The organism is Geobacillus sp. CX412, from assembly GCF_027942335.1.
GTDB lineage: Bacteria > Bacillota > Bacilli > Bacillales > Anoxybacillaceae > Parageobacillus_B > Parageobacillus_B toebii.
In genome coordinates this window covers 1,383,371-1,441,041 of sequence record NZ_CP103461.1, presented here as the reverse complement: position 1 = coordinate 1,441,041, position 57,671 = coordinate 1,383,371, and the positions used below count along the sequence as shown (strand labels likewise).

General features: G+C 42.8%; 59 protein-coding genes, 1 other RNA gene, 7 pseudogenes and 1 riboswitch (1 of these 68 cut by a window edge). Of the genes and pseudogenes, 9 read left to right on the top strand and 58 right to left on the bottom strand.

Annotated features, from left to right (window positions below):
• The 11 genes and pseudogenes from NXM86_RS07650 to NXM86_RS07600 all read right to left on the bottom strand — a co-directional run.
• Positions 1 to 224: the 5' portion of a YodN-related protein gene (locus tag NXM86_RS07650; RefSeq protein ID WP_498958844.1), read on the bottom strand. The gene continues 73 nt to the left of window position 1, outside the view; only the first 224 of its 297 coding nucleotides appear in the window; the start codon lies at positions 222 to 224; the stop codon falls past the left edge of the window.
• Positions 221 to 571: a YodN-related protein gene (locus NXM86_RS07645; protein ID WP_498958843.1), complete on the bottom strand. Its 351-nt coding sequence runs from the start codon at positions 569 to 571 to the stop codon at positions 221 to 223. The genes NXM86_RS07650 and NXM86_RS07645 overlap by 4 nt, the downstream gene beginning before the upstream one ends.
• A 129-nt stretch (positions 572 to 700) precedes the next feature.
• A complete protein-coding gene (locus tag NXM86_RS07640; RefSeq protein ID WP_041269683.1) occupies positions 701 to 919 on the bottom strand; it encodes a YozE family protein in 219 nt (72 codons plus the stop codon).
• Positions 920 to 1,166: 247 nt separating this feature from the next.
• Positions 1,167 to 1,367: pseudogene (locus NXM86_RS07635) on the bottom strand (pyridine nucleotide-disulfide oxidoreductase); the annotation flags it as partial.
• Positions 1,343 to 1,462, bottom strand: coding sequence for an FAD-dependent oxidoreductase (locus NXM86_RS07630; RefSeq protein ID WP_015864049.1), 120 nt, complete (start codon positions 1,460 to 1,462; stop codon positions 1,343 to 1,345). The gene NXM86_RS07630 and the pseudogene NXM86_RS07635, both read right to left, overlap by 25 nt.
• Positions 1,463 to 1,574: 112 nt before the next feature.
• On the bottom strand, positions 1,575 to 2,570 hold the full coding sequence (bioB, locus tag NXM86_RS07625; RefSeq protein ID WP_062755965.1) for a biotin synthase BioB: 996 nt from the start codon (positions 2,568 to 2,570) through the stop codon (positions 1,575 to 1,577).
• Positions 2,571 to 2,849: 279 nt separating this feature from the next.
• On the bottom strand, positions 2,850 to 3,638 hold the full coding sequence (locus NXM86_RS07620; protein WP_498958841.1) for a nuclease/transposase family protein: 789 nt from the start codon (positions 3,636 to 3,638) through the stop codon (positions 2,850 to 2,852).
• Positions 3,581 to 4,312 carry a hypothetical protein gene (locus tag NXM86_RS07615; RefSeq protein ID WP_498958839.1) on the bottom strand — a complete coding sequence of 244 codons (732 nt, stop codon included), beginning with the start codon at positions 4,310 to 4,312 and terminating at the stop codon, positions 3,581 to 3,583. The genes NXM86_RS07620 and NXM86_RS07615 overlap by 58 nt, the downstream gene beginning before the upstream one ends.
• Positions 4,313 to 4,327: 15 nt before the next feature.
• A complete protein-coding gene (tnpA, locus tag NXM86_RS07610; protein WP_205729486.1) occupies positions 4,328 to 4,543 on the bottom strand; it encodes an IS200/IS605 family transposase in 216 nt (71 codons plus the stop codon).
• Positions 4,518 to 4,697, bottom strand: coding sequence for an IS200/IS605 family transposase (tnpA, locus tag NXM86_RS07605; protein ID WP_233252989.1), 180 nt, complete (start codon positions 4,695 to 4,697; stop codon positions 4,518 to 4,520). Before tnpA (NXM86_RS07605) ends, tnpA (NXM86_RS07610) begins: the two co-directional genes overlap by 26 nt.
• A gap of 118 nt (positions 4,698 to 4,815) precedes the next feature.
• Positions 4,816 to 4,929, bottom strand: coding sequence for an NAD(P)/FAD-dependent oxidoreductase (locus tag NXM86_RS07600; RefSeq protein ID WP_216368391.1), 114 nt, complete (start codon positions 4,927 to 4,929; stop codon positions 4,816 to 4,818).
• 183 nt (positions 4,930 to 5,112) lie between these two features.
• On the opposite strand from NXM86_RS07600, the gene NXM86_RS07595 reads away from it, so the two are divergent.
• Complete coding sequence (locus NXM86_RS07595; RefSeq protein WP_205423633.1) at positions 5,113 to 5,709, top strand: DUF502 domain-containing protein; 597 nt, start codon at positions 5,113 to 5,115, stop codon at positions 5,707 to 5,709.
• Positions 5,710 to 5,728: 19 nt separating this feature from the next.
• Here the strand turns inward: NXM86_RS07595 and NXM86_RS07590 are convergent, their stop codons facing one another.
• From NXM86_RS07590 to NXM86_RS07580, 3 genes are all read right to left on the bottom strand, one after another.
• Positions 5,729 to 6,667 (bottom strand): magnesium transporter CorA family protein, encoded by a 939-nt coding sequence (locus NXM86_RS07590; RefSeq protein ID WP_062677371.1) that lies wholly within the window; start codon positions 6,665 to 6,667, stop codon positions 5,729 to 5,731.
• Positions 6,668 to 6,685: 18 nt separating this feature from the next.
• Complete coding sequence (locus tag NXM86_RS07585; protein WP_156779788.1) at positions 6,686 to 6,826, bottom strand: hypothetical protein; 141 nt, start codon at positions 6,824 to 6,826, stop codon at positions 6,686 to 6,688.
• A gap of 108 nt (positions 6,827 to 6,934) precedes the next feature.
• The gene (locus NXM86_RS07580; protein WP_015864055.1) at positions 6,935 to 7,072 is read right to left on the bottom strand and encodes a hypothetical protein; all 138 of its coding nucleotides are present in this window, start codon (positions 7,070 to 7,072) and stop codon (positions 6,935 to 6,937) included.
• Between the two features lie 109 nt (positions 7,073 to 7,181).
• On the opposite strand from NXM86_RS07580, the gene NXM86_RS07575 reads away from it, so the two are divergent.
• Positions 7,182 to 7,469: a HesB/YadR/YfhF family protein gene (locus NXM86_RS07575; RefSeq protein ID WP_062755973.1), complete on the top strand. Its 288-nt coding sequence runs from the start codon at positions 7,182 to 7,184 to the stop codon at positions 7,467 to 7,469.
• Positions 7,470 to 7,542: 73 nt separating this feature from the next.
• Here the strand turns inward: NXM86_RS07575 and NXM86_RS07570 are convergent, their stop codons facing one another.
• From NXM86_RS07570 to NXM86_RS07505, 14 genes and pseudogenes are all read right to left on the bottom strand, one after another.
• Positions 7,543 to 7,923 carry a hotdog fold thioesterase gene (locus NXM86_RS07570; protein ID WP_171699310.1) on the bottom strand — a complete coding sequence of 127 codons (381 nt, stop codon included), beginning with the start codon at positions 7,921 to 7,923 and terminating at the stop codon, positions 7,543 to 7,545.
• Between the two features lie 20 nt (positions 7,924 to 7,943).
• Positions 7,944 to 8,267: a hypothetical protein gene (locus NXM86_RS07565; protein ID WP_062755977.1), complete on the bottom strand. Its 324-nt coding sequence runs from the start codon at positions 8,265 to 8,267 to the stop codon at positions 7,944 to 7,946.
• Positions 8,268 to 8,280: 13 nt separating this feature from the next.
• Positions 8,281 to 8,697, bottom strand: coding sequence for an acyl-CoA thioesterase (locus NXM86_RS07560; protein ID WP_081189208.1), 417 nt, complete (start codon positions 8,695 to 8,697; stop codon positions 8,281 to 8,283).
• 117 nt (positions 8,698 to 8,814) lie between these two features.
• Positions 8,815 to 9,048 (bottom strand): small acid-soluble spore protein Tlp, encoded by a 234-nt coding sequence (gene tlp / locus NXM86_RS07555; RefSeq protein WP_089097729.1) that lies wholly within the window; start codon positions 9,046 to 9,048, stop codon positions 8,815 to 8,817.
• 33 nt (positions 9,049 to 9,081) lie between these two features.
• Positions 9,082 to 9,225: an acid-soluble spore protein N gene (locus NXM86_RS07550; RefSeq protein WP_015864061.1), complete on the bottom strand. Its 144-nt coding sequence runs from the start codon at positions 9,223 to 9,225 to the stop codon at positions 9,082 to 9,084.
• A 55-nt stretch (positions 9,226 to 9,280) separates the two neighbouring features.
• The gene (locus NXM86_RS07545) at positions 9,281 to 9,412 is read right to left on the bottom strand and encodes an FbpB family small basic protein (RefSeq protein WP_015864062.1); all 132 of its coding nucleotides are present in this window, start codon (positions 9,410 to 9,412) and stop codon (positions 9,281 to 9,283) included.
• A gap of 127 nt (positions 9,413 to 9,539) precedes the next feature.
• Positions 9,540 to 10,055, bottom strand: coding sequence for a redoxin domain-containing protein (locus NXM86_RS07540; RefSeq protein ID WP_062755981.1), 516 nt, complete (start codon positions 10,053 to 10,055; stop codon positions 9,540 to 9,542).
• A gap of 88 nt (positions 10,056 to 10,143) precedes the next feature.
• Entirely contained in the window at positions 10,144 to 10,284 is a 141-nt protein-coding gene (ypzF, locus tag NXM86_RS07535) for a protein YpzF (protein ID WP_015864064.1), read from the bottom strand.
• A gap of 65 nt (positions 10,285 to 10,349) precedes the next feature.
• Positions 10,350 to 11,186 carry a sulfurtransferase gene (locus NXM86_RS07530; RefSeq protein WP_328269192.1) on the bottom strand — a complete coding sequence of 279 codons (837 nt, stop codon included), beginning with the start codon at positions 11,184 to 11,186 and terminating at the stop codon, positions 10,350 to 10,352.
• Between the two features lie 13 nt (positions 11,187 to 11,199).
• Complete coding sequence (locus tag NXM86_RS07525) at positions 11,200 to 11,463, bottom strand: YpbS family protein (protein WP_015864066.1); 264 nt, start codon at positions 11,461 to 11,463, stop codon at positions 11,200 to 11,202.
• On the bottom strand, positions 11,456 to 11,647 hold the full coding sequence (locus NXM86_RS07520) for a hypothetical protein (protein ID WP_062755987.1): 192 nt from the start codon (positions 11,645 to 11,647) through the stop codon (positions 11,456 to 11,458). Before NXM86_RS07520 ends, NXM86_RS07525 begins: the two co-directional genes overlap by 8 nt.
• Positions 11,648 to 11,690: 43 nt before the next feature.
• Positions 11,691 to 12,437 carry a nucleotidyltransferase domain-containing protein gene (locus NXM86_RS07515; protein WP_062755989.1) on the bottom strand — a complete coding sequence of 249 codons (747 nt, stop codon included), beginning with the start codon at positions 12,435 to 12,437 and terminating at the stop codon, positions 11,691 to 11,693.
• Positions 12,434 to 16,121, bottom strand: a pseudogene (locus NXM86_RS07510) (dynamin family protein). The gene NXM86_RS07515 and the pseudogene NXM86_RS07510 overlap by 4 nt, the downstream one beginning before the upstream one ends.
• A gap of 132 nt (positions 16,122 to 16,253) precedes the next feature.
• Positions 16,254 to 16,652 (bottom strand): annotated as a pseudogene (locus tag NXM86_RS07505) (xanthine phosphoribosyltransferase); the annotation flags it as partial.
• Positions 16,653 to 16,974: 322 nt separating this feature from the next.
• Between NXM86_RS07505 and NXM86_RS07500 the strand changes: the two are divergent.
• Genes NXM86_RS07500 through NXM86_RS07490 form a run of 3 tightly spaced genes read left to right on the top strand, consistent with a single transcriptional unit; the run spans position 16,975 to position 19,261 of the window.
• Positions 16,975 to 17,118 carry a cytochrome c oxidase subunit 2A gene (locus NXM86_RS07500; RefSeq protein WP_089097731.1) on the top strand — a complete coding sequence of 48 codons (144 nt, stop codon included), beginning with the start codon at positions 16,975 to 16,977 and terminating at the stop codon, positions 17,116 to 17,118.
• Positions 17,119 to 17,140: 22 nt separating this feature from the next.
• Positions 17,141 to 17,611, top strand: a complete 471-nt coding sequence (locus tag NXM86_RS07495) for a cytochrome c oxidase subunit II (protein ID WP_498958833.1) — start codon at positions 17,141 to 17,143, stop codon at positions 17,609 to 17,611.
• Positions 17,612 to 19,261, top strand: a complete 1,650-nt coding sequence (locus NXM86_RS07490; RefSeq protein WP_498958831.1) for a b(o/a)3-type cytochrome-c oxidase subunit 1 — start codon at positions 17,612 to 17,614, stop codon at positions 19,259 to 19,261.
• 40 nt (positions 19,262 to 19,301) lie between these two features.
• Here the strand turns inward: NXM86_RS07490 and NXM86_RS07485 are convergent.
• From NXM86_RS07485 to NXM86_RS07365, 25 genes and pseudogenes are all read right to left on the bottom strand, one after another.
• Positions 19,302 to 20,805, bottom strand: a pseudogene (locus NXM86_RS07485) (carboxypeptidase M32).
• 92 nt (positions 20,806 to 20,897) lie between these two features.
• Complete coding sequence (locus NXM86_RS07480; RefSeq protein ID WP_498958829.1) at positions 20,898 to 22,838, bottom strand: ATP-dependent DNA helicase; 1,941 nt, start codon at positions 22,836 to 22,838, stop codon at positions 20,898 to 20,900.
• Positions 22,839 to 23,043: 205 nt separating this feature from the next.
• Positions 23,044 to 23,214: a hypothetical protein gene (locus NXM86_RS07475; RefSeq protein ID WP_015864075.1), complete on the bottom strand. Its 171-nt coding sequence runs from the start codon at positions 23,212 to 23,214 to the stop codon at positions 23,044 to 23,046.
• A gap of 98 nt (positions 23,215 to 23,312) precedes the next feature.
• Positions 23,313 to 24,467 (bottom strand): THUMP domain-containing class I SAM-dependent RNA methyltransferase, encoded by a 1,155-nt coding sequence (locus tag NXM86_RS07470; RefSeq protein WP_089097735.1) that lies wholly within the window; start codon positions 24,465 to 24,467, stop codon positions 23,313 to 23,315.
• A gap of 91 nt (positions 24,468 to 24,558) precedes the next feature.
• Positions 24,559 to 26,274, bottom strand: coding sequence for a putative bifunctional diguanylate cyclase/phosphodiesterase (locus NXM86_RS07465; protein WP_498958827.1), 1,716 nt, complete (start codon positions 26,272 to 26,274; stop codon positions 24,559 to 24,561).
• A gap of 136 nt (positions 26,275 to 26,410) precedes the next feature.
• An RNA gene (gene rnpB / locus NXM86_RS07460) (RNase P RNA component class B) lies at positions 26,411 to 26,819 on the bottom strand.
• 124 nt (positions 26,820 to 26,943) lie between these two features.
• Positions 26,944 to 27,240, bottom strand: coding sequence for a cell division regulator GpsB (gpsB, locus tag NXM86_RS07455; RefSeq protein WP_015864078.1), 297 nt, complete (start codon positions 27,238 to 27,240; stop codon positions 26,944 to 26,946).
• Positions 27,241 to 27,283: 43 nt separating this feature from the next.
• Complete coding sequence (locus NXM86_RS07450) at positions 27,284 to 27,850, bottom strand: SLOG family protein (protein ID WP_062756004.1); 567 nt, start codon at positions 27,848 to 27,850, stop codon at positions 27,284 to 27,286.
• Between the two features lie 66 nt (positions 27,851 to 27,916).
• On the bottom strand, positions 27,917 to 28,150 hold the full coding sequence (locus NXM86_RS07445; protein WP_498958826.1) for a CotD family spore coat protein: 234 nt from the start codon (positions 28,148 to 28,150) through the stop codon (positions 27,917 to 27,919).
• A 343-nt stretch (positions 28,151 to 28,493) separates the two neighbouring features.
• Positions 28,494 to 29,759, bottom strand: a complete 1,266-nt coding sequence (locus NXM86_RS07440) for a ribonuclease H-like domain-containing protein (RefSeq protein ID WP_498958825.1) — start codon at positions 29,757 to 29,759, stop codon at positions 28,494 to 28,496.
• A 17-nt stretch (positions 29,760 to 29,776) separates the two neighbouring features.
• A complete protein-coding gene (locus NXM86_RS07435) occupies positions 29,777 to 32,035 on the bottom strand; it encodes a DEAD/DEAH box helicase (protein WP_498958824.1) in 2,259 nt (752 codons plus the stop codon).
• 118 nt (positions 32,036 to 32,153) lie between these two features.
• On the bottom strand, positions 32,154 to 32,924 hold the full coding sequence (locus tag NXM86_RS07430; protein ID WP_062756008.1) for an IclR family transcriptional regulator: 771 nt from the start codon (positions 32,922 to 32,924) through the stop codon (positions 32,154 to 32,156).
• Between the two features lie 266 nt (positions 32,925 to 33,190).
• The gene (locus tag NXM86_RS07425; protein ID WP_062756010.1) at positions 33,191 to 34,399 is read right to left on the bottom strand and encodes an NAD(P)-dependent malic enzyme; all 1,209 of its coding nucleotides are present in this window, start codon (positions 34,397 to 34,399) and stop codon (positions 33,191 to 33,193) included.
• A 189-nt stretch (positions 34,400 to 34,588) separates the two neighbouring features.
• Entirely contained in the window at positions 34,589 to 36,772 is a 2,184-nt protein-coding gene (locus NXM86_RS07420) for a malate synthase G (RefSeq protein WP_062756012.1), read from the bottom strand.
• 114 nt (positions 36,773 to 36,886) lie between these two features.
• Entirely contained in the window at positions 36,887 to 38,344 is a 1,458-nt protein-coding gene (locus NXM86_RS07415; protein ID WP_081189218.1) for an FAD-binding oxidoreductase, read from the bottom strand.
• Positions 38,341 to 39,698, bottom strand: a pseudogene (locus tag NXM86_RS07410) ((Fe-S)-binding protein). Before NXM86_RS07410 ends, NXM86_RS07415 begins: the two are co-directional and overlap by 4 nt.
• A gap of 1 nt (position 39,699) precedes the next feature.
• Positions 39,700 to 41,031: an FAD-binding oxidoreductase gene (locus NXM86_RS07405; protein WP_498958823.1), complete on the bottom strand. Its 1,332-nt coding sequence runs from the start codon at positions 41,029 to 41,031 to the stop codon at positions 39,700 to 39,702.
• 165 nt (positions 41,032 to 41,196) lie between these two features.
• Complete coding sequence (locus tag NXM86_RS07400; protein WP_015864089.1) at positions 41,197 to 42,093, bottom strand: NAD(P)-dependent oxidoreductase; 897 nt, start codon at positions 42,091 to 42,093, stop codon at positions 41,197 to 41,199.
• Between the two features lie 52 nt (positions 42,094 to 42,145).
• Positions 42,146 to 42,928, bottom strand: a complete 783-nt coding sequence (gene hyi, locus NXM86_RS07395; RefSeq protein WP_498958822.1) for a hydroxypyruvate isomerase — start codon at positions 42,926 to 42,928, stop codon at positions 42,146 to 42,148.
• Between the two features lie 210 nt (positions 42,929 to 43,138).
• The gene (locus NXM86_RS07390; RefSeq protein ID WP_081189222.1) at positions 43,139 to 43,774 is read right to left on the bottom strand and encodes a Bax inhibitor-1/YccA family protein; all 636 of its coding nucleotides are present in this window, start codon (positions 43,772 to 43,774) and stop codon (positions 43,139 to 43,141) included.
• A gap of 397 nt (positions 43,775 to 44,171) precedes the next feature.
• Positions 44,172 to 45,452, bottom strand: coding sequence for an IS110 family RNA-guided transposase (locus NXM86_RS07385; protein WP_015864227.1), 1,281 nt, complete (start codon positions 45,450 to 45,452; stop codon positions 44,172 to 44,174).
• A 381-nt stretch (positions 45,453 to 45,833) separates the two neighbouring features.
• Complete coding sequence (gene cysK, locus NXM86_RS07380; protein WP_062677390.1) at positions 45,834 to 46,757, bottom strand: cysteine synthase A; 924 nt, start codon at positions 46,755 to 46,757, stop codon at positions 45,834 to 45,836.
• A 74-nt stretch (positions 46,758 to 46,831) separates the two neighbouring features.
• Positions 46,832 to 48,238: a sensor histidine kinase gene (locus NXM86_RS07375; protein WP_062756022.1), complete on the bottom strand. Its 1,407-nt coding sequence runs from the start codon at positions 48,236 to 48,238 to the stop codon at positions 46,832 to 46,834.
• Positions 48,239 to 48,916, bottom strand: a complete 678-nt coding sequence (locus NXM86_RS07370; protein WP_073968026.1) for a response regulator transcription factor — start codon at positions 48,914 to 48,916, stop codon at positions 48,239 to 48,241.
• Positions 48,885 to 49,892: a YncE family protein gene (locus tag NXM86_RS07365; RefSeq protein WP_498958821.1), complete on the bottom strand. Its 1,008-nt coding sequence runs from the start codon at positions 49,890 to 49,892 to the stop codon at positions 48,885 to 48,887. Before NXM86_RS07365 ends, NXM86_RS07370 begins: the two co-directional genes overlap by 32 nt.
• 91 nt (positions 49,893 to 49,983) lie before the next feature.
• Here NXM86_RS07365 and NXM86_RS07360 point away from each other — a divergent pair.
• Positions 49,984 to 50,863, top strand: a pseudogene (locus NXM86_RS07360) (histidine kinase N-terminal domain-containing protein); the annotation flags it as partial.
• Here NXM86_RS07360 and NXM86_RS07355 read toward each other — a convergent pair.
• Positions 50,823 to 51,128 carry a hypothetical protein gene (locus tag NXM86_RS07355; RefSeq protein ID WP_309218195.1) on the bottom strand — a complete coding sequence of 102 codons (306 nt, stop codon included), beginning with the start codon at positions 51,126 to 51,128 and terminating at the stop codon, positions 50,823 to 50,825. The pseudogene NXM86_RS07360 and the gene NXM86_RS07355 overlap by 41 nt on opposite strands.
• A gap of 413 nt (positions 51,129 to 51,541) precedes the next feature.
• Between NXM86_RS07355 and NXM86_RS07350 the strand changes: the two are divergent.
• Positions 51,542 to 52,929: pseudogene (locus NXM86_RS07350) on the top strand (peptide MFS transporter).
• A gap of 85 nt (positions 52,930 to 53,014) precedes the next feature.
• Complete coding sequence (locus tag NXM86_RS07345; protein ID WP_498958820.1) at positions 53,015 to 54,373, top strand: S8 family peptidase; 1,359 nt, start codon at positions 53,015 to 53,017, stop codon at positions 54,371 to 54,373.
• 15 nt (positions 54,374 to 54,388) lie between these two features.
• On the opposite strand, the gene NXM86_RS07340 is transcribed toward NXM86_RS07345, so the two are convergent.
• Complete coding sequence (locus tag NXM86_RS07340; protein ID WP_089097742.1) at positions 54,389 to 54,973, bottom strand: YitT family protein; 585 nt, start codon at positions 54,971 to 54,973, stop codon at positions 54,389 to 54,391.
• A gap of 195 nt (positions 54,974 to 55,168) precedes the next feature.
• A riboswitch (Lysine riboswitch) is annotated at positions 55,169 to 55,358 on the top strand.
• 157 nt (positions 55,359 to 55,515) lie between these two features.
• Here NXM86_RS07340 and NXM86_RS07335 point away from each other — a divergent pair.
• Complete coding sequence (locus tag NXM86_RS07335) at positions 55,516 to 56,988, top strand: amino acid permease (RefSeq protein ID WP_015864101.1); 1,473 nt, start codon at positions 55,516 to 55,518, stop codon at positions 56,986 to 56,988.
• A gap of 25 nt (positions 56,989 to 57,013) precedes the next feature.
• Here the strand turns inward: NXM86_RS07335 and NXM86_RS07330 are convergent, their stop codons facing one another.
• The 3 genes from NXM86_RS07330 to NXM86_RS07320 form a co-directional block, all read right to left on the bottom strand.
• Positions 57,014 to 57,181, bottom strand: coding sequence for a sec-independent protein translocase protein TatAY (locus tag NXM86_RS07330; RefSeq protein ID WP_015864102.1), 168 nt, complete (start codon positions 57,179 to 57,181; stop codon positions 57,014 to 57,016).
• A 76-nt stretch (positions 57,182 to 57,257) separates the two neighbouring features.
• A complete protein-coding gene (locus tag NXM86_RS07325; RefSeq protein WP_015864103.1) occupies positions 57,258 to 57,437 on the bottom strand; it encodes an H-type small acid-soluble spore protein in 180 nt (59 codons plus the stop codon).
• The gene (locus tag NXM86_RS07320; protein ID WP_081188854.1) at positions 57,437 to 57,619 is read right to left on the bottom strand and encodes a hypothetical protein; all 183 of its coding nucleotides are present in this window, start codon (positions 57,617 to 57,619) and stop codon (positions 57,437 to 57,439) included. The genes NXM86_RS07325 and NXM86_RS07320 overlap by 1 nt, the downstream gene beginning before the upstream one ends.
• Positions 57,620 to 57,671: the final 52 nt, after the last annotated feature.

Sequence of the window (57,671 nt, the reverse complement as noted above, 5' to 3'; positions counted from 1 at the left end):
TCATCGCCAAACCATTCGTATAAATATTTGTAATCATTATACATATCAAGCAGCTCATCAATGGATTGTGATGGGGTCGTCTCCTCGGAAGGAGAAAGAAGCACGTATGCTTTTATCGGCGCCGATAGGACAATATCTTGCAAAATAATGACGGATGATTCTTCGTCATCTGCTAAAGGAACGACATCCTCCATATTGACTTCAATTTCCCAGCCGTCGATCAATCGTTTAATTCATAGACAATTTCTTCCCATCCTTCTTCTTGATAGCGATAAATTTCCGTACGCACCCCAATCACTTTAAATAGATCGTCGCCGTAATCGTGGACGCGAACGATTTCACCTAAGAAAAACGGCAATTCCACTTCTATTTCTTGCGTAATCCACAAATCGCCAGTAAATTCTGATAATAAAACTAACGCATGTTCCATAAATAAACTGCGGCTGTGATTAATTTCATATAAAAATGCATCATCTATTTGTTGAATATTCGTTATCGTGCCGACCGTTCCATACAACATATTCACGACAATATCTCCAATAGAAAATTTTGGCCGTTTTGCACCACTCATCTATATCCCCCGTTTAAAAGCAGTGATACTACATTATATGCAGGCAAAAATAAGTGGACACCCCTTTCCATCCCGAAAAAAGTGTTTTGGTAACGCTTACAAAAAAGAAATATGGGAATGGGAAGACTTTTACGCCTCCTGTGAAAACTGTTCCCATAGTTCGTCAAATATAATCATGCTATCTAAGTAATCGCCGTTTAGTTCTAAATATCGACTAATTTCATCATAATCGGCGGATGTTTTCGGGAAACTATGATCGTAATATGCCCCGTTAGCAAACCGAACGAACGGATCTTCTTTTTTTCCATCACGAAATTTCAATAAATAATGGTAAAACGAACGCGCCATTGTCCTCATCCTCTCCCTTCTATTCTTTGTTGTTCATTTTAATGAGTTTTTTTGATTTTGTCATCTGTCAAACAACTAAAGCCGCGTTTTTCTTCGTTAATCTTCGTCAAGCATTTTATGTAAAATTCAATGATAGATGCTTCCATCCCCCCTTTTTTCTTGTAATGAAATAGTACGCTGAAAGATGCATTTTCATGAAAATATTTTATGTTTCACCTTATGAAAAATAGGAGTTGCACGCTTCTTATTAGTTTTGATCACTTTGTTCATTCACAATGCTTTTATGAATCCAAATGGCTTCCTGTGTTCCTTCCCCCATGGCGATCGTCACTTGTTCCGAATGAACGCCAATGTCCCCTGCCGCCCAAATATTCGGGACATTTGTTTGTTTTGTCCGTGGATTTGTAGGAATATGCTTGTTTTCTAATCGTTCCACGCCAAGTTGTTTGCATCGATCACAAGAACGCGATGATGATAACGGCCGAGCTGGATCGCCGCCTGCAATCCGGCAATGCCGCCCCCGATAATGATGCATTCGTACATCGTATGTCACATCCCATCATTGCTTTTATTTTTTATTGTTCGTTACTGATTCGTATTCATGCACTTTATAAAAAAAAGCTGTCTCCGTAAAAGAGACAGCGTAAATCAACCATTAACAGACAGCCTGCTGTTCCTCGGCAAAATCAATTTCAAAGCCAAGATCCTCCAGCATCCGATAATCTTCTGATTTTTCTTGGCCAGCTGTTGTTAAATAATCGCCGACAAAAATAGAATTTGCCGCATATAAGCCAAGCGGCTGAAGCGAGCGTAAATTCACTTCCCGTCCGCCGGCGATGCGAATTTCTTTCGTTGGATTCATATAGCGGAACAATGCCAATACTTTTAAACAATATCGTGGATCGAGCTCATTTGTTCCTTCAAGCGGCGTGCCATCAATCGCGTGTAAAAAGTTAATAGGAATGGAGTCCGCATCAAGAATGCGCAAGCTTCGTGCCATGTTAATAACGTCTTGCTTCGTTTCTTTCATGCCGATAATGACGCCGGAACAAGGAGAAATGCCAGCTTGTTTTACCGTTTCAACGGTCCTTACGCGGTCATCATATGTATGGGAAGTCGTGATGTTCGGGTGATGTTCTTTCGATGTGTTAATGTTATGGTTGTAGCGGTCTACTCCCGCTTCCTTCAGGCGCGCTGCTTGTTCTGGTTTCAAAATGCCGAGGCATGCGCAAATTTTCAAACCGAAGCGTTCTTTAATTTCTTTGACCGCTGAAACAACGGTATCGATTTCTTTTTCGCTCGGACCGCGGCCGCTTGCGACAATACAGTATGTCCCTATGCGCATGCGATATGCTTCTTCCGCTCCGCGAATAAGCGTTTCTTTATCCACCATTTTATACGTTTTTACCGGCGCTGTCGAAACGGCAGACTGTGAGCAATATCCGCAGTTTTCCGGACAAAGCCCGGATTTCGCGTTAATAATCATATTTAACTTTACTTTATTGCCGTAATATGTGCGGCGAATGTTATACGCGCCTTGCATCAGCAAAAGCAGTTCTTCATCGGGACAATCTAAAATTGCTTGCGCTTCTTCATCGGTCAATTCATACCCTTCGATGACACGATCGGCTAATTCCAGCCAATTTGGCATTCTTCCTCTCCCCTTTCCATATGATTACATTTATCGTATCGGAAGTGAAGTTATATTGTCAACTAAAATTTTATAAAGGTTAACTATTTTGATCCCATACTTCATCAAGATGGTCGGCCTGAACCTCTGCACGACTAAAGTCGGCAGGTTCTTGTGTACTAAAGAGCTTCGTCTATACCTTCGTATAGACACTCACTCTCATTCCACAAGACTTTCATGGGCAAACACCTCAATGGTGCTTAGCGCCCTGTGCGCCCGGTTCAAGACGCTTTTCATCATTTAAATTCCCATACTGCTTAATAATTTATTACCACTATTTTTTAAACGTTCTACTTCTTTATCATGCAGTCGCTTAAATCTTTCCCATGTCGCAAAACATTTTTCTCTATCGATTTCTTTTAAGTGATCTTTCGCATTCATGATGAGGAACGCACTATATAAATCTCGTTGAATTTTACAGCCATTCATATCGTTCCATCGTTCGGATAACCTCTTTTTTACATATTCACCCGTGATATGATTATATTGGCTGGCTTTCGCAGAGAATGTATCTATTTTTTTGAGCGTTTTTCCGTCATACCGTAATTTTCTGTCTAATATGGCTAAAAACATGCTTGGAGCTTTATTCGCTATACTTTTACCAAATCGTTTCTTTCTATTATACCTTCCTGTTTTCTCATTCATCGTTGTTTCTTTCGCTCTTGCTTGCAATGCTTTATAATTCATTGTTTCCACTTTAATATCATTGCCTAACGATAATATCCAATTTGCCAGCTTATTATGATCTTGCTTGCGTTTTTCCGCTAACTTCCTTTGCAGTTCCGCTAATTGATTTTTTGTTTTGATATAATTTTTGCTCCACATCCACTTTTCTTTGTTTCCTCGCTGGATGGTTCCATCTTCGTTGTACTTATTTGGATTATTTGCTCTCCGCTGCCGGTCTAGTTTTCGCTGCAGCCGCCTTTTTTCCGGATGGATGTCATCCACACTTGGAGCGAGTTCCAACAATTTTACTTCGTTCGGAGCGCAAATGGCGATCGTTTGCGTGCCAATGTCAATGCCGACCACTCCTTCACCACGGGGATGCTTGGCTTTGCCGGTTTGCCGATTGATTTTTGCGGCGGAACCCCTTCCAAAATGAGTTGGGCATAATACTTTACTTTCCCCCGAATCCGTTTACGTACAATGCGGCAATACTTGATTCGGTCTTGCAAGGCGAGATGGGCATACACATCATTTGGTTGGATGATGACAGGGATCATCAGCCCATTCCAATGGATGGCATGGCTTTTGAAGCGAATCCCTGCGGAATTCGATTTTCCCTCTAACGAACCCATTTCGCCGAACCGTTTAAAATACACCCGTTTGGCAGCGCCAAACAAGAACCTTTCTACCGCTTTCCACGCTCTGGTGGCGATTTTTTGCGCCGTATGCGCGTCCATGTGTTTGCGGAAGTGGCGCTGCATTGGCTGAACGAAAGCGTGCATCGCATATTCGGAGAGTCCGTACTCGGTTCGCAGGTCGGAAAGTTGGCGATTTTTTTCTTTGGAGGGCTTCTGTTGAGCAAGGTCTTGATAGCGGGAATCATGTTGGAGTTTTTTGTACCGCTTCAAACATTCCTCTAAACAGGCGTTATACAAACAGCGGCCGATTTCAAACCGCTTTTCGAGGATATGTTTTTGCCATGATTCTGTCTGGAGCCGCAACGTCAATACATAGCTTGGTGTTTTCGCTCCCGCCAATGCAACCCACCTCCTTTACACATGTTTTTGATTTTCAATGTATTTCCTAACGGTTTCTTCTGAAACACATCCAACTGTACAGCAAAAATAGCCGCGAGTCCAAAGGGAAGGCAGTCGACTTTTCAAGGGCGGATATTTTTCACGAAAAATACGACTGCTTCGACCTTTCAATTTCTGGATTAACGCATGAATATGAATTCTTGGATCATAAGGAAATAAACCAATGAACATGGTCAGGCATGATTTCTAACGATTGGATTTCAACATCCTTTTCTTTCACCACTTGATAAAAAATTTTTCTTAAATCTTTTTCCATCTCACCGACTAACACTTTTCGTCTGTATTTTGGGTAGAAAATCACATGATATGGATGAAGATAAACCATTCCTTCTTTATGTAATATTGATCATAGAGATTTAATAAATCACCCCTATCTAATATCATGATAACCAAACATTAGATAGGTTACAATTATAATAATAAAGAATATTCTAATAATTTTATTATTCAGCCACTTCATCCCGATGACTAAAGTCACGGGCTTTCGTAGCAGTTATTCTTGTAAAAATGCCTGCCGGACCTGCGCCGACGACAATGACATCATAATGGCTCTTCATCTGTTCAATCCCCCACTTCCCGTATTCCATTTGTAACTATATCAATTATTTTCCTTCTCGTCAACATAAAACACGAACCTTTCTTCGTGTATACATAAATAATGTTCGTCATTTTTCTATCTTGTTTTCACAGATAAAAACTGATAAGTTGATAAAGTAATAAAAAGAGAGGGAGGAACACGGATGAAGTTTTTCGTAAAAAATTTTATTAACGGTGTGATTACATTTGTGCCGATTATTTTAGCGATATATGTATGCTATAAAGTGTTTGCATTTTTTGATGGACTGTTCGGCAGCTACGTACGGCCATATTTCAAAGATGATTACATACCGGGAATCGGAATATTATGTACGATCATTCTTATTACCGTTCTCGGCTGGTTATCCACACAATATATTAGCAGCAAAATCATTCGGCTTGTTGATCGCCTGTTAGAAAGCATTCCGTTAATTAAAACGGTTTATTCGGTAATAAAAGATACCATCACCTCTTTTGTCGGCGAAAAACGGTCCTTTTCAAAAGTAGTGTTGGTGGAATTGCCTAATACAGGAATGAAATGCATCGGATTTATCACGTCAGAAGAAGTCGCAAACTGGCTCAATCCGCTCCAAGACCATGTCGCTGTCTATATTCCGCAAACGTTCCAGGTAGCGGGCATTACCTTTTTAGTGCCGAAAGAACAAGTCCAGGTTATTGATATGAAGCCGGAAGAAGCAATGAAATTTGTGCTTTCCGGCGGAATGGCCTCGTCCAAAAAGAAAGGGCTGCCTGAAACATAACAGGCAGCCCTTTTGGCAATTAAAAATATCGCTTTTTCCAAAAAATAAGCGCAGTAATGGTCGATAACAAACCAGCAATCAACATCGCCACCATAAATGCATACGGTGAATGCTGATATGGAATCGGCACGTTCATGCCATAGAAGCTTGCAACCATTGTCGGCAAGGAAATCACAATCGTAATCGCTGTTAAAAACTTCATTACAATATTCAAGTTATTCGAAATGACCGAAGCAAACGCGTTCATCGTTCCGCTTAAAATGCTGCTGTATACTTCCGCCATTTCAATCGCCTGTTTATTTTCGATAATGACATCTTGCAGCAAATCTTGATCGTCTTCGTACATGCGCAAATAATTCAGACGCAATAGCCGTTCCATGACAATATTGTTCGCCTTCAGCGACGTCATAAAATAGACTAAGCTTTTTTCCACACTGAGGAGCGAAAGCAATTCTTTATTTTTCATCGATTGATGAAGCTCTTTTTCGATTTCCGTCGTTCTGCGGCTAATTTGTTTTAAATAACGCAAATAATAAGTGGAAATCACATATAGCATTTGCAAAGCAAAACGCGTCTTCATGAACGTGTAAAAGTTTTTAATTTTGTTTTTCGAAAACTCCTCGAAAATCGGATTTTGCTGCAGACAGACAGTAATGAAGCACGTATTCGTAATAATCATGCCGATCGGAATCGTTTCATACATTGGACCATCTACTTCATCATTTGCGGCAATGGGAATATCAACGATAATCAATACGTGATTATCTTCTTTTTCTATGCGTGATCGTTCCTCATCATCAAGCGCATCTGTGATTGAATCGATTGGAATATCAAGATGATTAGCAATATAACGGATTTCGTCTTCCGTCGGAGCTACCAAATTAATCCAGCAGCCGTTTTGAATTTCATCGATTTCTCTCATTTTTCCGTTTGCATCCGATAAATACATTTTCATCATACGCATCCTTCCTCCTTTTCACCGCGAGGAAGTTTGCGCTTCTCCTTTTCCGATCGGAGCCCGTTTTCGTACGATGAGTAGCTCAGTGATCGAAAAAGAAGAAGACAATGCTCCCCCGCTATATTCCGGCTCTGGTTCACTCGAACTTCGACTACTCATATACGAAAACGTCACTCCTTTCGTAAAAAATACTCCTTGATTATAATAACGTTGAATGGCGCATTTGTATAGTAGTTTTCTAAAGAAAAAAGCAGCCTACTGGCTACTTTATTCGCTTGATGGTGTAGTGTTGAAAAAATCACGATCATTTTTTTCCGTTTTGCGGCTATTGGATCGTTTTTTCGATTTTTTTCCCATCACTCCATCGGATTCGTAGCTCAGCGGAAACGAGGTTTTTTTCTCCATTTTTAGTCCTCCTTTTTATTTCTCTTTTTACTTTTTGTCAACTGGACACGATTTAGTCACATTATGAACTTTTTACATCATGTTATAATAAAGATGAGGAGGGTGAAAAATGGACATTATTTTGACGCCAAAAGCATTCGAATGGTACAAAGAAGAGCTTGACTTACAAGAGGGGGATGCTGTCCGCTTTTTCGCGCGCTACGGTGGATGCAGCACCGTACAAAAAGGATTTTCGCTTGGTGTGGCAAAAGATGAGCCTGTAGAACCAGGAGCGCAAACAACGGTCGGTGGAATCACCTTTTTTATAGAGGATGGCGACATATGGTATTTTGATGGCCATAACTTAACCATCGATTTCAATGAGCAGGCAAATGAACCGGTATTTATTATCGATTGATCGTTCCCGCTTCTCATGATGAAAAGAAGGAACGTATTGCTGAAGCAAAAAAGCTAGCACTTTTTTAAAAAGGCTAGCTTTTTTTAATAACGGCGATCGTACAGCGAGAAACACAGACAAGCCGCTGTTGTTCATCAACGATTTTAATATCCCATACCATTGTCGTCTTTCCTCGATGAAGAACGGTGCCTGTAGCAGTGACAGTGCCATTTCGAACAGCGCATACATGGTTGGCGTTAATTTCTAAGCCAACAACGTTTTCGGTTTCTTGATCGATGAGCGCATATGCACCGATGCTCGCAACTGTTTCTGCCAAGGCTACGGAAGCACCGCCATGGAGAAGCCCAAACGGCTGATGTGTGCGATGGTCAACGGGCATCGTCGCTACGACACGTCCTTCTCCTAACTCTGTAATCTCAATACCTAATGCTTCTAACAACGTTCCTTTCCCCATCTCTTTCAAATTAGTTAAATTCACCGTTTCCCCTCCCCTTTACTCACTAAACGAAACCTTTCAAGATGATCAAACAATCCCTCTTGCTGCAAAATCATGATTTGCTTTTCTCCAAGCAAATCAAAATGTGGAAACAACTCACGCTGGTGAATCCACTCTCTTCGCAATCCGTATTTTTCTCCCCATGCCGCAAGTTTTTCTACATCCGAACAGCCGACTTTTGTTACTGTCGTATATTGTGGAAACCGTTCGTCATACCAATAATGAGTTAAGAACGCGATTTTCCCTTTTTTTACTTTCTCCTTCCATTCGATTAATTCCTGCCTACGAATTCCAAAAGCCATAGTATGTATCTCCTTACTTTTTCGCACGTTCGTATGCTTCATGCCAATCCGGGAAATATTTGCGAATGACAATCGGGCGAAATGTATCGCGTTTTACACAAACGTGCTGAGATTTTCCCGTCACGGCAATTTCTCCATCCGGTGTCAAAATTTCATAACCGTATGTCACACGAATGCCGTCATATGCATCAATCCATGTACGGACAGTCGCCGTTTCCCCATAATGAAGCGGTTTTTTGTATGATACTTGAAGATCGATAACTGGAGAAATAATTCCTTCTTTCTCCATATCGGCGTAATGAAATCCTAACTGTTTGATCAGTTCTGTTCGGCCGACTTCCATCCAAACGAGATAATTAGCATGATAAACAACCCCCATTTGATCCGTTTCCGCATAACGTACTTCAATTTGCTTTTCAGCGACTTTCATTAGTTCTCCCTCCGTTACTATCCTTGCGTGTATACAACTATATCTTATCATACTCCATGTTTTATTAGATAAAAAAAACGGAGTCATCCTGCAATCAGGATTACTCCGTTGTCTATATTATCGATAGCCGTTTTCGCGTGCCGCTGCCTCATCTTTAATTTCAGCACGCATTGCTGCAATCGCTTCTTCGCGCCGCTTGTTTTTTTCAGCGATTTTTTCTCGCTCTTCCGGAGAAGCGAATTGCATTGTCTCTTCAGCCTTTTCGATATTTTCAATGGTGTTTTGTACCATATCTTGCAATTTTTCTACATTATCGCTACGATCATCCGGTTTAGGACGATGATGTACCATCACGTTTCCTCCTTCGTGATTGTCATTCGGTATTTATTCGCCTTTTGTTTGAATCACTTGAGCATGTTGCCCAGATTGATCTTGCATTTTTTTCCCTTTATTTCCTCCAGCGGCACGAGGTTGGGTGCCTAGATGGTTCGGATTGAAATATTTTGGGTTTCCCCTCGGATTGCTCATGTACCTCGCCTCCTCACCATCTAGTCTGTCCGCCCGGATGATCGCTATGCATGGCTTATTCTGCTTTTTTTAACATGCGTTCTTCCAATTTTTTTTCGATTTTTTCCATTGCTTCACGGTCATTGAGTAATTGACGTTTATTTTCCATAATTAATTCTTGAAATGTCATTTTACGGGTTTTTCTCATTTCTTAGCCCTCCTCTCAATTATTATTTTAATTTCATTAATTCCCAAAATAGCTGAAAATTATTACAACTTTTCGAAAAATTTTATGTTGCAAATAAAAAAGCACCTTTCTGTTAAGAAAGATGCTTTTATTCACGGAATGCCGCTGTTATTTCCACCATTTGTTTATATGTCATCGGACCGATAATTTTTTTGCGAATGACACCATCTTTATCAATGATATACGATGTTGGAATCGTTTGAATATGATATAGTTCTAATGCTTTCTTTTTTTCATCCAACACCACTGGAAACGATAGTTGATATTCATTGATAAATGACTTTACATTTTCACGAGTATCTTGCGACGTTAAATGAACCGCAAGCAATTCCACGTCAGAATGATAGGCTTTATAAAATTTTTCCATATCAGGCATTTCTTTTTTACACGGCGGGCACCATGTTGTCCAAAAATTGACGATTACCGGCTTTCCGCGAAAATCAGATAAATGTATCGTTTGGCCATTCAATGTCTGCAACGAAAAATCGGGCGCAGCGTTACCTACAGAAAGACCGACTTCCTTTGCTTTTTCTGCTGCCAACGCATTCCAAATGCCGTATCCAGTAATAGCAAGCAGCAATATAGCGACAATGAATTTTTTCATTGATTTCCCTCCCGCTACGTTTATTAAAACATAAAATGATCAAGAAAAAAAGCAAAAAAGGGGCGTCCATAGGACAGCCCCATTTAGATTAGCGGATATTTTTATGTTCGTTTTTCATTTTTTTCGCTTCTACTTCCGCATAGGAAGCAAATTCATTATTAAAACCGTTTTTTTGCTTTGCGTTGTTATTGCGTTGTGCATTGGCGTTGCCAAGTTTCGTGCGACCCATGCGACTTCCTCCTTTGCAACAAGGGTACATCGATAGTATAGGTAAACGGTGAAAAAATTATTTTGTTATTTTTCCCCTGTCGCAATCGGATTTTCTGGATAGGAAATCCAATCACTCCAGCTTCCTGCATACAAACGTACATTCGTATAACCTGCTTCTTTCAACGCAAGCACGTTTGGACATGCCGTCACCCCAGAACCGCAGTACACGATAATGGGAGCATCTTTTTTGATTGCAGAAAAGCGCTCCGCTTGTTCTTGCGGCCTTTTCCAATACCCCTCGTCCGTCACACAGTCTTTCCAAAACATATGGAGGGCTCCCGGAATATGTCCTGCAATGCGATCGATTGGTTCTTCTATGCCTGCGTATCGCTTCCATTCCCGTGAATCGATAATAATCGCCGATGACTCTTGAACCGCACGGCGCACGTCATCGACAGTAGCTAGCCACGAAGGCTGAGGGCGAGGCTGAAATGATCGCGGTTTTACGGCAGCAACCTCTGCTGTGACTGGATACCCCGCTTCTTTCCATTTTGTATAACCTCCGTCTAAGACGTAAACATGCTCATGCCCAAGATAGCGAAGCAGCCACCAACACCGTGAAGCCATCGCCCCGTCCTGGTCATCATATGCAACAACCGTAACCGTTTCATCAATTCCTGCCGCTGATAGCTTCTCTGCCAACTCTTCAACAGTCGGAAGCGGATGCCGTCCGCCATGGTTGGAAACCGGCGCCGACAAATCTTTTTCTAAGTCGAAATAGAGTGCGCCAGGAATATGGTCTTCGATATATTCCGCCAATCCGCGCTTTGGGTCGTTTAAATAAAAGCGGCAGTCGATGATGCGGACGTCTTCCTTGTTAAGCCGCTCCGAGAGCCATGCTTGTGAAACGATATGCTTCACTTTGCTTCCCCCCCTACTTTTTGCTTCGCTCCACATACTCCTTGACCATTTCTGCCGTTACATATTTCCGCACCGGTACTGTCCCTTGTTTTGCCAGTTCGTTTATCTTTTTAGTCACCGCGTTAATTTTTTCGACTGTAAACGGCTGCCCGTTTTGGCAAAGCATCACGGCTTCCTCAATATAGCGCTCCCGTTCTTGTTCGAGTTCGGCAAACCGCTTAAGGATGGCATGCTGTTTTTGGATATGGGCGGTAATCGCTTCATGTACTTCACTCATTAGAATCTTCCTTTCTCTTTTCCTTTTCCATTAAAACGCGAACGTTCGGCTTTGGCGTCCAACACCGGAATTGATAATATGGTTTCGTTTCGTAACCAAGCCGTTGACAATAAGTATAAAGTCCTTGGTCCGTTTTTTGAATCCCGTAATGAATGCAAGTAGCACACGCGTGAAACCGTGTCATCGTCTCTCCCCTTTATAGAAGACTCCCATGGTGCAACTCAAGTTCAAACTCCTAAAAGCTCCCATACGAATTCATCGAGCAAACGAACGTCGACCGTTTTTTTGTCTGGAAGCCGCTTAAGCGCTGACCGTTCCATATCGATGACGGATAATATTTTTGCAGGTAATGCGAAAGAAAAATCCATCCGCTTTTCCGCTTTCGCTTGCCGCAACAATCGAATAAGCTCCATGATCGATTCATCCCCATCCGCCAGTTGAAAAAGCGAAAGCGGAGGAAACGCATGATACCGCATGATCCAATGTAAAGCCAATGCCCCGCGCAATGTTTGCACAAACGTCTTGATATACACTTTGCTTCCTATTTCCTTTTTTCTAAGCAAATTGGCATTTTTCACTGTCAACGAATGATAGTGATAAGCCAGACTTTGCAATGAATAATACTGTCGGATCATCTCATTCATTTTTGTATAAAAATCATCGTCTTTTGCATAAATGATCGGGGAAGAAAACCATTCATAAAGCGACGGATTCGATTTTTGAAAAAGCTGCAGCGCTTTAAAAACGTCCCAGCTATGCCATTCGATGGGCGGAGTCGAATCACTCCACGTCTCCGACCATTCGGAAACGGTTAAATACGACCGAATTGGTTTGATCGTAATAAGCCGGACGTCATAGTCGCTTTCTTTCGTATCTATCCCGTATGCCCGGCTTCCCGCCTCACACGCGTATAACACGCGAACGGATTGCTGTTTCTCGATCTTTGTTAATTCATGTTGAATGAAATCCCTCATTCTTGTTCCTCCAATAAACCCGACAGCTGCCGCGCACATTCGCGCAGTTGTTCGACATCGACTTCGGCCCGTAGTGTCGCCTGCAGTCCAGAAAAATAGTCATCGACTTGACTTGCAAGAAAAGCGATAAACTCTTTAATCGCCATTTCATATTGCTCTTTATAAAACTGAAACATACGCTGTTCTTGTCGAGCGGCATAATCGTCGATTGGCTGCTGTATTTGTTTTTCTATTTCTTCTTTCATATAGCGCTTTTCATCCCGTTCAAAAAACGATTTTGCGTTTTTATACATCGACAGTGCTTTAGAAAATCTTGCTTCATCGATTTGCTCGAAACCGAGCGGAAATTCTGGAGTGGAAAACGAAATCGTTTCTAAAGAAGAAAGAGGCACTCCTTTATGAATCCGTTCGATTTTGTTGCATAGATCGACAAATTGTTCATGAAGGCGCTCCTTCAAAAACCGTTCGACTCTTAAGCTTGTTGCACGCATTTCTTGCGACAAGTCAAATCCAACAGAATGCAGCAATTCTTCTAAACACGCCCGAAGTGCTTGGCGAATATCGCGGCCGTCGTCGCGCAGTGAAGCCGGATTGAACGATTCTTTAAACCAGTCGTTGAAACGGAATGATACGCGCTGTTTTACATAATAAACGAGCTCGGCAATTTCTTGTTTCATGGCGTGTACGTCGTGGTCAATGGCGACAGAGTCAAGCAGCTTGTGAATCGCCGTTTGCTCTTGCGAAAGCGCGCGTTGTTTTGCGGCTTTTTCCTCATTGCTTTGCTGTGCGGCATCAATATAGTCAAGAAGCGTCTTTAGCGCGCGCTTCATTTCGGCATATGCGCCTCTGACCGCTACTTCCGTCAATTCTTCCGTAATAAATCGAGTAAAATCTTCTTCAAACGGCTGAATTCCCGACTCCGTTAAGAAACCGTATCCTCCATCTGCTTTTTTGCCTGTTTTTTCATCAATGGCGAAACGGCTGGAAAGTGCGTAAAGGCGCGGAAAACGAATGCCAAATTGAGCAAGCTGTTCTTCCACATACGCCAATACTGCGTTGAGTTCCTCTCTTGAATGAGCCAAATCCGCCGCATTGACGATAAAAAACATTTTATCCATCGCAAACGTATCTTTGACGCGTCCAAGTTGGATTAAAAATTCGCGATCCGCCTTCGAAAACGCATGGTTATAATAGGTGACAAACAAAATCGCGTCGGCGTTTTTAATATATTCGAACGCCACTCCCGTATGACGGGCATTAATGGAATCCGCTCCAGGCGTATCGACAAGCGTAATTCCTTGGCGGGTGAGCTCACAGTCATAATGCAGCTCGACCGATTCGATAAAACAAGCGGTCGTTTCTTCGGCGACATATTGAACAAATTCATCGAGCCTGATGCGTAGCTTGCGGCCGAGGTGGTCTTTCATGCGTTCAAAACCGGAAATAACCGATTGAAGAAAAGAATAATGCGGTTTTTCATGCGCACCGGCCTCCTGCAAGTCCGCTATCTTTTCGCACATCGCAAGCGCTTCGTCCCACGTTTCCGCGTTCATATGAAAATAGCGGAGCGAAGCTTGAACGTCTGAAAAAAGCTGCTTGTCGCTTTTGACTTGGACGATCACGGTACCATGCGGATATTCTTCTGTAGGCGGCACAATTTTATTAATCGTCGCTGTCGTTGGGTTTGGAGATGACGGCAGCACCTTCTCTCCAATAAGCGCATTAGCAAATGACGATTTCCCAGCGCTGAACGCTCCAAAAAGAGCAACCGTAAATGTGCGATGTTCCAAGCGATCGGCTTTCTCCGTTAATTCGTGGATAAATCGATTCATTCCCATTATATCCAGTGATGATATTTACCGCTTGTCGTATACATTCTGTCGTTTTTTGTATTTTTTGCCGCGCAGATTTTCCCTGACTGAGCGCTTGCTCTGGAATGTGCGGACGTTTCTTTTCGTGATCTTGTTTCGAAGGAACCGTCAGCGCTGAAGATTCCAGCTTTCTTATCACAGGCAAAGCGGTCAACTCCGCAAGCCGCTTGTCATCACTATCTTCTAAAACACGATTGGACGAAAGCAAGCAAACAAGTTGTTCATGCACCTGCTTGCGCGTTTTTTGAAGATGGTGAAGCCGTTCGATCCATTCATATTTTTCTGTTTCCGACGCAATTTGATCTTCAAGATGACGGCGTTTTTCTTCTGTTTGCTCTCTCCATTTCGATAATAATCTCTCAAATAACTGCATTGCCGCATTTCGGTATCGCTTTTTTACTTCATAAGCAACATCGTTCGTATAATTCAGAACGGCTTCTCCGTTTGCGCCTGCTCCTTTTTTCACCAGTGCGCTTAAAACGTCCGCTTCCCAATCCACCGTCCATTGCTGACATTGATTTAGCAGGACGGAATCCTCTATATCGTGTTCTTTGAGAAAACGGATCAACAGCTGGCGAACGTGCCACTCGATTTGCGAAACCGCTTTTTCTTTTACGTTTTCATAAAACGCCCGCAACCGGTTTGCCCGTTCTTGTTCGGTTTTTCCTTTCGTAAATAAAAAACCGACTTTGAAATCCGGCTGCATGGATTGTAAATACGCTTTCGCAAGTTCCCGCGTTTCAAACGGCATGATATAAGCATTCTCCAAAATATGATCTAACTCTTTGCGAAATTCTGTTTCCAAGTTCATATGGGCTGCTTCCAGCTGCTCGAGTTCCTCTTGCATCCGGTTAAGGCGCTTTCGTATTTGTTCTTCTTCCGTTTCATCACTTAAAAGTGCAGCAAGGCGAGCTCGGATCGCTTCTTCTTCCTCCGCATCTTTCTCCTCAAGCCAGCGAACGTGTTCGTCAATAAGCCGCTTCAACGCAACCTCCACACCGTAGAAAAGACGTTCGTCTTTTTCACGGAAAAGCTTCTGAAAACACTCGACTAGCTCGTTCCATTCGTTACGCGGATTATCCGGTGCTTTCAAAGAGGTAAAAAATATGCGTTCTGCCTTTACGCCCCAATTTCGAAACGCTTCCTCGACGGACTGGCGAAATTCATGAAACGACAGCTCATTGTCACGATGTTTATCGATTTGATTAATAATGAGATATAACGTTTTTCCGTAGTTTGTCAATTCTTTCGTAAATTGAAAATTTAATTCCGCTTGCACATGGTTGTAATCCATCATATAAAACACCACATCGGCTAAGTGAAGCGCCGATTCGGTCGCAAGCCGATGCGCATCATCGGTGGAATCGATTCCCGGCGTATCCATCATTACAATTCCGTTTGGAATGCGCGATGTTTGCCGGCTTACTTCGATTAATTCAATCGCATCTCCATCTTTACATTGAGCGCGAATAAGCTCAAGATGATATGGCGGTTTGTACTCCACCGGCGGTTCATGCTTGTAAAACACCCGCACGTATTCTTGTCCTGATTTCACTTTCACAAGATTGGCGCTTGTCGGAATCGGACTAGATGGCAATAACGGTTCGCCAAGAAGAGCGTTAATCATGCTCGATTTTCCTGCGGAAAAATGACCGCAAAAGGCGATGGCAAATTGTTCGTTCGCCGTTTTTTCAAGCAGCTGCTTCGCTTTTTTGGCATTTGTCTCATCGCCATGAGCAACAAACGCATCGTATACATCGATGATTCTTTTGAGCCATGTCGTTAACGATGTTTGTTGAGTAACTGGTCCCATGTTCAAACCCCTCGCCTTAATATCATATACAATCATTTTACTGTATTTACGCACTTTTCCCAATACAAAAAATATAAAAATCCCGTCATCTATGGATGCAACGCGCGCCAGCGACACAACGCGAAATCCGCGTGATCGAAGCAACTGCCCGCCGTCTTGGAACGCTTTTTCAATGACAATGCCGATTCCGGCAACATGGGCTTTCGCCTGCGCGATGATATCTGTCAAACCTAAGGCCGCTTGACCGTTTGCTAAAAAATCATCAATGATCAAAACACGATCTTGATGATGGAGAAACGATTGGGAAACGAAAATTTCCGTTTCTTCTCGTTTGGTAAATGAATACACTTTCGCCGTATACAAATTTTCGGAAAGCGTAACCGGTTTTCGTTTACGCGCCACTAACAACGGGACACCTAATTCATACGCTGTCATCAATGCTGGGCTAATTCCTGATGATTCAAGTGTCAACACCTTTGTAACCCCTTCATGACAAAACGCATTCGCAAACGTTTCACCAATCTTTTTCATCAGTTGCGGATCTACTTGATGATTTAAAAATCGATCTACTTTGTTACCAGGGGAAAAACGATCTCGCCGTCTATCAAAAAATGATTTTCATATGGCAAGGGAACATATCGGAAACTACATCTGATAGGCCGATGTTCACAATATGTTCACATTTCCTCCCTGCCATATGTGAGAAAAATCACTGTTATATCAATTTTTTAAGGTTATTATAGTGTTAAAGTAAGAAATGAACAATTTGTGAACTAGTAAAATACACCTACCATTTTCCAAATGATTTTGTATGATGAAGTTGGGATGATTTTTTGGGAGGAGGTATAGAACGATGGCGAAAACAGAATTACAACAAACCAAAACAAAAGAGCAAGAACCGCCTTTAAAAGGCACGCTCGCTTCCGTGTTTTTTCTCGGGTTTTTCATCATTCTCTCATGGGTTAGCGTCTATTTGTTATACTTGCATCGCTTATAAGCTATAAGAGAGGGGATATAGCATGCATATGCACAAATACGAAAAAATTTGGCTTGTGTTCGGAATCGGCGTTCTCTTCGCTTTTTTGGTCATCGTCGGTGTAAGCGCCTTCGCTGAAGGCCAACAGCCGCCAAGCTGTTTGACGACCATTGATCCAGAGAAGGTAGATCAAACACCGCCGTTTGACAAACCTGGATTAGTTAAGACTGGGGATAATGAGTATCAACTTAATATTGTCGTATCTGCTTTTGCGTTTACGCCAAACCAAATTGAAATTCCAAAAGGGGCGAAAGTGACGATTAATGTGACGTCGAAAGATGTTATCCATGGTTTTCAATTAGTAGGAACAAACGTCAACATGATGGTGGAACCGGGGTATATCAACACTCTTACAAAAACATTTAATCAACCAGGCGAATATACAATCCTTTGCAATGAATATTGCGGTGCTGGTCACCATATGATGACTGGACGAATTAAGGTGGTGGAGTAAATGATGAGCGAAACAATGAAAGTAGATCGCCGTGACGCAAAATTAGCGTTGGCACATATATATGTCGCATTTATCGCGCTCGCATTAGGAGGATTAGCAGGATTATTGCAAACGCTGGTGCGCTCCGGAAAATTTAATTTACCAGCAGGCATCAGCTATTATACGATTTTAACGACACACGGTACATTGCTTGGCCTCGTATTAACGACATTCTTTATTATCGGATTTCAATTCGCCGCAATAAGCCGCACGGCCGGAACGTTATCTGATCGCGTCCGCTTTTGGGCTTGGGTTGGCTTCTGGACGATGACGATCGGCACATCGACGACAGTATTTTACATTTTAACCGGTCAGGCTTCAGTCCTCTACACATTCTATGCGCCATTACAAGCACATGCCGGCTTTTATATTGGTTTAACGCTCTTAGTTGTTGGCAGCTGGATCAGCGGCTTTGCGACCTTTGCCCACTATGCGCGTTGGAAAAAACAGCATCCTGGCCAAGCCAGCCCGCTGCTTACCTTTATGTCGGTAACGAATATGGTTTTATGGCTTGTTAGTACGTTAGGCGTCGCCGCAACCGTTTTGTTTCAATTGCTGCCATGGTCGCTCGGCATCGTTGACAAAGTGGACGTTTTAGTCAGCCGGACATTGTTCTGGTATTTCGGGCATCCGCTTGTTTATTTCTGGTTGCTTCCGGCTTACATGGTTTGGTATGTTGCCATTCCAAAAATCATTGGTGGAAAAATTTTCTCTGATTCTTTAGCACGTTTAGCATTTATCTTGTTCCTATTTCTCTCGATTCCTGTCGGATTCCACCATCAATTGCTTGAACCTGGTATTAAGCCGTTTTGGAAATTCATACAAGTTTTCTTAACACTTATGGTAGTCGTTCCATCGCTAATGACGGCATTTGCGATGTTTGCGACATTTGAAGCATACGGACGCTCAAAAGGCGCAACTGGACTATTTGGTTGGCTTCGCAAACTGCCTTGGGGAGATGCGCGCTTTTTCGCGCCGTTTATCGGAATGGTATTCTTCATTCCTGCCGGCGCCGGTGGAATTATTAATGCTTCCCATCAAATGAACCAAGTCGTCCATAATACGATTTGGGTAACGGGGCACTTCCATTTAACGGTTGCGACAACGGTCGTGCTTACATTCTTCGGTGCCGCATACTGGCTCATTCCGCATTTAAGCGGCCGCGTCATGACAAAAGCGATGAACCGTTTAGCGATTATTCAAACGGTGGTATGGACGATCGGCATGTTGTTTATGTCCGGTTCGATGCATTTTGCCGGATTGCTTGGAGCGCCGCGCCGTTCGGCATTTTCCACTTACGGAAACTCACCGCAAGCGCTTGAGTGGATTCCATATCAAATCGCCCAAGCGGTCGGCGGAACGATTTTATTCATCGGTATTATTTTAGTTCTTGTTATTGTCGTCAACTTAGCATTTTTCGCTCCAAAAGGAGAAACAGAGTTTCCTGTCGCTGAAGCGGCAGAACCGCAAGAACGCGTAGCACTTGCTATGGATAACTGGAAACTATGGATTGGTATTACGGTCGCGCTCATTTTGATCGCTTACACAATCCCGTTTGTCGATATGATTCAAAATGCTCCTCCGGGGTCAAAAGGTTATAAATTATGGTAATACAAAATCCCCCCTCCTCTAAAAAGGAGGGAGGATTTTTTTATAGTTGGTAAATTGCTTTATATTTTTCTTCTAAATAACGGATCAAATAGTCGGCATTCAACGCCTCTCCGGTTGCCTCTTGCAAAATTTCCAGCGGCTTTTTCGTCTTCCCAAATCGATGGATTCTCTCTGTCAGCCACTCACGAATCGGCGTTAATTCCCCTTTTTCGAGCAATTCATCGAAATGCGGCAAATCTTTTAGCATCGCATGCTTAAACTGCGCCGCATACATATAACCGAGCGCATAAGATGGGAAATATCCAAAGCTTCCTCCGGACCAATGCACGTCTTGCAATACGCCAACCGCGTCATTGTCCGGACGGATGCCGAGATATTCTTTATATTTTATCGTTCCAAATCTCCGGCAAATCTTTTACTTCGATCGTTCCATTAAACAATCCTTTTTCGATTTCGTAACGAACAATAATATGTAACGGATAAGTTAATTCATCTGCCTCAATCCGAATAAGTGATGGTTTTACTTCATTAATCGCGCGATAAAACGCATCGAGAGATACGCCAGAAAATTGCTCAGGAGCATATTGCTGCAAGCGCGGATAATTTCGTTTCCAATATGAATAATGACGGGCAATAAAGTTTTCATAAAATAACGACTGCGATTCATGAATTCCCATCGATGTACCTGTGCACAGCGGCGTCCCAATCAATGTTTCTGAAATATGCTGTTCATATAAGGCGTGGCCGCATTCATGAATCGTTCCGAATATAGCGGTGCGAAAATCGCGTTCATCATACCGTGTTGTAATCCGGACATCGTTCGGATTGAGGCCAATCGCAAACGGATGAACCGTTTCATCCAACCGGCCTTTCGCAAAATCATAGCCAAGCTCTCGCAACAGCTCCAGACTAAAAGCGCGCTGTTTTTCCTTTGGAAACCGATGGAATAAAAACGATGTTTCCGGCTGATTTGGAGAGGCGGCGACTTCTTGCACAAGCGGAACGATATGTTCACGCAACTTCCGAAATACTTCGTCTAACACATCCACCGTCATTCCTGGTTCATATAAATCAAGAAGCGTATTGTACGGATTTCCTTTATATCCCCAATACTCAATAAATCGTTTGTTAAATTCTACTAATTTCTCTAAATATGGACGAAACAGGGCAAAATCAGCCGTTGCCTTTGCTTCTTCCCACACGCTTTCCGCTTTTGATTGCAATACAACATATTCTTTATATTCATCTGCTGGGATTTTTTTGTTTCGCTCGTATTCTTTTTTGCATTCTTCTAACGTATAGCGAGTGACTTCCGAAAGCTGTTCATGTTTTGGCGACAATTTAGCGATAAAGGCGGCCATTTCTTCTGACGTGGACATTTTAAACACTTCTTGCGAAAGAATTCCGATGACTTCTGAACGTTGTTCGACTCCTTTTTTCGGGGCGCCCGTCCGCAAATCCCAATACATTAATTGAATCGCTTCATTATAGCTCATCATTTTTTTTACGTATTGTAAAAACTGCTCTTCTATTTTTTTGATCATCTTGTTTCCCCCTGTATCTTTTGTTGCATGATAATATTTCCATGACCAAAAGCGGATTTCCTCTTTTTTGCGATAAAAAATGAGGAAAGAAATTATTCTTCCCTCACTTTTGTCGGCAATACCTCTTTAATTGCTTCAATAACCTTATCATTCTCATCATTTGTCACAAAAATAGAAACGATGCCGCGGTCTTCGCGTGTGCGGATCAAGCGGCCTACTCCTTGACGAAGCCTTAGCAGCATATACGGCACATCGACACCCCAAAATGAATCATCATATGCCTTTCGCTTCGCCTGAAATACCGGATCATTCGGAGGATACGGTAGCGACCAAATAATGACGTTCGATAGTGATGGCCCTGGAATATCCAATCCTTCCCATAAATGTTCTGAGCATAATATCGTTTCTTCATTTGCTTGGAATGTCGCAACAAGCTCACTAATTTCCTGATCTCCTTCAAACAAAAAGGCAAATTGCTTCTCGCCGCTTGCTTGCTCTTTAAATTGCAGCAACTCTTGTCTTGACGGGAACAAAATAAGCGCTCGTCCTTCTGTTTGGCGAATTTTACGCAACGCATATTCATATTTTTGTGAAAATAAGTTTTCATCATTGGTAAACGTCGGCATAAAAATCGTCATTTGGTTATCGTAATCAAATGGCGATTCCACACTAAACGATAAATACTCATCAATTCCAAGACTTTCTGCAATATATTGAAATGACTTGCGGTTTGATAGTGTGGCAGAGGAAAAAATAAACGGAATACGCTTATTAAATACTTTTTCCCGCAATACTTCCTGCACAGTGCGCGGCATAACGACAAGAGTAGTTTCTTGACGTGATGACTCCACCCACGTAATGGCATCGGCATTATTCATAAATAAATCAAGCGAATATTCAAGTTGGTCTAAATATTCATCCACAATATTCAATTGATAATGGTCAATCGTATATGTTTCGCTTTCAAACACAAGCTCATTGCCGATGTCGACAATTTTGGCATGCAATTGTTTGGCAAGGCGAAGCAGTTTTTCCGAAAACGTAATTTCTTGACGGTTAGAACCGGCTACTTCTTTTGAACAAGACTTTAGCTCATCAAAAAACCGCACGCTTATTTGCAGCGTTTCTTCGATCAAATAAGCAAGCTCTTCGCGGATATCATTTTCTAACAGCCGTGTGAGCAAGTTTTCTAACGTTGTTTCTTTCATCCGATAGGTTAACGCTTTTTGTGCGGCAAACTCTAGCAAATGCCCTTCGTCAAATACAACACAGCTTGCTTCCGGCAAAAGCGGGAGCTGCCCTTCGCGTTTGCGCGCTTCATATGTCCAAACATGTTCCATATAAAAGTCGTGTGAACAGACGATTAAATCAGCCGCTTTCCGGTAATATTCCCGTGATAATGTTTGGCCGCAGCGATGGCGTTTTTCACATGTAAAACAGTCTTGGAACGGATCCCACGCGATTTTTTTCCATTGTTCATCGCTTAAATGGGCGTATTCTTTGCGATCTCCATAATGATAGAATGCTTGCAGCGGCTTATTATCGTGAACGAACGCAGGGAGCTCGTCATAAATTTGTTCGTAAAGCTCGATGTCTTTATCATCATACATCACTACTTCATCCAGTTTATTCAAACATAAATATTGATCTGGTGATTTCGCTAAGCGTACGTCAATATGTAAACCTAGCACCTTCGATAATTTCGCTATATCCCCTTCTTTCTTCACTAGCTGCTCAATGAGCGTTTCATCGGCACAGGCAATAATGGCGGGCTTCCCTGTATAACGGGCGTAGCAAATCGCATACAACAAATATACGATCGTTTTTCCGGTACCGACCCCCGCTTCGGCAAACATCACCTTTTTCTCTCTAAACGCGCGTTCTAGCTGAAACGCCATATATATTTGTTCATCCCGCAGCTCAAACCCTGCTTCTGGCAAAATATCGTAAAAGACATCGCCAATCCATTCCCCTAGTTTATCAAAGAAATTTTCGTTTTTTTCTAATGTAAAAGGATAGCGCTCACGGCTCATCGTCGAAAAACCCTCCAAAAATATAATAAGACTTTCACGCCTGTCCAAATCCATTCAACAAACGTTAGCGCGCAATGCTTTTACTGCTGCGCGCTGTCTATCATCTGACAAATCATCTGTAAAAAGTCTAACAAGATATTATTATGATTCATCGTACAGCAGAAGTCAATAATGAGCAATGAGCCGAGCGCAAACTTTTATTGCTTTATGCTTTCATCGAACTAGATATGCGGTATGTAAAAGCCTGCTTCCACATATTTTTCGCCATTTCGATTTGTTTTAAATGCTCATCTTCAATGTTTTGTTGTACTAATAATTCATACGTATTATCGAGCGCTTCTGAAATTTTCATCCAATCAATGGAAGAATGTCTCATTGTATATCACCTTCCTGCTAAAATAGTTCATCATAATATCCATATTATATGCAGAAAGGGATGTTCTCATTCGTTGCAAGCATAGCAACATGAGAAGCTTATTTTCGTTCGGCAATATCTTTTTCCTTCGGCGGCCGCGGACCCCAGTATTGGTAATAATGTGTTTCGATAAAGCCGTTGAATAATTTGCGGCGCTTCGTCGCTTTTTTCCCATAATGTTTTTCAAACTCTTTATGCGCCGTCAAAATATAAATGGACCACGTATCTAAGGCAGAGAACGTTTTGCCCATGTCCCGATACATTGCTTCTACTTCTCTACGCTCGCCAAGCCGCTCGCCATACGGGGGATTGCCGACGATCACGCCGTATTCTTTGCGTGTGCGAAAATCTTTTACTTGCATTTGCTTAAATGACACTAAATCGGCAAATCCGGCTTCCAGCGCGTTTGTTTTTGCGATTTCCACCATGCGATGGTCAATGTCAAATCCGGAAATATCGAGAGGCTGGTCATAGTTGGCCAAATCTTCTGCTTCCTCCCGTGCTCGCTCCCATGTTTTTTCACCAATCCAGTCCCATTGTTCGGAGACAAAGTCACGATTAAATCCTGGCGCAATATTTTGGCCAATCAGCGCCGCCTCGATCGGAATCGTTCCCGATCCGCAAAACGGGTCGACAAATGGCCGGTCCGGCGTCCAATTCGTCAGCTGCACGAGCGCGGCTGCTAATGTTTCCTTTAATGGAGCTTCCCCTTGGAGGGTGCGATAACCGCGTTTATGCAGCCCTGCTCCGCTTGTGTCAATGGTTAATGTGGCAATATCTTTATGCAAGGCTACTTCAATGCGATAAAGCGGTCCGGTTTCTTCAAACCATGAAACACGGTAATGTTTTTTTAAACTTTCCACCACCGCTTTTTTCACAATCGCCTGGCAATCGGAAACACTAAAAAGCTTTGACTTTACTGATTTTCCGATGACAGGAAAATTCGCATTCACCGGCAAATAATCCGCCCATGGCAACGCTTTTGTTTGCTCAAACAGTTCCTCAAACGTCGTCGCTTTAAATTCTCCGACTTTCAATTTCACGCGATCTGCGGTGCGCAACCATAAATTAGCGCGGCAAATCGCCAGCTCATCAGCGGTAAACGTCACTTTTCCATTTTCCACTTGACACTCATAACCGAGACGACGCACTTCATCGGCGACGATCGATTCCACTCCCATCGCCGCCGTAGCGATTAACGTAATCGAACCCATTTTTGTCCTCCTATTTTTTTATGTTATAAAACCTCAAACTCTCGCAATTGTATGTAACCATCCGAACAAAACACTAGCAAGCACGGCGCTTTTAATCATAAAGATGGTTCCACATATCTAAAAACTCATATAATTCGCTAATTGATAGCGGCTTAGATACATAATATCCTTGTACAAAATCACAAGATTGCTTTTCCAGTATTTGATACTGTTTCTTCGTTTCCACTCCCTCAGCCACCACTCGAATCTGAAGGCTGTGCGCCATCATAATGATCGCATTAACAATTGCCGATTCTTCTCGATACCGAGATAATTGTTTGATAAAACTTCGATCGATTTTCAATATATCGATCGGAAAACGATGCAAATAACTTAACGAAGAGAATCCCGTTCCAAAATCATCAATCGCAATGCTTATTCCCATTGTTTTTAACATGGTGAGTCTTTCTACAGACTTTTCAGCGTGAGGCATGACGGCGCTTTCTGTCAATTCCAGCTCGATCGAACGCGGATTCACGTTTACCGATTCGATCGTTTTTTGCAATTTTTCTATAAAATCAATTTGTTGAAAATAAATAGGAGAAATATTTATGCTCATTTTTATATAAGGAAAACGTAACTGTAATTGTTTCAAATGTTCACAGGCTTGCATCATAATCCAATCACTAATCGGTGTAATTAAACCCGATTCTTCGGCAAGCGGAATAAACATTCCTGGAGAAATAAATCCTTTTTCTGGATGGTTCCATCGAATCAGCGCTTCTACCGCACGAATTTGTTTCGTTTTTACATCTAATTGCGGCTGATAATAAAGTTCAAATTCTCCCCTTTCAAGCGCCTTCCTCAACGCGGTTTCAAGTTGAAACAACTGTTTGCCGTTATGATGCTGCATTCCGTCATGATACAAAGCATATTGATTTCTTCCATTCTTTTTTGCTTGGTACATCGCGCGATCGGCCATGCGTATCAACGTTTCTTTATCTGCTCCGTCGTATGGATAAACACTAATACCGATGCTAGTAGATATATATATTTCTTGATGGTTAAAGCAAAACGGCCTCTTCAATGATTCAACAATTTTTTCCGCCATATATACCGCTTCGCGAATATGTTTTAAATTTGGCAAAATAATGACGAATTCATCACCACCAAACCTCGCGATCGTATCTTGTTTTCGCAACATTCTTTTCAGACGTTGCGCCGTTTCTTTCAATAACATATCTCCCACACGGTGGCCTAACGTATCATTAATGTTTTTGAAGCGATCTAAATCTAGAAATAATAAAGCAAATGACTGATTATGTTTTTTGGACATTCGAATAATACTTTCTAATCGTTTTTCAAGCAAGTACCGATTCGGCACGTTTGTTAATGTATCATAAAGCGCTAGTCTCGTTAATTGCTCGACATTTCGTTTATGTTCTGTAATGTCAGAAAAAATCGCCACATAATTTGTCACATTTCCCTTTTGATCCTTTACCACACTAATAGTTAACCATTCAAGATACAATTCCCCATCTTTTCGCTTATTCCATATTTCCCCTTTCCACACTCCATGTTGTTTTATATCATTCCACATTTTTTTGTAAAATTGTTTATCATGCATTCCAGATTGCAAAATGCGCGGATTCTTACCAATTACTTCTTCCGCGCTGTATCCGGTGACAATTTCAAATGCCGGATTCACGAATAAAATTCTATTTTGCGCATCTGTAATAATAATGCTTTCGTTAGAATATTCAAAAATATTTTTTGCAATTTCAGCGAACGTATGTATATCTATTAGTTGTTGATCATGATCATACACTTATATCCCTCTCCCTTTTCCTTAATCACTACAAGTTATATTACGATTATAGTCATTTTTTAAACAATGAAAAAGCTCTCCTTCATGCAGGAGAGCTTTTTCATTATACCATATACCATCTCCGACGTTAATAATGTTCTGTAAGCCATGTTCTGTACCTTCGTACTGCAAACGGCTTGTCGCCTCGTACTCCGGCGGTAATCATCTATCTACAGATGGAAAAAACTCCATCTGTCCTTCCCTCCGTTCATTTCCTTCGGGAAGGCGCCCCTACCATAATTTGGGTTTCTCGCTCGTGGGGTTTACCGCGTTCCACCTCTAAGGTTTCCCTTAGAGCTGCGTCACTGTGGCACTTTCAGGGTAATCGAACCATATCCCAAGAGAGGCCTTGGGACTTAGGTTCTTTCCCCGCCGTCAGCCCAGCATTACGCCAGACTGCCCTAGCTTATGGTTTCGCTAGGCACGAACACTACGGGCATCTCAGCACCGTGCGAGCATGGACTTTCCTCTACGGCAATGAATTGCCGCAGCGATTACCCGAACATTATTAACGTCGTTTGCACATTGTAGTATAGTTCATTTTTCATGTTATTTCAATAGGAAAATTTTCGAACTATATGTACTTTTACCATGCAGCACTTGATCTTTTCCATTTGTCCAACAAAAAAATTAATCGTATAATTTATTGCCAAATACATGTTTTTCTAAATTAGATAACCGTTGCAAAATATCATAGTTTGTTGTTCCCGCTTGCGCAGATGGCCGTTTTTGCAGCTCTTCTATTTGCCGTTTCAGACGAGCGTTCTCTTGCTGGAGCTGCTCAATTTCCTGTTGGAACGTTTCATAATCTTTAATAATCATGTCCAAAAACTGATCGACTTCGTCTTGATTGTACCCCCGCATACTTACTTTAAATTCTTTTTCTAAAATTTCTTTTGGCGTTAATTTAATACGACCGGCTAACATCTTTTTCACCCCAATTCCACATTCCGCTATTATCTTTATTTTTTCAGAAATCAAATCGATTGTCAATTTGCGTTTCATTGATCTGCGCTTCTTCTATAATAGCTTGTAAATCGGAAAACGTAATGGGAAAAATGGCGTAATTTTCTTTTCGTTTCGCAACTTCTAACATATATTTCGGTGTCCCTTCTTTTTCCTCATCATAGACAATGAGTAAACCGTCGCTTTTTCGGACGATCCATTCATTTTTCCAGCGAAACTGTGCAGGACTTTCGTATGGCCGTTTTGTAATGCTGTCGACAAAATCAGCTTGCGATACAATCCATTCATAATATTCACGGTTCATTTCATTCCATCGTTCTTCTTGATTCAAAAACGGCGTAAGAATAGCAACTTGCAACTGAGGATATTCCTCTCGCAGGTCATATGCTGTTTCAGCCGCCCAAAGTTCCACCCCTAATTGTCCGCTAATCACAATCCATTCCAGTCCTTCCTCTAACAGTGAAAGCAACCTTCGACGTATCGCTAATTGAATATAGGAAACAGCTGGATGATTATTAGAAAAAATATTCAGCTCATACGGTTTATATCCTGTGATCGCAAGCACTCTCATTGTTTTTATACTCCTTCTCTTTGCTAAAAAACAGGAACCGCCATGGCGGCTCCTGTTTCATTGGGATTAACATCCCCATGGGAACGGAGCAGGACCAGGAAAATTGCAATGTTGGTTTGCTACTTGGTTGACAACCGACTCCGTATGCGGGAAATAATGCTGATGTTGGAAAAGATGATGGTTGACATGTGTCGTATGTGATGGATGAATGTGTGGTACGATTGTTGCTTGGAAATGATGTTGTACACAACATCTTGGCGGATGAACAATCGGTGCCAATACATGTGGTGGGCAATGCATATCCATTCTCCTTTCTTTTCATAAGCTTATGTTTTACAATATCAGCCTATGATGAAAGGAGCGGACATGTACTAGTATAGACACCCATTTTTCCATATTCGTCTGTAACGGACAGCCAAATTACGTTAAGTTTCTAAACACAACAAACGTTAAACATATCACGAGAAAAAACAAGTAAAAAATTTTTTTGTACATGCTCCGCATCGTTTTCTCCCCGCCATTTCGTTTGTTTTTATCTATCCCGAAGCAATTGTACATATTTTTTGTTTTTTCTACAAGATTCGAAATGGAAAATCAAATTTTCTTTATTTTCTGTCGCATCCTGCGCTTTCCACGGAAATATTTAATGATTTAATTTCCGCTGAAGCCGTTCTATACGCCTGATCAACTCTAACTCTTGGGTAGTATTCCGCTGTTTATAGGAACGAGATAGTGTTTTCCATCGTTCATATACGTTGATCGCATAGTGATGCGCCTGATGGGCATCACGAAAATAATGTTCATACGCTTTTGCCAATTCAACCCCGGCTTTCATCTTCCACGTATCACTGTCATGCTGCCATAATTCTTTCCATATGTCCACTGCTTTTTCGTACCGTTTTTCTTTTTTATATAACAGCGATAGTTGCCATTTGGCCTGCCACGATTCTTTTGTTTCTTTTTCGATCACGCGCTCATACACGTTTTTCGCGGCATTTGTTTCTCCTAACGTCTCGAGCCAACGAGCTGTTTCCAACTGTTCAAATGCATCTTTTAGTTGCGGCGCTTCTAGCAGCTGTTTCGATAAATGAATATAGAGGCAAATTAACGATAAAACATCAAGTTCATTATGGAGAAATACCGGAAAAATTCGATCAGGATGCGGCGCCGATAGAAAGTCCATATACATCATCGGCGCCAAAAAACCGGGAACATCTTCTTCTCGCTCAATTTGCAATATCTCTTTTTCGACATTGGAAAGGCGAACAGACTCAAGCTTTTGTTTCCACATTCTCCTTGATGCGTGATATAAATCGAAATGGCCAAACGCCGGCAGTTTCGGGACAGCATCACGAATCAGCGTATGGCGCGTCTTGACTTTCGGCCAATCGAATGCTTTTCCGTTATACGTAACAAGCGTTGTATAGTCGACTTCCGATAAAAAACTTTGATACAATGCCACTTCCGCTCCCGGGTGCGGCAAAAAATGCTGGCGGACAACAACCCGATCTTCATATACGCGGGCATGGCCAAGCAAAAAAATGACATGTCCCGTTCCGCCGCTAAGCCCGGTCGTCTCCGTATCAAAGAAAAATAAATCGCTCGCTTCATGCCCTTTGCTCGAAAGCGGATGTGTAAAAGAAGCGTCTTGCCAACGGGCATGAATATGATGAAACTCTCCAAGTCGATACCGCCCATGCTGATAATCTAACGGATATACTACTTCGCGAATCAAACAATAATCCCCATCAAAAAAGAACGGCTGCACATGTTTTTTCTGCCATTCATCAAGAAATGGAACCTCTTTCTCTTGTTGCTCTTCAAAGAGCACACCGGGCCGTTCTTCCTGAACGGAAGCCCGGGATGCAAGTTGTTCCTTCCATCTTGCTAATTTCTGCTTCATTGACATGGTGTTCATCCCTTCATTTACTTGCTTAGAAGCTTGTGTAAAAATGAGATTACGTTTTTTTTCACGGAATGATTGCTTGCCTCGATCACCCCAATGCAAGAAGGGCAGCCATTTTCACACGGGCAGCGTTCAAGTAAATGTATCACTTCTCCCATGATTTCATCATACCGCTCAAAAACCGCTTCCGATAAGCCGATGCCGCCTGGATAACGGTCGTATAAAAAAATCGTCGGCATTCCGGAATGAGGTGCTTTCATTTGTGGTACGACGTGAATATCGGTGCGGTCGCACATGACAAACATCGGTACGAGGTGACGAAGCACATTTGAAATGCCAACGAGCGCTTGTTCGAGCATAGGCGCGTCCATTTTCGATAGTTCTTCTCCTAATTCGATCCATGTTGCCGTCGTATGTAGTTCTTCTTCCGGCAAATGGATCGGCCCTGAGCCAATGTTTTCAAATGTGGATAATTTAATTTTTTTAAAGATGGTAGCCTTCGCGCGAACAGAAACATCGCCGTAATGCAGACTCAGCAGCTGTCTTTGCTCGTTGCGGTCTTCTTCTAATACATGAAGCTGTACAGCTAAATTCGCATCCGTAAAATATTCTACGTTCACTTCCCGAACATATGCCTTTTTTTCTTCCCAATCAAGCTTTTCCACTTGATATTGCACACCTTCATGAAGATAGATCGCCTCTTCGTGCAATAACGTCATTGCACTAAATCGATCCATCTCGCCGATGACGCGATGGTTACCAGTTTTCGAAATATCGATAATGACGACATTCTCTTGGGATGCAGAACGCAAGCTAATATCATACGCCGGAAACGCATCGCTCATCCAATACCATTTACCTGCACGGTAATGCAATACTTTTTGTTCTGTTAAAAACTCAAGCACTTCTTCCACTTCGAGGTCGCCAAACTTTTCCCCTTGACGGAAAGGAAGTTCATATGCAGCGCATTTGAGATGATCGACAAGAATCAGCATGTTGTCTGGGTTGATGCGCGCCGTTTCCGGAGAACGGCCAAAGAAATACTCCGGATGCTGCACAATGTACTGGTCAATCGGACTAGAGCTCGCTACCATAATGACAAGGGAATCGCCGTGACGTCTCCCAGCTCTTCCTGCCTGCTGCCATGTGCTTGCGACCGTGCCGGGATATCCTGTCATGATACATACTTGCAGCTGGCCAATATCGACGCCAAGTTCAAGCGCGTTCGTGCTAACAACTCCGATAATTTCCCCGCTCCGTAATCCTTTTTCGATTTCCCGTCTTTCTTTTGGCAAATAACCGCCGCGATACCCACGAATCGTTTTCGCGCCCAATTGATCTTTAATAAGTTCTTGAAGATGGCTTAAAATCAGCTCGACACGCACACGGCTGCGGGCAAATACAATTGTTTGAATGCCGTTTTCTAAAAACTGTTTTGCTAGCCGGTTTACTTCGACCGTAGCGCTTTTGCGAATATTAAGAGGTTGATGAACAACCGGCGGATTATAAAAAACAAAATGTTTTCTTCCGCGCGGCGCCCCGTTATTATCAATCAATGTCATTGGCTCCCCTGTCAGGCGTTCGGCTAGTTCTTTCGGATTGGCAATCGTCGCTGATGTGCAAATAAAGATCGGCTTGCTTCCGTAAAACTGACAAATGCGCCTCAATCGGCGGATGACGTTTGCCACGTGGCTTCCAAACACACCGCGATACGTATGAAGCTCATCGATGACGACATACCGCAAATTTTCGAATAACGCCACCCATTTCGTATGATGCGGCAAAATCGCAGAATGCAGCATATCCGGATTTGTCATGACAATATGGCCAGCTTTGCGAATTTTTTGGCGAATGCCTGGCGCTGTATCGCCATCATATGTATAACTATGAATCGGAACGCCCATTTCCTCAATGATTTCGTGCAATTCGCTTTTTTGATCTTGCGCGAGCGCTTTTGTCGGAAATAAATAAAGCGCCCGGCTATGTTCATTTTCTGCGATCGCTTGCAGTACAGGTAAATTGTAGCAAAGCGTTTTCCCTGAAGCAGTCGGAGTAACGGCAACGATATTTTTTCCGTTTTGCACCGCTTCATAAGCGGCTGCCTGATGTGTATAAAGAGAAGCGATGCCGCGCTTTTCGAGCGCTGTTCGTAAACGCAAATCAAGATGCTCCGGCATCGGAACGGTGTTCGCTTCTTGTGGTTCGATTTCATGCCAATACACGACATTCGGATCGTTTCGCAATTGTTCTATCAATTCGAATAAGCTTTTTTTCTTCATATCAGCTCACCTCAATGATTTCATCTTTCTATTTTAATAGAAAGAATAGAGATATTGCCAAGAAAAATGACTTTATTCACAATAAAAAGGCTCGGCAGTTTGCTGCCGAGCGATATGTCTATTTTTGTCTATATCCAAGTCTTTCGGATATTTGCCTGCCAATATGCCGAATGCGTTCCTGAAGTTTTTCTATTCGTTCGTCTGTCATGCGAATCGTCGGACCAGAAATACTGACCGCGGCAACAACGCTTCCAGTATAATCAAAAATAGGAACAGCAATACAACGAATTCCGTACTCGTTTTCTTCTAAATCAAGCGCATACCCTTTTTGCTTTACTTTCTCTAGTTCTTTTAGAAGCTCATCCCGGTCCGTAATCGTAAAATCCGTATGTTTTGGCAATCCTTTTCGATCGATGATCTCTAGCACTACATTTAAAGGCAAATGGGCAAGAATAGCTTTTCCAACCCCCGTGCAATGCATCGGCGCCCTTTTTCCTACTTTTGAATGCATCCGCAACGTTTCTGTTCCTTCTAATTTTTCAATATAAATGACTTCTCCTTGATCGTATACGACAAGATGAATGACTTCGTTCGTTTCTTTTTCCAACTCTCGCAAGTACGGTTTTGCTTCTCGCCGCAAATCAATCGATTCGAGCAATTTGGAACTAATATCCAAAAATTTATAGCCAAGTTTGTACCGTTCCGTTTCCTTATCTTGTTCGATATACCCATATTGAGCTAGCGTTGACAAAATACGATACACAGAACTTTTATTAATATCCATTTGTTTAGCAATTTCCGTCACGCCTAATCCATCTTTTTCGGAACTAACGATATCGATAATATGTAATGCCCGGCTTACCGATTTCACTAAATTTTCTCTTTCCATCTTGTTCACCTCTAATATTCCTTCATCCATTGTCATTATACACTTATTGCCGGGCATTACCCAATAGTGGATCGGTCGCAATCGGCAGCATATTTAAATGTTTTATCCGCTCCCAGGCCGTCACAAACGGAGTCGAAGCGTTCTAATCACCGATTTCTCATTCAATCACATCGGCACCGACTGGGCTTGCTGTTAAAATAACATCCCCGGCTTCCATGTCATCTTCTATAACGATTGTATATTGCCTTCTACGGAAATTACTTCTTTCAAATGACGTTATCCTGCTTTATTTCAACAGTTTTTCTTGCAACTCCCGTTCTTATCGCCGCGCGCGCAACCGCGTCTGCCACCGCATCAACAACGCGTTTATCAAATGGATTAGGGATGACATAATCGCTCGTTAATTCTTCTGGACTGATTAAATTGGCAATGGCATCCGCAGCAGCCAGTTTCATTTCTTCATTAATTTCAGAAGCTCTCACTTGCAACGCCCCTTTAAAAACACCCGGAAAGGCAAGGACGTTATTCACTTGGTTTGGAAGATCCGATCTTCCCGTTGCTACAACTGCAGCACCAGCAGCTTTTGCGTCTTCCGGCATAATTTCCGGAACAGGATTGGCCAGCGCAAAAACAATAGGATTGTCGTTCATGGAGCGAACCATTTCCTGCGTTAACGCTCCTGCGACAGAAACCCCAATAAATATATCGGCTCCTTTAATGACCTCTTTTAAAGACCCTTGCACACGGTTTCGATTCGTTACTTTTGCCAGCGATTCTTTTATTTCGTTCATTCCGTGCGGACGATTTTCATAAATAGCCCCTTTTGAATCGCATAAAATGAGATCATCTACTCCCATAGAAAGAAGCAGTTTTGCGACCGCAATTCCGGCAGCACCCGCTCCGTTTACAACCACTTTACAATCGCTCAAACGCTTTTGCGCGACCTTCAATGCATTGGTCAATCCGGCAGCGATTACAATCGCTGTCCCATGCTGATCATCATGAAATACTGGTATAGACAGTTCTTGCTTAAGGCGTTCCTCGATCAAAAAGCAGTTTGGCGCAGCAATGTCCTCCAAATTAATTCCGCCAAACGTCGGCTCTAACAATTTTACCGTTTGAATAATTTGTTCCGGATCATTTGTGTTAATACAAAGTGGCACGGCATCAATGCCGGCAAACGCTTTAAATAAGGCGGCTTTCCCTTCCATAACAGGCATAGATGCTTTTGCTCCAATATTTCCTAATCCTAATACCGCAGATCCATCGGAAACAACCGCCACAAAGTTTCCTTTCATCGTATAATCATAAATCGATTCCGGATTTGCATGAATCGCTTTGCATGGTTCCGCCACTCCTGGAGAATAGATGACACTTAAATCATTGACGTTTTCTACCGAAACTTTAACATCCACACGCAACTTTCCTTTTGCTTGTTGATGAACAAATAGCGATTTTTCCCGAAGGTTCCGCATGTTCTCTACCTAGCTACTAACCCTTTCTTGTCCCACTCCTGCCGCCTTATTGCTGCCTTTCGTGCTGCGACATGTGTAGTAACTAGGGTTTGCACCTCCTTATTTATTTTTTGAATTTTTAGAATAATTTAATGATATTTATGAACAAGGGCATTCATCCAGATGAAAATGCCCTTGTTCAACATATTTTTATTGTTGAACAGCTGCATATTTTGCTTTCGCTTCTAAACGACGGCGATGCAAAATCGGCTCCGTATAACCGTTAGGCTGTTCATAACCTTTAAATATTAAATCGCACGCTGCTTGGAATGCAACCGAGTTGTCATAGTCCGGAGCCATTGGACGATAGTTCGGATCGCCAGCGTTTTGTTCGTCAACGACTTTCGCCATACGTTTTAATGTTTCTAATACTTGTTCTTTCGTGCAAATGCCGTGATGGAGCCAGTTTGCAATATGCTGGCTGGAAATTCGCAATGTCGCGCGGTCTTCCATTAACCCGATATTATTAATATCCGGCACTTTCGAACATCCGATACCTTGATCGATCCAGCGCACCACATAACCGAGTATGCCTTGGCAGTTGTTATCCAGCTCTTCTTGAATTTCTTCCGGCGTCCATTGTGGATTTACAGCGACTGGGATTTGTAAAATTTCATCACGGTAATCTTTCCGTTCTTTTCGCAATTCATTTTGTACTTCTGCCACATTAACTTGATGATAATGCAGCGCATGAAGCGTCGCGGCTGTCGGCGAAGGCACCCATGCCGTATTCGCGCCTGCTTTTAGCTGTCCGCCTTTTTGCTTCAGCATTTCCGCCATCATATCCGGCATTGCCCACATTCCTTTTCCAATTTGGGCGCGCCCTTGGAATCCAGCAGCTAAGCCGATCGTTACATTCGATTTTTCATAAGCTTGCAGCCATACCGATGTTTTCATGTCATTTTTGCGAATCATCGGACCGGCTTCCATTGACGTATGGATTTCATCCCCTGTCCGATCTAAAAAGCCTGTGTTAATAAAGATGATGCGATCTCTAACTTGATAAATGCAGTTTTTCAAGTTCAATGTCGTGCGGCGTTCTTCGTCCATGACACCGATTTTAATCGTGTTGCGTTTCAATCCAAGCATATCTTCAACGCGGTCAAATAACTCATTTGCGAACGCGACCTCTTCCGAACCATGCATTTTTGGTTTTACGATATAGATCGAGCCTTTGCGAGAATTTAAGTAACGGGTGTTGCCAAGAAGAGAATGTTTCATAATTAAACTTGTCACGACCGCATCCATAATTCCTTCATATACTTCTTCGCCGTTTGCGTCCAAAATCGTGTTGTTCGTCATTAAATGGCCAACGTTGCGGACGAACATAAGCGAACGGCCCGGCAGCGTAATTTCTTTGCCATCTGTTGTTCGATAAACTCGGTCCGGGTTAAGCGCACGTGTAATCGTTTTTCCGCCTTTTGTAAACGTAGACGTCAAATCCCCTTTGACAAGGCCGAGCAAATTGCGGTATACGAGCACTTTATCTTCTGCATCTACCGCTGCTACCGAGTCTTCACCATCCATAATGGTCGTAACGGCCGCTTCTAAATAAATATCTTTTACCCCTGCTTTATCCGTTTTCCCGACAGGATGGTTGCGGTCGATTTGAATTTCAATGTGAAGACCGTTATTTTTTAACAAGATTGCTGTCGGATTTTCCGGATTTCCTTGGAAGCCAACAAATTTTTCTTCCTCTTTTAGCGTTGTTGTGATCCCGCCTTCAACGGACGCCGCTAGTTTTCCATCCACTATCGTATATTGTACGACATCTTTATGAGAATATTCTTTCAATGGTACTGCTTGATCGAGAAACTCGCGCGCATAGGCAATCACTTTTGCCCCGCGGACCGGATTGTAGGAATCGCCGCGTTCCGCGCCATCTTCTTCACTGATTGCGTCCGTTCCATATAAGGCATCGTAAAGGCTTCCCCAGCGGGCGTTTGCCGCATTTAACGCGTAACGCGCGTTCGTAAGCGGAACGACTAATTGCGGACCCGCTTGAACGGCAATTTCCTCGTCTACTCCTTCTGTCGTAATCTCGAAATCATCCACTTCTGGCTCTAAATAACCGATATCTGTTAAAAATGCTTTATATTTTTCCATATCAAAATTGCCGCGATGCTCTTTATGCCATTCATTGATTTTTGCTTGAAGCTCATCGCGCCGCGCAAGAAGCGCTTTGTTTTTCGGCGTTAAATCAACAATAAGCGTTTCAAAGTCTTTCCAAAACTTTTCTTTGTTCACTTCACTTCCCGGAAGTACCTCATCGTTCATAAACTCATAAAATAGTTTTGCCACTTGAAGATTTCCTACTTTTACGTATTCCCCCATTTTCCCTCTCCTCCATATCAAACTTATTCGTTTCTTATTACGAAACGATGTTCTAAAATTATTTAAAAAAATCATAGCATGGAGCAAAATATATTTCAACAATTTTCACTCATTTTACAACAATTGTTTTTGTTTTTTCTCCTTTTTTACCTCAACGCACCGCCCCGGTGTCGGGAACAGCTTTCCTGCGTTTAATAAGTTTTTTGGATTAAACACGTCGCGAATGTCGGTTTGCGCGAGAATTTCTTCATCGCTAAAAATAAAGCGCATCTCTTCTTTCTTTTCAATGCCAACCCCATGTTCTCCTGTAATCGATCCGCCGACGGCTGCGCATGCTTGCAAGCATTCACTTCCCGCAGCAAGCGCTTTTTCTGTTTCTCCTGGTTTGCTTGCATCAAACAAAACGAGCGGATGAAGATTTCCATCGCCGGCATGGAAGATATTCGCGATGCGCAACCCATACTTTTTGCTGATTTCTTGAATGTTTTTTAACACTTCTGGCAGCTTGCTGCGCGGGATGACTCCATCTTGCACTAAATAATCTGGAGAAATCGCGCCCATCGCGCCAAATCCCGTTTTCCGGTTCGCCCACCAGCGCGCCCGCTCTTCTTCTGTTTGCGCCACTTTTACTTCCCGGACATTTCGGTTTCGGCAAATGCGCAAAATCTCTTCGATTTGTTCGGGAATTCCTGCAGAAATGCCGTCGACTTCAATCAAAAGAAGCGCCTCAATATCTTTCGGATGCCCCACTGGAAAAGCAGCCGCCTCCACTCCTTCGATCGCCGTTTGATCCATCATCTCCAGCGCTGCCGGAACCATTCCCGCAGCGATGATGTCGGAAACGGCTTGACTTGCATCCTCCACGCGGTCAAAATAAGCGAGCACCGTCTGTTTCGCTTCCGGATTCTTTAAAATGCGTACCGTTATTTTTGTGACAATCCCTAACGTCCCTTCCGAACCGGTCAACAATCCTAATAAGTCATATCCCGGCGGATCAGGAATGCCGTTTTCGCCGATTTCGATAATTTCTCCGTTCGGAAGTACGACTTCGAGCCCTAAAATGTGGTTGGTCGTGACGCCATATTTTAGACAATGCGCACCGCCGGCGTTTTCGGCAACATTTCCGCCAATCGTGCAGCAATATTGACTCGATGGATCTGGAGCATAATAGTATCCTCTGTCGGAAATGGAGTTGGTTAATTTTAAGTTGACAAATCCGGGCTCGACAACCGCGCGGCGGTTTTCTAAATCGACGCTAATGAGCCGTTTCATCCGGACTAAGCTAATGATCACTTCCCCGTTTAACGGAATCGCGCCGCCGCTTAATCCCGTCCCTGCCCCACGGGCAAGAAACGGCAAATCATGCTCATGACAATATTTCACAATGGCAGCGACTTCTTCCGTATTTTTCGGGAACACAACCGCTTTCGGCAAATGGCGGTGAACGGTAAATCCGTCGCAGTCATAGGCAATCAAATCTTCTTTTTTGTACAAAATCGATTTTTCACCGCCGACAATGCGAGCTAACGCTTGAATATGCGGATCATTTGTTTGTATTCCCTTTTTTCTCATACACGTACCTCCTTTCCGTCTTCTTTTTGATATGCCCAGTCTAGGAGCTGTACGGTATGAACGACTTTTTGATTTCGGCCGTATTTCAAAACTCCCATCGCCATTTGCAACATGCATCCGGGATTCCCCATCGTAATAAGTTCCACATCTTCTGGAACGTTTTCCATTTTGCTTTCCAATACGGCGCTTGCCATATCCGGATGGGTAAGATTATAAATTCCCGCGCTTCCGCAGCAGCGGTCGGCGTTTGGCATCGAAACCATTTCCACTCCCGGAATGCTCGATAAAATCGTGCGCGGTTCTTGACGAATTCCTTGGCCGTGCGCCAAATGGCAAGCGTCATGGTACGTAATGCGCACATTTAATTCCGCTTTCGGCTTTTCATACCCCGTATCATGCAAATATTTCGAAATATCTTCGACTTTACGGGAAAAATCTTCCGCTTTTTCTCGCCACTCTGGATCGTTGCGGAACAACTCTGGATATTCCTTTAACATAGAGCCGCCCCTGCCGCGTTCACGATCACGCGGTCTGCATGTTGAAATGCTTCAATATTTTGTTTGGCAAGCTTCCGGCCCATCTCGCGGTCCCCTGCATGCACATGAAGCGCCCCGCAGCACGTTTGATTTTGCGGAATGACGACATCGTTTCCGTTTCGTGTCAACACGCGAATCGTCGCCTCGTTAATATCGCTGAACATTACATCCATGACGCATCCTGTTAAAAGCGCGACCGTATGTTTCGTTTCTCCTTTTGCTTTAATGACATTCTTATGTTTATATTTTTTTCGGACCGGCACGCCTGCTTCCGGCAAAATCGCTTCCATCTCCACTAGATGCTTCGGCATGATGTGAAGCAGTTTCGTCTTGCGCGCGATCGTCTGCAGTCCGCTTTTTTGATATAGCTTTAACAAACTCCCGAGCAGATGAAGACGGGATGGATGCGGAAATACACCTTTTAAGAAGAAATTGTTGACAAACGCTTTCCATCCTGTCAGCGGAATCGCTTGCCGGATTTGTCCGCGTACTTCTTCAATCAATCCGCCGACATCGACATCGGCAGGGCACGCAGTTGTGCAAGCCCGACAATCTAGGCACATAAAAATGGGATCAATCAAATCTTCTGTAATCTCTAACTTCCCTTCTGCTACCGATTTCATCAAATGCACGCGTCCGCGCGGCGAATGTTGTTCTTGACCAGTTTGTTCGTATGTCGGGCACGATTCTAAGCACATGCCGCAATGAACGCAGTCAGCCCATTTGCTAGGATCAGGAGGATCACTAAAACGATAGTTTCCAAGACTAACAGTCGCACATGCCGGTCCGCTTTTTATCTCACTTTCTCGCAAACTCATCTTATATCCCTCCGACAAACCGTTGATTGTTCAATATTCGATTTGGATCGATTTTTCGTTTAATTCCATCGAGCAGGAAAAAATACGATGGTTTTTCTCCCCACACATCAACGCGCTTTCGCAGTGAAAACGGCAAATGCTTCACAATCGCATATCCGCCCAAGCCTGTCGCCGCCATCCGCAGCCGTTCGATCGCTGCAATGATCAACTCGCTTTCTCCTTTCATATATACTTGACATAGTCCATGTCCTAGCCCGCCGTGCGCCTCTATATGAACATGACAGATCTCTTGCAGTAAGTCGCTTTCACGAATGATATGAATAACATCTAAATTCACGACACCGATTTTCACCGCTGCTTCGATTTCGTTTCCGACTGACTCATACGGCATCGCCCCATTCGGACCGATCGTATAAAACGTTTGCCAAAACGATTTTGCTTCTTCTTGTGGAAGAATACGGATCGCTGTATTAGGAGGCTGCAGACGCTTTACAAATTCCTCCTGGTAATGAACGGCGCTTTTGACGTCTTCAAACGCCATCGCCAACGTATAAGCACGCTGGCCGATGAGCCGTTCCGACAACGACGGACTCAATAACTCGAAACAGACTGGTTCCATCATTGAATCAAGAAATTGAATCGCAAATGAACGGACTTCTTCTAAATTCCCTGATGGAAATGATAGCAATACGAGGCTTTCATATTTCGGAAGCGGGCGAAGTTTCAGCGTTATTTCCGATATCACACCAAGCGTTCCCATCGCACCGATAAACAGCTTGTTCATATCATAACCCGCCACATTTTTAACGACTTTCCCTCCGGAACGAATCACCGTTCCATCCGGATACACCGTGCGCAAACCAATGACACTATCGCGCGCGGAACCGTAACCGAGCCGCTTTGGACCGCTGTCGTTCGCCGCAATGACGCCGCCGATCGTCGCATATTGCGGCCACACAGGGTCAATCGCAACTTTTTGGCGGTATTCTGCCAAGTAATCTTGCAGTTTTTGAAACACCGTCCCTGATTTGACCGTCACTGTCATATCCGCAGCGGCATGCTCGACAATGCCGCTATAGTTTGCCAAGGAAAGCAAAATATCCACACATTCAACTTGTCCGCCAAACCCTCGCTTTGTTCCTCCGCCAACAATACAAACTTTTTTTCCATGGCTGTTTGCATAACGTAAAATGGATGAAATTTCCTCTTCTGATTGTGGATATACAGTCACATAGCCGCTGTTGCCGAGCGGATGTGGCTGATATTCCCCCGTCTGTACTTGTTTTTCCGATAGAAACGCTGTTAGATCGTCTTTCCATTCTAATGGCAGCACGCTTTGCACCTCCTGTTGTTTCGTAATAAGAAACGCCGTTTCTTTAAACTTGTAAAAAAATATATGAATTTCTGAAGCTGAACCTCTGTACAATAATTTTATTATTATTAAACCATCCATTTTCATATTTTTCAATAAATTTTTCAAATTGATGAATAATTCTGTTTACATTTCGTTCTTTTTCACTGTCACATTGCACCGCTTTTCTAGCGGCTGGATGACTGCGGACATATCCAAATCGGATAATCCTTGTTCCATCGCACTAGCAAACGCCTCTTCCGCAATTTGGCCTAAAAATCGCTTTATCCCAATTGCGCCCATTAACTGATTAGCTAAACGGGCATCTTTATGTACATATTTCACCGCTCCTCCTGGTTCGAACTTGCGCGGTAAAACATATTGCTCCATATGCCTGCGAAGCATGCGGCTGTCTCCGTAGCTCGCTTTCAAAATTCGGTAAAGCTGCTCGGCATCTAGTCCAAGCGCTGTCCCAGCGACCATCGCCTCTGAAGCGGCAACAGAATGCACCGCAACAAGATATTGATTGATTAGTTTTGCCACGCTTCCCGAACCGCTCGGACCTAAATATTCCACCATTTCGCCAAGCACGTTAAGAAGCGGCAATACTCGCTCCCAAGCAGATTTCACTCCACCGACCATAATCGTTAATGTACCTTGTTCCGCTCCTTCTGGCCCGCCGCTTACCGGGGCATCCAGAAAATATATCCCCTTCCCTTCCGCTTCGTTTGCGACCATTCTACTCGTATCCGGTCCTACTGTCGTAAAATCAAGGCAAATCGTACCCGGCCACGCGCTTTCGATCACACCGCCTTTTTGCAAATAAACATCGATGACATCATCCGGCATCGATAAACATGTGCAAATGACATTCGAACACTGCGCCAGCTCCGCAATTGTGCCGGCTCTTTTTGCACCCAGCTTTACTAACGGTTCTGTTTTTTCGATCGAACGATTGTATACAGTAACTAGATAGTCTGCAGCAAGCAGCCGTTTTACCATTCTCGCTCCCATCACGCCTGTGCCAATAAATCCAACCTTCATTTCCTTCGTCTCCATTGCGGCGATACTTCCCCCTTCTGTTTTTCACTCCAAATCAATGACAAGCGTATAACGTACGCCAATAAAAACTTTGTTCGCTTTTTCCCGATGGAATATATTCAAGACCGATCGTCCCTTTATATCCACATTTCTCTAAATGACGAAAAATATATTCATAGCGAATTTCTCCCGTTCCCGGCTCGTGCCGTCCTGGAACGTCAGCAATTTGTACATGTGCAATCCATTCAAAATACGTTTCAAATGTCGCCGCTAAGTTTCCTTGAATTCGCTGCATATGATAAAAATCGTATTGAAGTTTGATGTTTGCCATCCCAATTTCTTTAATCATCGAAACGGCTTCATGAATATTCGTCAAAAAATAATTCGGCATATCAAACGGATTGATCGGTTCAATTAAAAGCGTTAACGAATGGTTCGCCATTTCTTTTGCTGCATCATAAAGATGGCGCATGTACGTTTCTTTCGCCTTTTGCCTGTCTAAATCGGCTGGAAGCACTCCCGCCATACAATGGATATACGGAACGTTCAACTCGGTCGCATACCGAATTCCTTCTTCCACGGAACGCTGAAACTCGGCCGTCCGATCTGGGAAAATCGCGATTCCTCTATCTCCTTTTTCCCAATTTCCTGGCGGCAAATTGATTAACACGATAGACAATTGGTTCTGATGAAGCTCATCGCGAATGCGTTCGATCGGATATTCGTATGGAAATTGGCATTCCACGAGCGAAAAACCGCACTCTCTCGCCTTTTGAAACCGCTCTAGAAACGGCACTTCTGTAAAAATTGTCGATACGTTAACGGCAAATCGATTCATTCTTTCTTTCCTCCTTTCCAATTATTGCTTACAATTCTCGCTCGAAGTGCTATATTCCTGCTTATTTGAACAAACGTTTAATCCATTGAAGCACCTTCTGGAGATTCGGATAACGAACCATACGGTCGTTGGGTTGAGGATGCTTTTATAATGAAAAAGGACTGTTCCCCTGACATGCAGGGAAAACAGTCCTTTTTGTATAAAGCTCGATCAATCTTCATCACTGGAAAAAAAGCGCAAAATGTAAATAAACAAGTTAATAAAATCAAGATAAATGTTAACAACAATCATTGGAATTTCCGCTTCCGTAAAACCATGGCGGGAAAGGCGGTTGATATCATAAATGGTAAAGCCTAGAAAAATGAGAATTCCTAACGCGGAAATCCCCATTTGTCCAACGCTAGAAAATGGGATGAACCATTGGATAATGAGAAGGCCAAGCAGCGCAAATGCGCCTAATGTTAAAAAACCGCCAAGAAACGAAAAATCTTCTTTCGTTTTCGCTGCATAAATCGCTACGCCGGAAAACGAAACAACCGCCAGCGCAAACGCCTTAAGTACCGCTTCAGCGCCAATAACGGCAACGTAGTGCCCGATGAGTGGATATAGCGTCGCGCCAGATACGAGCATAAAGCTGTACATAAGCGGATAGCCGACCGCTTTTTTGCTGCGGGCAAACACCATGACCATTAATAAAATGATCTCAAGTATTGTAAGCGGCAAATACATCCCTATTGGAATCCATTGACCGATGTAAAGACCCCCTGTTGCCACTGCCAATGCTAAAAAAAATGTGGTTGTCAGTTTAGCAATGGGACTAGATGAATACGTTGTTGAATAATTCAATTATACATTCCTCCCTCTAGAAATGTTGATTTATCAAGGCTTTTCGGCCCCTCAGGGGTGTCCAAAAAATATTTTTCGACAAAATCCCTTACATCCTTTTTCAGTTTTGTGGATATCTTACAGACCTAGGGTGCGCTTCGCGTCCACGGCTGGGGATATTTTCCTTCCGTGGGGAGAAGCGTATTCGATGCACCCTTTGGATCTCCGCGTCGCTGATGAGGACGAACCCTCCCATGTCTCCGGGCGTCTTCGCGCCAACATTCCCTCGTTCGGTCTCGTCATCAGGCGGAGGCCGGCCAAGCTCCTTTGGGGACTCAAGGTCGAATGGATAAAATCACGCCAGCTTCTCCGGTGTCATCCTGTTGTCCAACGATTCTTCCGTTCGCAGGGGGAGGCCTTAGGCCGCCCGTTGCACCTGGGACAAGACGTCCTGTTTCATTCGCTCCGCGTCAAACGCTTGTTTCTTCGTACAAATCGCAAACAGCACATTCAACAGCTTCCGGCACAAGGCGACGATGGACTGCTTTCCGGTCAGCGGATTGACGGATCGGGTCGTATAATACTCATGCAGCTCGCGAAACGCCTCGTTATGCCGAATCAGCGGAATCATCGCCCGAAACAGCACCGATCGCAGCCGTTTCCGTCCCCGTTTGGAGATGTGCTTTTGCCCTTTGCGCTGGCCGGAGGAATTCTCCTTGAGCGTCAGGCCCGCCAACTTCACCAATTGACGTGGGTCCCGATAATGGGCGAAGCTGCCGATCTCCGCCAGAAGATCGATGATCGTGGCGTCTCCCAACCCGTCGACCGTTTTCAGCCATTGATACTCCATCGTCGTTTGAACCAACGCCTTCAACTCGGCGTCCAACGCGGCGACCTCAGCCTCCAATTGGCGGTATCGGCGGACGAGCGCGGCGATCTCAAACCGGGCCATCGTCGTCCCTTCCGTCACCCCAATCGAGTCCTTCGCGGCGTCGATCAACGCCTGAATTTTGGCCTTCTGCGGGCATTTCAGCCCTTCGCTTTGCCGGTACACCTCAAGAAGCTCCTCCACCGCCCGGCCGGCCATATCGGCTGGAAGCGGCGTCCACTCCAGCACCGAAAGCGCCGTTTTCCCCAGGTCGCGAAACACCGTCCAAAACTCCGGAAAATATCGGTCGGTCCAGCGGACGATCGCGTTTTTCACCGCCGTCTGTTCCTTGCGGAGCTTCTCTTTGAGCGTGCTCCCGACGCGCAAATCGGCTTCGATCTCGTGCAACAGCCGGGGGACGAGGAATCGTCCGTCTTTCGCCAGTCTGGCGATGACTAGGGCGTCTTTGGCGTCATGTTTCGTCGGCAGGTTGTCATCGAGTTCTTTCGACCGGCACACATGCGCCGGGTTGACCATGACCAACGGGATCCCGTGCTCCTCGAGGAAGTAGGCCAGGTTCAACCAGTAGTGCCCGGTCGGCTCCACGGCGACGATCACCTGCGGCTTTCCGAACGCTTGCATCGCCTCCTGAATCGCTTCATACAGCTGGCGAAAGCCCTCTTTCGACTGGAAGATCGGGAACGATTTGCGAAGCACACGCCCCCGGTCATCCACGAAGCAGGCGTAGTGGGTTCGTTTCGCGATATCGATGCCCACGACAAGCGTTTGTTCGGTGACTTGATCAATTTTATAGTTTTGTGTACAATTCATCTGAAGTCCTCCTTGGTATGGTGAGTGATGTGTTTGACACCCCTGCATCATACCAAGAGGGCTTTTTTTGATCAAGTCCCCGGAAAAGCTCCTAACGGGAATGCTCCTTTTTCTACTTAGTTTATCATATTTGACCGTGAGCAACCATTAGTTAAAACGGCATTTTTGTACGAAAAATACAAAAGGTTTGAAACTATGTTCATTCGTATACGCGGTGGATTTTTCTGTTAGCGTTCAAACGGATTGGCAGTCTTTACGCAAACCGATTCGCATAGACCAGTTCTGTTACGGACCGTTGGGATAGTTCATTGCGCGCTTTATGTTTTTTACAAGAATTGGAAATAGCGAGAAAACAAAAGACCCGCCTAAGCGGGCCTTTTGTTACTCCGCAAATAAATCGGATGATAAATAACGCTCTCCCGAATCCGGTGCTATACAAAGGACACGAGCCCCTTTTGGAAGCTGTTTGGCCACCTCAACCGCATAATACGCACTCGCAGCGGCGGAAGCGCCGACGAGAATGCCTTCTTCTGCAGCAAGACGGCGTGCCATCATTTGTGCATCTTCATCTTTAATTAGGAAAATATCATCATAAATATTGCGGTTTAAAATTTTCGGAATAAAACCCGGACCTGTACCTGGGATTTTATGAGGTCCTGGCTTTCCTCCAGATAATACAGGAGAGCCATATGGTTCTACTACGTAAATTCGTAAGTGAGGAATTTGTTTTTTTAGTTCTTCTCCTGTCCCTGTCACCGTTCCGCCAGTACCAGCTGTTAACACAAATGCATCAAGTTTGCCGCCAAACGCTTCAAAAATTTCCCGTGCCGTGCTATGGCGATGCGCATCTGGATTCGCCGGATTTTCAAACTGCATCGGGATGAAGCTGTCTGGGATTTGCGCGGCAAGCTGGTTCGCTTTATCAATCGCTCCTTGCATCCGTTTTTCCGCCGGCGTTAAATATACTTCCGCCCCGTACGCTTTTAAAATTTTTACCCGCTCTACCGTCGCATTATCCGGCATCGTGATAATGCAACGGTAGCCGCGGGCCGCACAAACCATCGCCAAACCGATTCCGGTATTGCCTGAAGTCGGTTCGATAATGGTGCTTTTCCCCGGCACAATCTTTCCTTCTTGCTCCGCGCGCCGAATCATTTCAAACGCTGCCCGATCTTTTACGCTTCCCCCGGGGTTAAACGATTCTAGTTTCATATACACATCCGCGCCATTTGGATCAGGAATTCGGTTTAATTTGACAATCGGCGTGTTGCCGATTAAGTCTAAAATAGAGTTGTATAGCTTCATCGTAAATCCCCAACCTTTATTAAAAATTATTCTTATATGATTATAGGGCTTTTTTCATTTCCTTTCAATGATGGCTACTCAGTGTATATCGGAAGCTGAATTACCACTTCCATTCCTTTCCCTTCTTCGCTGAAAAACGATATCGTGCCATTATGAAGGGAAATAATTTGTTTGACAATCGCCAAACCTAATCCCGTACCGCCTTCTTTTCTTGTTCGTGCTTGATCAACACGGTAAAATCGTTGTCCAAGAAGCGGCAGCTTTTCTTTTGGAACTCCTTTTCCCGAATCACGAATGATCAGTTGACAACTCGCATCGCTAACTTTTTTCAGTCGTATATGGATCTTTCCCTCGGCTGGGGTATAACGAACAGCATTATCTAAAAGGTTTTGCACCACTTGTTCAAGCCGGTCGGCATCTCCTTCCAAAATAATATCGTGATCTAATTCCATATTAAGTGTAATTTGTTTTTTTTGTAAAAACGGTTCGTATTTTGCGACCGTATCTTCGATCACTTGCGCAAATACAAGCGGTGTTTTTTGCAGCGGTACATTATTTCCTTCTAATCGCGCCAAATCAAGCAAGTCACGAACAAGCCGCTCCATCCGGTCTGCTTCACGGTGAATGAGTTGAACATATTTTCTTTCCTCTTCTTCTGTCTTCACCAGCCCTTGTAATATCGCTTCGCTATATCCTTTCACATAGCTTAACGGCGTCCGCAATTCGTGAGAAACATTCGCTAAAAATTCGCGTTTTCGCATATCTTCTTCAGCAATTGCTTTTGCCATCACATTAAACGCTTTGGCAAGCCTGCCAACTTCGTCGTTCGCCCGAACCGGAATTTGCGCCCGATAATCTCCTTGCGACATATGATATGCTACTTTTTCCATTTCTTTTAACGGATCTGTGATATGACGAGCCATTCGCTTTCCGGCAAGAAGAAGGACAAACACAAATAAGGTGGCAAGAGGAAGCCAAATGACAGCGACATCTTTTGTCAATTCTTTAATGCTCGCGAGCGGAATATAAAGATAAAGCGCTCCTTGTAACCGATGCTCATCTAAAAGCGGTACAATCACCCCCATAATTTTGCGGTGAAATCGCTTTTCATAACCGATTTTCGTGACCGTATCACCGCGCAATAATTTGGATCGATCATCGCCGTTAATTAATGATTCATATTCAACTCCAAACGGCAAACAAGCACTTAATTCGCGAGGATTATTAACTAAAAGTACTTCCGCCGTTGATTTTTCATTATACCATTCGACTTGTTTGCGGAACGCATCGGTAATCGGACCGCCCCTATAATCAGCTGCTAGCAGTTTTCCTTCTTCCATTAACGTCTGCTCTACTTTATCGACATACAATTTTTGATAAAAATAATTTAACAAAAAATAAGAAAATGAAACCGTCAAAAGAACTCCAATGCTAATCATTAACCAAATTTTTTGCCCTAACGTCATCGACTTTGGCTGCATTCACGACACCTCAAATTTATATCCGATTCCCCAAACGGTTTGAATAAAATCACTCGCCTGCTTTAGCTTCATGCGCAATGTTTTAATATGCGTATCGACCGTTCTTGCATTTCCTGTATAATCATATCCCCATACTTTTGCGAGCAGCTCTTCACGGCTAAACACTTGTCCATGATGTTTTGCCAAAAATAAAAGTAAATCAAATTCTTTTAACGTAAGCACAACCGGATCTCCATCCACCGTTACTTTTCTCCCTCTTTCATCAATCACGAGCGGCCCGAACGACAGATCTTCGTTCTTTTGTTTGTTATGGTATGCACGGCGCATAATCGCTTCGATTCGGGCAATAAGCTCACCGGGACTAAACGGTTTCACAATATAATCATCACCGCCAAGCTTCAATCCTTTTACTTTATCCCATTCATCTCCCCTTGCCGTTAAAAATAAAATAGGAACATCGGATTGTTCGCGAATGCGGGCGCATAACGTAAATCCATCCATTTTTGGCATCATTACATCAATTAAAATTACATCCACCTTATTGTTTTTAAGAATTTGTAACGCCTCTTCTCCATTCTCCGCCTCTAAATAAGAAAAGTTAGCATTTTCCAAATACATCCCGACTAAAAATCGCATATCTTCTTCATCATCCACGATTAAGACCGTTTTCTTTTCCACCGTCATTCCCCTTTCGAATGAGTAATTGAAATGGACCTTTCCCTGTTTTCCATCGAGCGATTATCTTCATCGTACGCTGGTCAACGACATAGATTTCATTGCTATCATAGCTAGCGATATATAGCCGTTCATTTGCTCCAATCATGATAAAAGGATTCGCTCCTATCGTTACAGATGCCTTCAAATTTCCGGAATCATCCCATTTCCGTAATATGTTAGAACCATGACTTAATGCAAATATTCCTTCGTTTGTTTCAACAAAACTCACTGGCATCGATGGCGCTTTCATCAGTTTTATTAACGCCCCCGTTTTTATAGAATAAATACGGATGTTTGTTTCCACTGTACTACCGCTTCCGTGTCCCCCGATCCATAATTCCTGCCGACCATCACGAAGCAAGCCGCCAAACGCAAACTTTGGAACAGAAAACGTACGGATAACACGCCGTTTGTCGACATCAACGGCATACGCTTTTGTATTATGGAAATCAATCACGTATATAGTTGTGCCTGCTTTATTTTGTAATAAAGTTAGCGGCTTATTCCCTACTTCGATTTTTGCTTTTTCTTTTCCTTTTAGATCAAATATCCGAAGTGCTTTTTGCCGTTCGTCTGCCAAAAAGACTGTATTTCCTTTATTAGACACAAGCGCGCCAACAATTCCTTTTCCTGTTTTCCATTCGCTTTTTTCCTCCCCTGTCCTCATATCGTATAAATAAACACGATCCATCTCATTACCATATAATAACATCGTTCTGTCGTCTGGAAGCAATACAGCGCCTTTTATCCGTTTCCGCAATTTCCATTCCGCGACTTTCCTTCCTGTTTGAATATCAAAAAATGTCACACTTTCATCATTCACATTTACGCTTATTAACACTTCCATCTGCTTTGGAACGGCAGGTAACGTTTCTTGTTCACATCCATGAATGAATAATATTCCTAACACTGCTAGCAATACACATATCGCTCTCATTGCTGCCCTCCATTTGTCCTTTTGTTGATAAGTTGATTATAAACAAATATGTTGAAAAATTTGTGAAAAATTGTCCACATTTATTCATCAAATAAAGCATCTTGCTTACAAAATTGCAAAAGAACGTGCAGAAACAAACATGAATATCGGTGAGTTTGTTTACAATACAAATCTTGGACGAAGATTAGTCGTGAAGTATGCACTTCAGTCAACATTGTCAATGGAAGAATTGCGCCCTCTCATCGACGAAATCAATCTTTTGTTTGATCAATTTTTGTTTTATGCCGTTACAAAATATGCTGAGTTGAAAGAAGCAGAATTGCGGGAGAAAAATTTATTTATCACCCAATCCCATAAAGACCGCTTAACACTGCTTGGACAAATGTCATCGAGCTTCGTACACGAATTTCGTAATCCACTTACTGCCATTATGGGGTTTATCCAATTATTAAAATTCGAACATCCAGATTTACCATATCTCGGTATTATTGATCATGAACTTCAGCAATTAAAATTCCGCATTTCGCAATTTCTTCATGCATCAAGAAAAGAAATCATAGAAAGCGAAAAAGAAACCTTTTCGCTTTTGCGTCTATTCGAGGAAATTATTGAATTTTTATATGCAAGTATTGTCGATGGAGACGTAGAAGTATCCATGGACATCGACAAATCGATACATATCTTCGCCTATAAAGATCAGCTTCGCCAAGTATTCATCAACATTTTGTTAAATTCCATTGAAGCGGTGAAAGAAAAAGACAAGCCCCGCTGCATTTATATCGACGCTTTCCGTCAGAACGAGTCCGTTTATATTAAAATCACTAACAATGGTCCGGCAATTCCGGAAGAATTGGTCCAAACGATTTTCGAACCGTTTTTTACAACCAAAAAATTAGGAACAGGAATTGGCCTTTACATTTGCAAAAAAAATCATTGAAGATCACGGCGGGCAAATCCTTTTAAAGCAATAATCGCCTTGGCGATATTCGTCATGGTTAACGGTCCGTTCACAATCCCCATAATATCGGTCAAAAACACCTCATTGCCAAATGTTTCTTTATAAAATACCTCTCGTCCTAATTGAAGCAGCTGTTTATCAACAACAATGGCACCGTGTTTAGCAGAAACAGGCGTTTCTTTACCATCTGCAGATAATTTTTCTTCCTTTCCGGTTTCCGCGCTAATCCATTTTCCCCAAATATCCATGCCCGTTTGATTATTCGCTTCATATTTCACTACATCGTCTACCTCAGGAAAGAACACATATTCGACATTGGTGTTGAAAAAAATCCTCCACCGATTAACAATATAAGGAAAATGATAACGATGATAGATGTTTTGCGCATTCCTTCTCACCGTCCATTAAGAATATGTAACACGCATAGTGTGCCCCCCTTTAATGGAAATTACCCATATTATTACAGTAAAAAAGAGGAGTAAACCTTTGCATCTATCTGATTATTTTTAAATTTTAAAAAAAAAGAAAAATAAAAAATTTTATTTGATCTTTTGTATAAAATAACGGTGAAAACCTTGTTAAAAATTTGGAATTATCTATTTATATATAATTTTATTGACATATAAATATTTTGTAAATTAAAATTAACAATGTATTAACAAAGTCATTATATTAGCAAGGAGGAAATATAATGAGTGCATTACCGGAAACACAGACGCTGCAAAGTCAGCGCACAAAAATGAAGCATCCTCCCGGGCTTTATTTATTATTCTTTACAGAGCTTTGGGAACGATTTAGCTATTATGGAATGAGAGCGATCCTTGTTCTTTATTTAACAACAGAACTTGTCAGCGGCGGATTAGGAATAAAACCAAGCGTCGCAATGACGATTTATGGATTCTTTACTGGCGCTGTTTATTTCACCCCGCTCGTTGGCGGTTATTTGTCTGACCGAGTTTTAGGCAGAAGATTGGCGATTACGATTGGCGGTATTACGATGGCGCTCGGTAACATCGTACTGTTTGCCATCAATAACCAAACAGGACTATATATCGGCCTAATTTTATTGATTATCGGTAATGGCTTCTTTAAACCAAATATTTCAACACTTGTCGGGGAACTTTATGCTCCAAACGATAAACGGAAAGACGCAGCATTCACCATTTTCTATATGGGAATTAACTTAGGAGCATTATTTGCGCCACTTGTATGCGGATATTTAGCGGAAAAATATTTCGCAACGAACATCAATGGCGTCATCCATTACGGATTTAAATACGGATTTTTAGCTGCTGCGATCGGTATGATTATTGGACAATTAATTTTCAATATATTTGGAAATCGTTATTTAGGAGATATCGGTAAAAAACCTACCGGCGCACCAGTGAAAACAAATAAGGAAACAAAACAAAAACACCTTTAACAAAACAAGAAAAACAAAACGTTGCCGTTATTTTTATTTTAACATGCTTTGTTATTTTCTTCTGGGCTGGATTTGAACAAGCGGGAAGTTCGTTAACATTGTATACAGACAAATTCATCGATAAATCGATTGGCGGCTGGACGATGCCTACTTCTTGGTTCCAATCACTGAACCCATTCTTTATTATCGTGTTGGCACCAATTGTTTCGCAAATCTGGATCAAGCTTTCGAATTCAAAACGTGGTGACTTGCCAATTCCAGCAAAAATGGGTCTTGGCATGATTTTACTTGGTCTTGGATTTGCCGTACTAATTCCAGCTGTATTACAAACAGGAAGCGACGAACATCATGTTGTTGAAAAAGCGAATTTGTTATTCATTATTTTCACTTACTTCCTTCACACGCTCGGTGAACTTTGCTTATCACCGGTTGGATTGTCCATGGTAAGTAAACTTGCTCCTGTTCGATTAGCATCGCTTCTCATGGGTGTATGGCTAGCGGGAACTGGTGTCGCGCAATTGTTGGCTGGCCAATTAGCTGCGTTTACGCAGTCGTTAGGCTATTTAGAAATTTTCAGCTTAATTAGCGGTGTAACCATCGGACTAGGGCTTATTTTGCTATTATTGACGAAAAAACTTGTGCGAATGATGAACTAAAAAGCTGGATCCCTTTTATGGGACCAGCTTTTTTTCATAATTTTTTTCTGTTGGCTCACCCTATAACTAGTGAGGTGACACATCGATGAATAAACAAACTCTTTTCGCTATCACTGCTGGAATTGCTATTCTTTTTATTATGATTGCAGCAATTGTGACGACATATCGTCCGACAGTCCACCATGAAGAAACGAATCAGTTAAGACCGAAACCAGCCCCTTATGTGGCAACGACGCCCCGTTCCCATCCGACTGTCGTTACATTGAATAGTCTAGCAATGGGCAAAAAAATCAAAAACAAGTTAAACAGCCACCCGAAAATAATAAAAATCGATCATAACGGCCGCGACAAAAGCCATTATTTTAATCATGAAATTACGGTTCGGTTTCGAAAGCTTCCTACAGCACAAGAGCTCCAACGAATAGAACGAGCAATCGCCGGAAAATTGATCAATCAGTTTGATCATTTTTTTATCTTTCGTTCTAACAGCAAAACATATCATGAATTACGCTATTACTTTCAATCAATTCCAACGGTTGCCTACAGTGAACCAAATTACATTTATTTGCAAAACGAAATCCCGAATGATTTATTATATTCACGTTATCAATGGAATTTGCCAGCAATCGACACCGAAGCAGGCTGGCGGTTGTCTCGAGGAAAGAAAAGCGTCACCATTGCCATTATTGATAGCGGCGTTGATTTAGATCACCCTGATCTCGTTCATCGCCTGCAAAAAGGATATAACGTTCTCGCGAATAATAACGTTCCGGAAGATGATAATGGTCACGGTACGCATGTAGCCGGCATCATCGCCTCACAGCCAAACAACGGTGAAGGTATTGCCGGAATGACATGGTTTAATGCAATTATGCCGATCAAAGCATTAAATTCAGAAGGATATGGAACTGCCTTTGACGTGGCAAAAGGGATTCGCTGGGCGGTAGATCATGGGGCAAAAGTCATCAACTTAAGTCTTGGGAATTATCAGCCGTCCACTGTATTAGAAGAGGCCATCCGTTATGCATATGATCGCGATGTCGTACTCGTTGCCGCCTCCGGAAACGATAACACCGCACAGCCTAGCTTTCCGGCGGCATATCCTGAGGTCATCAGCGTTGGTGCTGTTAATCCCGATCTTTCTTTCGCACATTATTCTAATTATGGAACGTATTTAGATGTGGTAGCACCAGGAACAAATATTGCCAGCACTTTTTCGCAGCATCGATATGCAGCACTTTCTGGGACATCCATGGCTGCACCGCACGTAACTGCATTAGCTGGCCTCATTCGTTCATTAAATCCACATCTTACGAACGATGATGTAAAACAAATCATTATCAAGACAGCTGCTGACCTAGGGGAAAATGGAAAAGATCCGTATTATGGATATGGTTTAATCAATGTATATCGCGCACTAGAGCAGGCAAGCAGTTGGCGTTAACGATACGGGTGGAGATTACATAACATAGTGTCTCCATCCGCCTGTCTGTGTTAACATAGTTGTCGCGATGCCTACTATCGTTACTACAACAAGCGAATAAAGAAACGAAGTGGAATCAATGATGAAACTCCCAATCGTAATAATAAACGTATCCATCATAAAAATAATAATTCCGACATTCCAATTCGTCATTCTCGCAATAAATTGTGCTAATAAATCCGTCCCTCCCGTGCTCGTCTCCTCCCGCAACATGATGCCGATTCCGATGCCGACTAAAACTCCGCCAATAATGGAACTGATCATTGGATCAAGCATAATGATGCCGCGCAGCACGGAAAATATATCAATCATCAATGAGGAAAACAGTAAACCATGAAGGCTATTATAAAAAAACGGGCGATAGTAAAACCAAGCCATAATATAAAGGGGAATACTTAATAAAACCATCGTTAATCCTACTTTTACATGCCAAATATATTTGATGATTAAACTAATTCCAATAATCCCCCCATCTAACAAATGATGGGGAACTAAAAAAACATTAATCCCGATTGCAAGAAACATACTTCCAATAATAGTAATAGTCATTTTTTTTAACATCAGAGCGCCACCCCATTGTTCTTTACAGCTTACTTCAATTAAAATTGGTGCGCTATCGAAAAAACATCGATATAGTTATTATATGGTAACAATTTCAAAGACTTGTCTCTTATTTCTAATTTTCTATTGCTATAATTACAACAATAGATTAGAATAAAGGTATATTAATATAATTGAATATGCCGCTCATTCAACCATTGAAGTAGAGGTCGCAGCTTTTATGAGTACGGTAAACGAGACGCAGAGCACGTCAACGACTTTACCGGAAAGGAAAAGCTGCCGAAGTCTGGGCATTTCTCTGGGTGCTCAGGCTGGGGTTGTCACCGAATAGGGGCAACACTGTCATACCCGCATGAATTTGCGGGTATGGAGCGCTATCTTCATGGGAGAGTTGATGTATGCAGTTATCTCAACACTGCCGTCGAATCTCCTTCGACGGCTTTTTTTATTATATGGATGTCACAGAACATCCTATTAATAAAAATTAATAATTTTCAGATTTTTAGCATAATATTTGTAAATAATAAGGGAGTGGTTCATTAATGAAAACAGCAACAAAAACAATGGTTGCTCCTTCTTCAGCTTCCCTTTCTGAGAGCGGATTGCGGCGAAAACTAAAAACACGCCATTTAACGATGATTTCCCTCGGAGGAACAATCGGTACAGGTTTATTTTTGGCAAGCGGCGGAGCAGTGCATACGGCAGGACCCGGTGGAGCACTTGCGGCATATATAGCCATTGGCATTATGGTGTACTTTTTAATGACAAGCCTTGCGGAAATGGCGGCATACATGCCTGTTTCTGGATCTTTTAGCACATATGCAACGAAATTCGTTGATCCTGCATTAGGGTTTGCATTAGGATGGAATTATTGGTACAACTGGGCGATTACGATCGCCGCGGAACTATCTGCGGTCACGATGATTATGAAATTTTGGTTTCCACATAGCCCATCGCTTTTATGGAGCGCGCTTTGCTTAAGCATTATGTTTCTTTTAAATTACTTATCGGTAAAAGGATTCGGAGAAGCGGAATATTGGTTTTCCCTCATTAAAGTGGCAACTGTCATCGTGTTTTTAATTGTCAGCTTCCTGATGATTTTCGGAATCATGGGCGGTGAAGCGATTGGCTTTAAAAACTTTACCATTGGAGATGCCCCGTTTCACGGCGGCTTTATGGCCATGTTAGGAATCTTTATGGCGGCGGGATTTTCCTTTCAGGGAACGGAATTGTTAGGGGTCGCTGCTGGAGAAACAGAAGATCCGGAACACAGCATTCCCCGCGCCATTCGCCGGGTGTTTTGGCGCATCTTGTTATTCTATGTATTAGCTATTTTGGCAATCGGCTTGTTAATCCCTTATACAGACGAAAGACTTGCCAACGGCGATGTTACAGTTAGCCCGTTTACACTCGTATTCGATAAAGCTGGAATTGCCTTTGCCGCTTCGGTAATGAACGCCGTCATTTTAACTGCTGTATTATCGGCAGGCAACTCCGGCATGTACGCGTCTACCCGCATGCTTTGGGATTTAGCCCGTGAAGGGAAAGCGCCAAAATTTTTAGCGAAACTGGATAAACGCGGAGTTCCAGTCAATGCGCTTATTGTCACTTCATCAATAGGAACGCTTGCTTTTTTAGCTTCTTTCTTTGGCGATGGTGTCGTTTATACATGGCTATTGAACGCTTCCGGAATGTCAGGGTTTATTGCATGGCTCGGGATCGCGATCAGCCATTATCGATTCCGTAAAGCGTATATTGCTCAAGGGAAAAGCCTCGATGATTTACCGTATAAAGCGAAATGGTTCCCGTTCGGTCCTATTTTTGCATTTATTGTTTGCACCATTGTTATTTTAGGACAAAACTATCCGGCTTTTATTGGCGGAACGATCGACTGGTATGGGGTTCTTGTTTCGTACATCGGCCTGCCGCTCTTTATTATCGTCTGGCTCGGGTATAAGTTTGTGAAAAAAACAAAAATCGTTCCGTTGCATGAATGCGATTTGGAACAAAAATAAGGACTTGGTATGTATTACCAAGTCCTTATTTTTGTACTTTTTGCTCTTCATCATCGATAATTCCTTTTGTCGCATTTTTAAATTCACGCAACGTTTTTCCAGCCGCTTGTCCTAATTCCGGCAATTTTTTTGGGCCAAAAATTAATAGCGCGAAAAAAACGATAAGGGCAATTTCTCCAAACCCGATGTTCATACGATTCACTCCATATGCTTATTCAATTCTTTTATTATTATACCATACCTAAACCGCAAGCGCCATTCGAATACGATTATTGTTCTTGCAGAAGACGAACGGGTACTTCCATTTCTTCCTCTGGGCGATTTTTTTTATAAATACGCGCCATTTCCCGTTCTTCATCCACGTGTTGAATCATTACCTGCTGCCCTTCGTATGTGACTGGCACGATTTTTCCCGATTTTGCGATTTGCTTTGCACGTATGACTTCCATTACCAATTTTCCTTCCCTTCTTCATCCGCTTTGGCGCTATCTTCCGCTAATGAATGTAGACTTTTCCAAAACAATTCGTCATTACATACAAGGTGCACAATTTGTTCAAGTTCTCCTTCGTCCCCTTTCGCGTTGATTATTTCTAATAACTGGGTCATATCGGTCGTTTCGCGTTCTACCATCAAATTATCACACCTTTCCAAAAATTGATATACTATTGACCCCTCAAAAGAG

Coding starts and splice junctions, on each gene's coding strand:
- NXM86_RS07545 (WP_015864062.1), bottom strand. CDS start 9,412: ATGAGAAAAACCCGTAAAATGACATTTCAAGAATTAATTATGGAAAAT.
- NXM86_RS07515 (WP_062755989.1), bottom strand. CDS start 12,437: ATGAGGGATTTCATTCAACATGAATTAACAAAGATCGAGAAACAGCAA.
- NXM86_RS07325 (WP_015864103.1), bottom strand. CDS start 57,437: ATGGAAGTCATACGTGCAAAGCAAATCGCAAAATCGGGAAAAATCGTG.
- NXM86_RS07570 (WP_171699310.1), bottom strand. CDS start 7,923: ATGGGGAAAGGAACGTTGTTAGAAGCATTAGGTATTGAGATTACAGAG.
- cysK (WP_062677390.1), bottom strand. CDS start 46,757: ATGAAGCTATACAACTCTATTTTAGACTTAATCGGCAACACGCCGATT.
- gpsB (WP_015864078.1), bottom strand. CDS start 27,240: ATGTTAGCCGGTCGTATTAAATTAACGCCAAAAGAAATTTTAGAAAAA.
- NXM86_RS07585 (WP_156779788.1), bottom strand. CDS start 6,826: ATGAGTAGTCGAAGTTCGAGTGAACCAGAGCCGGAATATAGCGGGGGA.
- NXM86_RS07435 (WP_498958824.1), bottom strand. CDS start 32,035: ATGAAGAAAAAAAGCTTATTCGAATTGATAGAACAATTGCGAAACGAT.
- tlp (WP_089097729.1), bottom strand. CDS start 9,048: ATGGTACATCATCGTCCTAAACCGGATGATCGTAGCGATAATGTAGAA.
- NXM86_RS07330 (WP_015864102.1), bottom strand. CDS start 57,181: ATGAACATCGGGTTTGGAGAAATTGCCCTTATCGTTTTTTTCGCGCTA.
- NXM86_RS07580 (WP_015864055.1), bottom strand. CDS start 7,072: ATGGAGAAAAAAACCTCGTTTCCGCTGAGCTACGAATCCGATGGAGTG.
- NXM86_RS07595 (WP_205423633.1), top strand. CDS start 5,113: ATGAAGTTTTTCGTAAAAAATTTTATTAACGGTGTGATTACATTTGTG.
- NXM86_RS07415 (WP_081189218.1), bottom strand. CDS start 38,344: ATGAGAAAAAAGGGAATACAAACAAATGATCCGCATATTCAAGCGTTA.
- hyi (WP_498958822.1), bottom strand. CDS start 42,928: ATGAATCGATTTGCCGTTAACGTATCGACAATTTTTACAGAAGTGCCG.
- NXM86_RS07590 (WP_062677371.1), bottom strand. CDS start 6,667: ATGATGAAAATGTATTTATCGGATGCAAACGGAAAAATGAGAGAAATC.
- NXM86_RS07640 (WP_041269683.1), bottom strand. CDS start 919: ATGGCGCGTTCGTTTTACCATTATTTATTGAAATTTCGTGATGGAAAA.
- NXM86_RS07540 (WP_062755981.1), bottom strand. CDS start 10,055: ATGAAAAAATTCATTGTCGCTATATTGCTGCTTGCTATTACTGGATAC.
- ypzF (WP_015864064.1), bottom strand. CDS start 10,284: ATGGGTCGCACGAAACTTGGCAACGCCAATGCACAACGCAATAACAAC.
- NXM86_RS07335 (WP_015864101.1), top strand. CDS start 55,516: ATGAAAACAGCAACAAAAACAATGGTTGCTCCTTCTTCAGCTTCCCTT.
- NXM86_RS07425 (WP_062756010.1), bottom strand. CDS start 34,399: ATGCGGAACCTTCGGGAAAAATCGCTATTTGTTCATCAACAAGCAAAA.
- NXM86_RS07495 (WP_498958833.1), top strand. CDS start 17,141: ATGCATATGCACAAATACGAAAAAATTTGGCTTGTGTTCGGAATCGGC.
- NXM86_RS07420 (WP_062756012.1), bottom strand. CDS start 36,772: ATGGGGGAATACGTAAAAGTAGGAAATCTTCAAGTGGCAAAACTATTT.
- NXM86_RS07565 (WP_062755977.1), bottom strand. CDS start 8,267: ATGGCTTTTGGAATTCGTAGGCAGGAATTAATCGAATGGAAGGAGAAA.
- NXM86_RS07430 (WP_062756008.1), bottom strand. CDS start 32,924: ATGGAAAGAGAAAATTTAGTGAAATCGGTAAGCCGGGCATTACATATT.
- NXM86_RS07345 (WP_498958820.1), top strand. CDS start 53,015: ATGAATAAACAAACTCTTTTCGCTATCACTGCTGGAATTGCTATTCTT.
- NXM86_RS07385 (WP_015864227.1), bottom strand. CDS start 45,452: ATGAATTGTACACAAAACTATAAAATTGATCAAGTCACCGAACAAACG.
- NXM86_RS07400 (WP_015864089.1), bottom strand. CDS start 42,093: ATGAAGGTTGGATTTATTGGCACAGGCGTGATGGGAGCGAGAATGGTA.
- NXM86_RS07475 (WP_015864075.1), bottom strand. CDS start 23,214: ATGAGACATTCTTCCATTGATTGGATGAAAATTTCAGAAGCGCTCGAT.
- NXM86_RS07375 (WP_062756022.1), bottom strand. CDS start 48,238: ATGCAGCCAAAGTCGATGACGTTAGGGCAAAAAATTTGGTTAATGATT.
- NXM86_RS07490 (WP_498958831.1), top strand. CDS start 17,612: ATGATGAGCGAAACAATGAAAGTAGATCGCCGTGACGCAAAATTAGCG.
- tnpA (WP_205729486.1), bottom strand. CDS start 4,543: ATGTTCATTGGTTTATTTCCTTATGATCCAAGAATTCATATTCATGCG.
- NXM86_RS07365 (WP_498958821.1), bottom strand. CDS start 49,892: ATGAGAGCGATATGTGTATTGCTAGCAGTGTTAGGAATATTATTCATT.
- NXM86_RS07575 (WP_062755973.1), top strand. CDS start 7,182: ATGGACATTATTTTGACGCCAAAAGCATTCGAATGGTACAAAGAAGAG.
- NXM86_RS07445 (WP_498958826.1), bottom strand. CDS start 28,150: ATGCATTGCCCACCACATGTATTGGCACCGATTGTTCATCCGCCAAGA.
- NXM86_RS07520 (WP_062755987.1), bottom strand. CDS start 11,647: ATGACACGGTTTCACGCGTGTGCTACTTGCATTCATTACGGGATTCAA.
- NXM86_RS07470 (WP_089097735.1), bottom strand. CDS start 24,467: ATGGGTTCGATTACGTTAATCGCTACGGCGGCGATGGGAGTGGAATCG.
- NXM86_RS07340 (WP_089097742.1), bottom strand. CDS start 54,973: ATGTTAAAAAAAATGACTATTACTATTATTGGAAGTATGTTTCTTGCA.
- NXM86_RS07500 (WP_089097731.1), top strand. CDS start 16,975: ATGGCGAAAACAGAATTACAACAAACCAAAACAAAAGAGCAAGAACCG.
- NXM86_RS07440 (WP_498958825.1), bottom strand. CDS start 29,759: ATGTCAATGAAGCAGAAATTAGCAAGATGGAAGGAACAACTTGCATCC.
- tnpA (WP_233252989.1), bottom strand. CDS start 4,697: ATGGTTTATCTTCATCCATATCATGTGATTTTCTACCCAAAATACAGA.
- NXM86_RS07560 (WP_081189208.1), bottom strand. CDS start 8,697: ATGAAAGTCGCTGAAAAGCAAATTGAAGTACGTTATGCGGAAACGGAT.
- NXM86_RS07525 (WP_015864066.1), bottom strand. CDS start 11,463: ATGAGTGAAGTACATGAAGCGATTACCGCCCATATCCAAAAACAGCAT.
- NXM86_RS07480 (WP_498958829.1), bottom strand. CDS start 22,838: ATGAGCCGTGAGCGCTATCCTTTTACATTAGAAAAAAACGAAAATTTC.
- NXM86_RS07600 (WP_216368391.1), bottom strand. CDS start 4,929: ATGAAGAGCCATTATGATGTCATTGTCGTCGGCGCAGGTCCGGCAGGC.
- NXM86_RS07450 (WP_062756004.1), bottom strand. CDS start 27,850: ATGAGAGTGCTTGCGATCACAGGATATAAACCGTATGAGCTGAATATT.
- bioB (WP_062755965.1), bottom strand. CDS start 2,570: ATGCCAAATTGGCTGGAATTAGCCGATCGTGTCATCGAAGGGTATGAA.
- NXM86_RS07320 (WP_081188854.1), bottom strand. CDS start 57,619: ATGGTAGAACGCGAAACGACCGATATGACCCAGTTATTAGAAATAATC.
- NXM86_RS07630 (WP_015864049.1), bottom strand. CDS start 1,462: ATGTACGAATGCATCATTATCGGGGGCGGCATTGCCGGATTGCAGGCG.
- NXM86_RS07550 (WP_015864061.1), bottom strand. CDS start 9,225: ATGAGCAATCCGAGGGGAAACCCAAAATATTTCAATCCGAACCATCTA.
- NXM86_RS07645 (WP_498958843.1), bottom strand. CDS start 571: ATGAGTGGTGCAAAACGGCCAAAATTTTCTATTGGAGATATTGTCGTG.